Annotated in this window: 49 protein-coding genes (2 of these 49 cut by a window edge); 15 read left to right on the forward strand and 34 right to left on the reverse strand. The window is 67.9% G+C overall.

The window, feature by feature from the left end; genetic code table 11:
• Together alaS and ACIA8C_RS17760 are read right to left on the reverse strand one after the other, a co-directional pair.
• A protein-coding gene (gene alaS / locus ACIA8C_RS17755) for an alanine--tRNA ligase (RefSeq protein ID WP_397135823.1) crosses the window boundary here: on the reverse strand, positions 1-360 show its start. It extends 2,304 nt beyond the left edge of the window; 360 of the gene's 2,664 nt are visible here — the first part of the coding sequence; its start codon is at positions 358-360; its stop codon lies off the left edge, out of view.
• Positions 361-609: 249 nt separating this feature from the next.
• Positions 610-1,956 (reverse strand): replication-associated recombination protein A, encoded by a 1,347-nt coding sequence (locus tag ACIA8C_RS17760; RefSeq protein ID WP_397135825.1) that lies wholly within the window; start codon positions 1,954-1,956, stop codon positions 610-612.
• A 918-nt stretch (positions 1,957-2,874) separates the two neighbouring features.
• Between ACIA8C_RS17760 and ACIA8C_RS17765 the strand changes: the two genes are divergently transcribed.
• On the forward strand, positions 2,875-4,539 hold the full coding sequence (locus ACIA8C_RS17765) for an alkaline phosphatase D family protein (RefSeq protein ID WP_397136547.1): 1,665 nt from the start codon (positions 2,875-2,877) through the stop codon (positions 4,537-4,539).
• Positions 4,540-4,812: 273 nt separating this feature from the next.
• Here ACIA8C_RS17765 and ACIA8C_RS17770 read toward each other — a convergent pair whose 3' ends face one another.
• Entirely contained in the window at positions 4,813-5,166 is a 354-nt protein-coding gene (locus ACIA8C_RS17770; RefSeq protein ID WP_397135827.1) for a hypothetical protein, read from the reverse strand.
• A gap of 347 nt (positions 5,167-5,513) precedes the next feature.
• The gene (locus ACIA8C_RS17775) at positions 5,514-6,683 is read right to left on the reverse strand and encodes a phosphotransferase family protein (RefSeq protein WP_397135829.1); all 1,170 of its coding nucleotides are present in this window, start codon (positions 6,681-6,683) and stop codon (positions 5,514-5,516) included.
• A gap of 341 nt (positions 6,684-7,024) precedes the next feature.
• On the opposite strand from ACIA8C_RS17775, the gene ACIA8C_RS17780 reads away from it, so the two are divergent.
• Positions 7,025-8,116, forward strand: coding sequence for a hypothetical protein (locus tag ACIA8C_RS17780; protein ID WP_397135831.1), 1,092 nt, complete (start codon positions 7,025-7,027; stop codon positions 8,114-8,116).
• Here ACIA8C_RS17780 and ACIA8C_RS17785 read toward each other — a convergent pair.
• Entirely contained in the window at positions 8,105-9,091 is a 987-nt protein-coding gene (locus ACIA8C_RS17785) for a DUF389 domain-containing protein (RefSeq protein ID WP_397135833.1), read from the reverse strand. The genes ACIA8C_RS17780 and ACIA8C_RS17785 overlap by 12 nt on opposite strands.
• Positions 9,092-9,166: 75 nt before the next feature.
• The gene (gene aspS, locus ACIA8C_RS17790; RefSeq protein WP_397135835.1) at positions 9,167-10,972 is read right to left on the reverse strand and encodes an aspartate--tRNA ligase; all 1,806 of its coding nucleotides are present in this window, start codon (positions 10,970-10,972) and stop codon (positions 9,167-9,169) included.
• Positions 10,973-11,133: 161 nt separating this feature from the next.
• Here aspS and ACIA8C_RS17795 point away from each other — a divergent pair, with 161 nt between their 5' ends.
• Positions 11,134-12,054 carry a neutral zinc metallopeptidase gene (locus ACIA8C_RS17795; protein WP_397136549.1) on the forward strand — a complete coding sequence of 307 codons (921 nt, stop codon included), beginning with the start codon at positions 11,134-11,136 and terminating at the stop codon, positions 12,052-12,054.
• Between the two features lie 145 nt (positions 12,055-12,199).
• Complete coding sequence (locus ACIA8C_RS17800) at positions 12,200-12,733, forward strand: hypothetical protein (protein WP_397135837.1); 534 nt, start codon at positions 12,200-12,202, stop codon at positions 12,731-12,733.
• Positions 12,734-12,874: 141 nt separating this feature from the next.
• On the opposite strand, the gene ACIA8C_RS17805 is transcribed toward ACIA8C_RS17800, so the two are convergent.
• Both ACIA8C_RS17805 and ACIA8C_RS17810 read right to left on the reverse strand, forming a co-directional pair.
• Positions 12,875-14,530, reverse strand: coding sequence for a hypothetical protein (locus tag ACIA8C_RS17805; RefSeq protein WP_397135839.1), 1,656 nt, complete (start codon positions 14,528-14,530; stop codon positions 12,875-12,877).
• On the reverse strand, positions 14,527-14,856 hold the full coding sequence (locus ACIA8C_RS17810; RefSeq protein ID WP_397135841.1) for a type VII secretion target: 330 nt from the start codon (positions 14,854-14,856) through the stop codon (positions 14,527-14,529). The genes ACIA8C_RS17805 and ACIA8C_RS17810 overlap by 4 nt, the downstream gene beginning before the upstream one ends.
• A gap of 231 nt (positions 14,857-15,087) precedes the next feature.
• Between ACIA8C_RS17810 and ACIA8C_RS17815 the strand changes: the two genes are divergently transcribed.
• Positions 15,088-16,089 (forward strand): NAD-dependent epimerase/dehydratase family protein, encoded by a 1,002-nt coding sequence (locus tag ACIA8C_RS17815; RefSeq protein WP_397135843.1) that lies wholly within the window; start codon positions 15,088-15,090, stop codon positions 16,087-16,089.
• Between the two features lie 63 nt (positions 16,090-16,152).
• On the opposite strand, the gene ACIA8C_RS17820 is transcribed toward ACIA8C_RS17815, so the two are convergent.
• From ACIA8C_RS17820 to ACIA8C_RS17835, 4 genes are all read right to left on the reverse strand, one after another.
• Positions 16,153-16,809, reverse strand: a complete 657-nt coding sequence (locus ACIA8C_RS17820; protein WP_397135845.1) for an alpha/beta hydrolase — start codon at positions 16,807-16,809, stop codon at positions 16,153-16,155.
• A 138-nt stretch (positions 16,810-16,947) separates the two neighbouring features.
• Positions 16,948-17,601, reverse strand: a complete 654-nt coding sequence (locus tag ACIA8C_RS17825; RefSeq protein ID WP_397135847.1) for a response regulator — start codon at positions 17,599-17,601, stop codon at positions 16,948-16,950.
• Positions 17,602-17,603: 2 nt separating this feature from the next.
• Positions 17,604-18,746 (reverse strand): sensor histidine kinase, encoded by a 1,143-nt coding sequence (locus ACIA8C_RS17830; protein ID WP_397135849.1) that lies wholly within the window; start codon positions 18,744-18,746, stop codon positions 17,604-17,606.
• Positions 18,747-18,751: 5 nt separating this feature from the next.
• Positions 18,752-20,707, reverse strand: coding sequence for an MMPL family transporter (locus ACIA8C_RS17835; protein WP_397135851.1), 1,956 nt, complete (start codon positions 20,705-20,707; stop codon positions 18,752-18,754).
• Between the two features lie 487 nt (positions 20,708-21,194).
• On the opposite strand from ACIA8C_RS17835, the gene ACIA8C_RS17840 reads away from it, so the two are divergent.
• On the forward strand, positions 21,195-21,809 hold the full coding sequence (locus ACIA8C_RS17840; protein WP_397135853.1) for a hypothetical protein: 615 nt from the start codon (positions 21,195-21,197) through the stop codon (positions 21,807-21,809).
• A 278-nt stretch (positions 21,810-22,087) separates the two neighbouring features.
• Here ACIA8C_RS17840 and ACIA8C_RS17845 read toward each other — a convergent pair whose 3' ends face one another.
• Positions 22,088-22,690, reverse strand: a complete 603-nt coding sequence (locus ACIA8C_RS17845; RefSeq protein WP_397135855.1) for a transposase — start codon at positions 22,688-22,690, stop codon at positions 22,088-22,090.
• 51 nt (positions 22,691-22,741) lie between these two features.
• Here ACIA8C_RS17845 and ACIA8C_RS17850 point away from each other — a divergent pair, with 51 nt between their 5' ends.
• The 3 genes from ACIA8C_RS17850 (at position 22,742) to ACIA8C_RS17860 (ending at position 26,919) form a co-directional block, all read left to right on the forward strand.
• Complete coding sequence (locus tag ACIA8C_RS17850) at positions 22,742-23,758, forward strand: Rv2578c family radical SAM protein (RefSeq protein ID WP_397135857.1); 1,017 nt, start codon at positions 22,742-22,744, stop codon at positions 23,756-23,758.
• Positions 23,759-23,890: 132 nt separating this feature from the next.
• The gene (locus ACIA8C_RS17855) at positions 23,891-25,843 is read left to right on the forward strand and encodes a 2-oxoacid:acceptor oxidoreductase subunit alpha (protein WP_397135859.1); all 1,953 of its coding nucleotides are present in this window, start codon (positions 23,891-23,893) and stop codon (positions 25,841-25,843) included.
• On the forward strand, positions 25,840-26,919 hold the full coding sequence (locus tag ACIA8C_RS17860; protein WP_397135861.1) for a 2-oxoacid:ferredoxin oxidoreductase subunit beta: 1,080 nt from the start codon (positions 25,840-25,842) through the stop codon (positions 26,917-26,919). Before ACIA8C_RS17855 ends, ACIA8C_RS17860 begins: the two co-directional genes overlap by 4 nt.
• A gap of 271 nt (positions 26,920-27,190) precedes the next feature.
• Here the strand turns inward: ACIA8C_RS17860 and ACIA8C_RS17865 are convergent, their stop codons facing one another.
• Positions 27,191-28,201 carry a malate dehydrogenase gene (locus ACIA8C_RS17865; protein ID WP_397135863.1) on the reverse strand — a complete coding sequence of 337 codons (1,011 nt, stop codon included), beginning with the start codon at positions 28,199-28,201 and terminating at the stop codon, positions 27,191-27,193.
• 462 nt (positions 28,202-28,663) lie between these two features.
• A complete protein-coding gene (locus ACIA8C_RS17870; protein WP_397135865.1) occupies positions 28,664-29,311 on the reverse strand; it encodes a hypothetical protein in 648 nt (215 codons plus the stop codon).
• 369 nt (positions 29,312-29,680) lie between these two features.
• Here ACIA8C_RS17870 and ACIA8C_RS17875 point away from each other — a divergent pair, with 369 nt between their 5' ends.
• Positions 29,681-30,787, forward strand: coding sequence for a hypothetical protein (locus tag ACIA8C_RS17875; RefSeq protein ID WP_397135867.1), 1,107 nt, complete (start codon positions 29,681-29,683; stop codon positions 30,785-30,787).
• Positions 30,788-30,801: 14 nt separating this feature from the next.
• Here ACIA8C_RS17875 and hisS read toward each other — a convergent pair whose 3' ends face one another.
• On the reverse strand, positions 30,802-32,079 hold the full coding sequence (gene hisS / locus ACIA8C_RS17880; protein WP_397135869.1) for a histidine--tRNA ligase: 1,278 nt from the start codon (positions 32,077-32,079) through the stop codon (positions 30,802-30,804).
• Positions 32,080-32,264: 185 nt separating this feature from the next.
• Between hisS and ACIA8C_RS17885 the strand changes: the two genes are divergently transcribed.
• Positions 32,265-33,143, forward strand: a complete 879-nt coding sequence (locus ACIA8C_RS17885) for a peptidylprolyl isomerase (protein ID WP_397135871.1) — start codon at positions 32,265-32,267, stop codon at positions 33,141-33,143.
• Positions 33,144-33,545: 402 nt separating this feature from the next.
• Positions 33,546-34,106 (forward strand): hypothetical protein, encoded by a 561-nt coding sequence (locus ACIA8C_RS17890; protein ID WP_397135873.1) that lies wholly within the window; start codon positions 33,546-33,548, stop codon positions 34,104-34,106.
• Positions 34,107-34,175: 69 nt separating this feature from the next.
• Here the strand turns inward: ACIA8C_RS17890 and ACIA8C_RS17895 are convergent, their stop codons facing one another.
• The 18 genes from ACIA8C_RS17895 to ACIA8C_RS17980 all read right to left on the reverse strand — a co-directional run bounded on the left by ACIA8C_RS17895 (position 34,176) and on the right by ACIA8C_RS17980 (position 55,136).
• Positions 34,176-34,562: a DUF4913 domain-containing protein gene (locus ACIA8C_RS17895; RefSeq protein ID WP_397135875.1), complete on the reverse strand. Its 387-nt coding sequence runs from the start codon at positions 34,560-34,562 to the stop codon at positions 34,176-34,178.
• A 73-nt stretch (positions 34,563-34,635) separates the two neighbouring features.
• A complete protein-coding gene (locus ACIA8C_RS17900) occupies positions 34,636-36,471 on the reverse strand; it encodes a type IV secretory system conjugative DNA transfer family protein (RefSeq protein WP_397135877.1) in 1,836 nt (611 codons plus the stop codon).
• Positions 36,472-36,510: 39 nt separating this feature from the next.
• Complete coding sequence (locus ACIA8C_RS17905; protein WP_397135879.1) at positions 36,511-37,038, reverse strand: hypothetical protein; 528 nt, start codon at positions 37,036-37,038, stop codon at positions 36,511-36,513.
• A gap of 170 nt (positions 37,039-37,208) precedes the next feature.
• On the reverse strand, positions 37,209-38,921 hold the full coding sequence (locus tag ACIA8C_RS17910; protein ID WP_397135881.1) for a peptidoglycan DD-metalloendopeptidase family protein: 1,713 nt from the start codon (positions 38,919-38,921) through the stop codon (positions 37,209-37,211).
• 157 nt (positions 38,922-39,078) lie between these two features.
• Entirely contained in the window at positions 39,079-39,387 is a 309-nt protein-coding gene (locus ACIA8C_RS17915; protein ID WP_150406119.1) for a transposase, read from the reverse strand.
• A gap of 52 nt (positions 39,388-39,439) precedes the next feature.
• On the reverse strand, positions 39,440-41,812 hold the full coding sequence (locus ACIA8C_RS17920; protein ID WP_397135883.1) for a hypothetical protein: 2,373 nt from the start codon (positions 41,810-41,812) through the stop codon (positions 39,440-39,442).
• Positions 41,813-41,819: 7 nt separating this feature from the next.
• Positions 41,820-43,310: an SCO6880 family protein gene (locus tag ACIA8C_RS17925; protein WP_357379408.1), complete on the reverse strand. Its 1,491-nt coding sequence runs from the start codon at positions 43,308-43,310 to the stop codon at positions 41,820-41,822.
• Positions 43,311-43,312: 2 nt separating this feature from the next.
• Positions 43,313-44,785, reverse strand: coding sequence for a hypothetical protein (locus tag ACIA8C_RS17930; protein ID WP_397135885.1), 1,473 nt, complete (start codon positions 44,783-44,785; stop codon positions 43,313-43,315).
• Between the two features lie 65 nt (positions 44,786-44,850).
• The gene (locus ACIA8C_RS17935) at positions 44,851-45,666 is read right to left on the reverse strand and encodes a hypothetical protein (protein WP_397135886.1); all 816 of its coding nucleotides are present in this window, start codon (positions 45,664-45,666) and stop codon (positions 44,851-44,853) included.
• On the reverse strand, positions 45,663-46,274 hold the full coding sequence (locus tag ACIA8C_RS17940) for a hypothetical protein (RefSeq protein ID WP_397135888.1): 612 nt from the start codon (positions 46,272-46,274) through the stop codon (positions 45,663-45,665). The genes ACIA8C_RS17935 and ACIA8C_RS17940 overlap by 4 nt, the downstream gene beginning before the upstream one ends.
• On the reverse strand, positions 46,271-46,555 hold the full coding sequence (locus tag ACIA8C_RS17945) for a hypothetical protein (RefSeq protein WP_396991085.1): 285 nt from the start codon (positions 46,553-46,555) through the stop codon (positions 46,271-46,273). Before ACIA8C_RS17945 ends, ACIA8C_RS17940 begins: the two co-directional genes overlap by 4 nt.
• Positions 46,555-46,851 (reverse strand): hypothetical protein, encoded by a 297-nt coding sequence (locus ACIA8C_RS17950; protein ID WP_014351788.1) that lies wholly within the window; start codon positions 46,849-46,851, stop codon positions 46,555-46,557. The genes ACIA8C_RS17945 and ACIA8C_RS17950 overlap by 1 nt, the downstream gene beginning before the upstream one ends.
• A 51-nt stretch (positions 46,852-46,902) precedes the next feature.
• Positions 46,903-47,571 carry a hypothetical protein gene (locus tag ACIA8C_RS17955; RefSeq protein ID WP_397135890.1) on the reverse strand — a complete coding sequence of 223 codons (669 nt, stop codon included), beginning with the start codon at positions 47,569-47,571 and terminating at the stop codon, positions 46,903-46,905.
• On the reverse strand, positions 47,568-48,446 hold the full coding sequence (locus ACIA8C_RS17960) for a MinD/ParA family protein (RefSeq protein ID WP_397135892.1): 879 nt from the start codon (positions 48,444-48,446) through the stop codon (positions 47,568-47,570). The genes ACIA8C_RS17955 and ACIA8C_RS17960 overlap by 4 nt, the downstream gene beginning before the upstream one ends.
• Positions 48,447-48,461: 15 nt before the next feature.
• Positions 48,462-49,424 (reverse strand): hypothetical protein, encoded by a 963-nt coding sequence (locus tag ACIA8C_RS17965; protein ID WP_397135894.1) that lies wholly within the window; start codon positions 49,422-49,424, stop codon positions 48,462-48,464.
• Between the two features lie 54 nt (positions 49,425-49,478).
• Positions 49,479-51,107, reverse strand: a complete 1,629-nt coding sequence (locus ACIA8C_RS17970; RefSeq protein WP_397135896.1) for a cutinase family protein — start codon at positions 51,105-51,107, stop codon at positions 49,479-49,481.
• A 424-nt stretch (positions 51,108-51,531) separates the two neighbouring features.
• On the reverse strand, positions 51,532-53,934 hold the full coding sequence (locus ACIA8C_RS17975; protein ID WP_397135898.1) for a RelA/SpoT family protein: 2,403 nt from the start codon (positions 53,932-53,934) through the stop codon (positions 51,532-51,534).
• A gap of 308 nt (positions 53,935-54,242) precedes the next feature.
• On the reverse strand, positions 54,243-55,136 hold the full coding sequence (locus ACIA8C_RS17980; protein ID WP_397135900.1) for an alkaline phosphatase family protein: 894 nt from the start codon (positions 55,134-55,136) through the stop codon (positions 54,243-54,245).
• A gap of 367 nt (positions 55,137-55,503) precedes the next feature.
• Here ACIA8C_RS17980 and ACIA8C_RS17985 point away from each other — a divergent pair, with 367 nt between their 5' ends.
• From ACIA8C_RS17985 to ACIA8C_RS17995, 3 genes are all read left to right on the forward strand, one after another.
• Positions 55,504-56,262 carry a metallophosphoesterase gene (locus tag ACIA8C_RS17985; RefSeq protein ID WP_397135902.1) on the forward strand — a complete coding sequence of 253 codons (759 nt, stop codon included), beginning with the start codon at positions 55,504-55,506 and terminating at the stop codon, positions 56,260-56,262.
• A gap of 88 nt (positions 56,263-56,350) precedes the next feature.
• On the forward strand, positions 56,351-56,683 hold the full coding sequence (locus ACIA8C_RS17990; RefSeq protein WP_397135904.1) for a YnfA family protein: 333 nt from the start codon (positions 56,351-56,353) through the stop codon (positions 56,681-56,683).
• Between the two features lie 349 nt (positions 56,684-57,032).
• A protein-coding gene (locus ACIA8C_RS17995; RefSeq protein ID WP_397135906.1) for an isocitrate lyase/phosphoenolpyruvate mutase family protein crosses the window boundary here: on the forward strand, positions 57,033-57,671 show its 5' portion. The gene runs 213 nt beyond the window's last position; 639 of the gene's 852 nt are visible here — the first part of the coding sequence; it begins with the start codon at positions 57,033-57,035; its stop codon lies off the right edge, out of view.

The following is a 57,671-nucleotide window of genomic DNA, read 5'->3' on the forward strand; positions in this document are numbered from 1 at the left end:
ATCGAAGCCGTAGCCGCCGTCCTCGACGCTGTTGGTCAGCAGCGACCAGGCGAAGGTGATCGCCTCGCGCTTGAAGTAGTCGCCGAAGCTGAAGTTGCCTGCCATCTGGAAGAACGTGTTGTGCCGGGTGGTGATGCCGACGTTCTCGATGTCACCGGTGCGCACGCACTTCTGCACGCTCGTCGCGGTCGCATACGGGGGTGTCTGCTGACCGAGGAAGAACGGCACGAACTGGACCATGCCTGCGTTGACGAACAGCAGGTTCGGGTCGGCCAGGATCAACGAGGCACTCGGTACCTCGGTATGCCCGGCACGGACGAAATGGTCCAGGAAGCGCCGTCGAATCTCGTGGGTCTGCACGAATATCCAGCCTACCGGTGCGGTGCACGTGGTTTTTCATCGAGTGGGGTGGTGTGGGCCACCGGGCTATCTTGCGGCGACCTGCCCGCTCGGTCGGTCGGATATCCAGCGGGCGCGGAGTCAGCGTAGTCCGTTCAGTGGGCGCACGCGCGGGAGCGGATGCCGAGGTAAGCCCACCTTCACAGTCGATTCGAGGTTGGCTGTTTCTTCGCGAGCCGTCCTTGCGTTCGCGGCGTCTGAGGTACGCCCCTACTTTCCGCGGATGATCCGGCGCAACTTGTCCACCCGTGGGCCGACCTCGCGTTCGTTGCCGTGGTCGGTGGGTTGGTAGTAGTTCACGCCGACCAGCTGGTCCGGCGGGTACTGCTGGGCGAGGACGCCGTCCTTGTTGTCGTGCGGGTACTTGTAGCCCTGAGCGTTGCCGAGCTTGGCCGCGCCCGCATAGTGACCGTCGCGCAGATGTGGTGGCACCGCACCTGCCTTGCCCGCGGCGACGTCGGCCATGGCGGCACCTAGCGCGGCGATGACGGCACCTGATTTCGGGGCGCTCGCGAGATGAATGGTGGCCTGCGCCAACGCAAGACGAGCTTCCGGAAGACCGACCAGCTGGACCACCTGTGCGGCGGCGGTGGCAGTTTGCAGCGCCATGGGATCGGCCATCCCGATGTCCTCGCTCGCATGGATCATCAGCCTGCGTGCGATGAAGCGCGGGTCCTCCCCCGCGGTCAGCATCCTGGCCAGGTAGTGCAGCGAGGCGTCGACGTCGGAGCCGCGGATGGATTTGATGAACGCGCTGATCACGTCGTAGTGCTGGTCGCCTGCCCGGTCGTAGCGGACGGCGGCCTTGTCCACGCTGGCCTCGACGAGCTCGACGCCGACCGTGCCGTCCAGCGACGATTCCGCCGAGGCCTCCAACGCGGTGAGCGCGCGGCGCGCGTCACCGCCCGCGATCCGCACGATGTGGTCCAGTGCCTCGTCGGACACAGTGTATTGGTCGTCCAGCCCGCGCTGATCGTGGATCGCGCGCAGCAGCACCTGACGGATGTCGTCCTCGGTGAGCGATTGCAGTTGCAGCACCAGCGAGCGGGACAGCAGCGGTGACACCACGGAGAACGACGGATTCTCGGTGGTCGCGCCGACCAGCAGCACGATCCGGTTTTCCACCGCGGCGAGCAACGCGTCCTGCTGCGTCTTGGAGAACCGATGCACCTCGTCGATGAACAGCACGGTCTGCTCGCCGGATGACAGCCTGCGCCGCGCCACATCGATGACCGCGCGCACCTCCTTCACCCCCGCCGACAGCGCCGACAGCGCCTCGAACCGCCGCCCCGTCGAGTGCGAGATCAACGAAGCAAGCGTCGTCTTGCCGGTACCGGGCGGTCCGTACAACAACACCGACGCGGCTCCCGAGCCCTCGACCAACCGCCGCAACGGCGACCCCGGCCCCAGCAAATGCTGCTGCCCGACCACCTCATCCAACGACGCAGGCCGCATCCGCACCGCCAGCGGCGCGCCAGAATCCCGCCGCACCACACTGTCGATGCTGTGCTCTGCGGGCACGCCGTCGCCGGGTACGTCGAACAGGCCATCGGTCACACCAAGCAACGTTACCGACGCCCACCGACAACCCCGAACGCGCTGTACCCGGGGACCGTCGACCTCCCCACACCAACCCCCGCCCGCCCGGTCGACGAGCGCGTTGCCCACCCCCGCCCCGAGCAAGCTGCAACGCAGTCAGCGATAGGGACATAGCGGCGGTGACACACCGCAAGAGCCGCCACCATGTCCCGTTCGACGATCCGAGATCGCGCTGTCGACCAGCGGTCGCGGCGCCAGCGTCGCTGCGAGGCGAACTTCACAGGCCGATCAGACAGCCGCTACCTCGCGGCTGACCCTCGCGGCCCAGCGGGACATTGTGGGGGTGTTCGGCTTCATGCAGGCGGTACTCGGCCTGCGCATCGGCGTCGGCTTGCAGCGGGGCCTACCGACCAGGCTCGGGGCACCTCAACGCGCTGCCGCTCGGCGGGTAACACACGGGCCGCCAGCAGGTCCCGTTCATGACCGACATCGGGAGCTGCGTGCAGTGCACGCGGGTAGCGCGTTCTGTACACTACTGATGTCACGCAAGTGATGCTGGGCGGTGGACGCCGATGCCAGTCGACGCCCACCTGATGGGTTCATCTAGCCCCTCAACCAGCGGACCAGCATGAGCGCCCCGGCGACCACGGCAGCTGTTGCAAATATGATGCCGTAGTCGACCGGGGCTTTGCTCTTTGCCCGGCGATGTTTCGCCATCCCCCATCACTTCCATCCTGGGCGCGGTGTGTGGACCATGTCCACCGCCCCTCGGAATGAGGTGGCATCACTCTACGTCAGCCCTCCGACGGGAATCGTTGGACCACAGACACTTCCAGGATCGGTCGCGTGCGATACCGGTCCGGCGATCCACGGCTCGATCGCGGGTGGGGATCGGTGGTCTCCGGCGAGCCGATTTGCGTGGCGGCCGGACATCGGATGGGATCAATAGTCGTGGCTGAAAACGTGGTCGTTTCAGATTCTCCGTTCGGACCGTTCGCACGGCGCACGCTGCTGAAAGGTAGCGCGGTCGCCACCGCGACGACGCTGCTGACCGCCGCACCCGCGCGGGCCGCGGGCGTGGTGTTCCGGCATGGGGTCGCGTCCGGCGACCCGCTGCCGAACGGTGTCATCCTCTGGACCAGGGTGACCGTGTCCGACGATGCGATGCCCGGTTCTGGCGTGGGCGAATCGGCAAGTGTGCGTTGGGAAGTTGCCGAGGACGAGCGGTTCGGCACGCTCGTCGCGTCTGGGAACGTCACGGCCGCAGCGTCTTCCGACCATACGGTGAAGGTCGACGTGGCCGGCCTCGCGCCGGGCACTGGCTACTTCTATCGTTTTACCGCGCTCGGTGAAACGTCCGCGATCGGCCGTACCCGGACCGCGCCCGCGATCTCCGACGCACCGGAGCGCCTCCGCTTCGGGATCGTGTCCTGCGCGAACTGGGAGGCCGGGTACTTCGGCGCCTACCGGCACCTGGCCGCGCGCACCGACCTCGACGCCATCGTGCACCTGGGCGACTACATCTACGAGTACGGCCGCGGCAAGTACGGTGGCCGCAACGGCACTGTGCGCCCGCATGATCCGGCGAACGAGACCGTCAGCCTGGCCGACTATCGAATTCGCCACGCGCAGTACAAGACCGACCCCGATCTGCTGGATTTGCATGCCCGCCAGCCGTTCATCTGCACCTGGGACGATCACGAGTTCGCCGACAACACTTGGTCCGGCGGGGCGAACAACCACGACCCCGCCACCCAGGGCGACTGGCAGGATCGCCGCGCCGCCTCCGCGCAGGCGTACCTGGAGTGGATGCCGGTGCGCGCCAACGGTTCCGGTGCGGATGTGCAGATCTACCGCAGGCTGCGCTTCGGCACGCTGGCCGAACTGTCCATGCTGGACCTGCGCAGCTACCGCGATCAGGAGGCGAAGCCGGGCGCGGGCTGGCGCGCGGCGGACAACCCGGCCCGCACCATCACCGGGAAAGCCCAAATGGATTGGCTCACCGCCGGATTGGCCTCCGCGCCGGTGCGGTGGAAGCTGGTCGGCAACTCGGTGATGATCGCGCCGCTGGTCTTCCCGCCGCTCGAACCGGCCACCACCGCGGCGATCACCAGCGCCCTCGGCGTGCCGCAGTCGGGCCTCACCGTGAACGGCGACCAGTGGGACGGATACACCGCCGACCGGCAGCGGTTGTTCCGCGCGATCACCGAGCAGCAGGTCTCCGACGTGGTCTTCCTGACCGGCGACATCCATTCCTCGTGGGCCGCCGACCTGCCCGTCGACGCCGCGAACTATCCCGCCGGTGCCACCGCGGGCGCCGAATTCGTCGTCCCGTCGATCACCTCGACCAGCGTCGGCGATCTACTGAAGCTGAACTCGGCACCGATCGCGGAGTCGATCAGGGGCATCAACCACCACCTGCGCTACGTCGAACTCGATTCACACGGCTACGGCATACTCGAGGTCACCCCGGACCAAACCCAAATGGACTGGTTCTACCTCGTCGACGTGACAGACCCGAATTCCGGTGTGCGTCACGCCAATTCACTCGCCGTCCGAACCGGCGGCCGACTCGAGCCACGCCCGGCGCCGGTCAGCTGAGAGCGCGTTGAGGCGGCCGAGCCAGCCGACCCGAGTCGCGTCCGCGGTGTTGGCCTTCGTCGCGGCATCTTCGGCAGCGCGCTTGGCGTCGGGTGACCCGCTCCATCGATCACCTGGACAGGTGCGACCAGGTGCCGCTGGACGGCGGGTGGTACGACCGCCTACTGCGGCAATCCGGCTGGTGTCGGCGGCCACTCCACTGATACTCGGCGCCAACGAGATCCCTAAGCATCCGAGTCGAACTCAGCGGCCCCTGAGCTGATGGAAGGGTGGCTACGATCCGCCCCCGCAACCGCCACCACCGCCGCCGCAACCACCGCCACCTCCGCAGCTGCCACCGTGGCCACCACTACAGCCGCCGTGACCGTGGTGACCCCCGTCCCCGCCGCTGCCGAACAGCCCGATACTGCCCACGGACCATCCGCCGCCGCCCACAGACCCCTTCTTGCGCCGCCGCTGACTTCGCGGGCTGCTGATCTGCGCGCTGAGCACGCTGCCGGACTGCCGGGCGCGCGTCAGCGGGTCGATGTCCTCGGCTTGACGAAGCTTCCGCCGCCGCATGACCAGCAGTGCCAGCACGGCGGCGAAGACGACGCTCGCGATGACTATCAGCAGCACAGTGTTCACCGTGACCACCCCTCTCCAACCCCGTGGTCTAGAACACCCCAGGGTACTGCGGTCGGCACCCGCGTACCGGCCCCCGATTACAGGGGCGCTGGTGATTTTCCGGCGCAAAGGCACACCTTCTGACATTTGGATGCGTGTCAGTGCGTGCGGGAAATCAGAAGGTGTGCGGCGGCGGGCGAGTTGAACGCAGAACTACCAGCGGCAACCGATGAGCCGGGTAGCGCATCTTGAATACCTACAGTTCACCTGAAATCAGATTCTGTGCATTATCTATTCACCGCAAACACAGCGGCAGACAAAAACTTTCAGACGACGTCAACGGAACCAATTCCAGCAACCCGCGAATTCTATTCGGACCAGCGCTCTTCCAGCATCGCCGAAACATCCTCGGCAAAGTCGCCGACGATGTCGTCACCGGTGCACCGAGCATCCTCGGCCAGCGCGGCCCAACGATTGATCAACGCCTCCGACCGCGGCACGGACAGCCCGTGCTCGCGGGCGGCCGCGATGCGCGCGTGGTCCGCGGGCAGGAACCAGTAGGTGGACAACCACACCCAGATCAGCCGAGCCTCGAGGATCCGCTCGGACATCACCTCGTCATCGGCCAGCGCGGGCCACACGCCGACCACCTCGGAACGCCACGCCTCGACCATCTGACTGGCGCGTTCCCTGGACAGTTCGAAGTCGCACAGGCAGCCGGGGAACGACACCAGCGCATAGGCGATGTCGAGCGTGGCATCGCGGAATCCGCCCCACTCGTAGTCGAGGAACCGCGCGCCCTCCTCGTTCAGAATGACGTTGTCGGGGCACAGATCCGACGGACTGAACGCGCGGAATCGCCCGGCGGAGAACAACCGGTTACCGCGCACGATCCGCTCGGCGATCTCGCCGGGCACCTCGATACCAAGCTCCCGCTGCAACAGACCCGGCACCTCGGCGATCGCGGATTCGGCCTGCTGGGCAATGCCATCCACCCGATGCACCACGTCGACGCGCCGCAGCAGCGCCACGAAATCGGCCTCGCGGCCGACGGTCGCCGCGTGCATCCGGCCGAGCGCCTGCGCGAACGCCATCAACCCGTTCCTGGTCGCAGGCTCGGCACCGGACTGCAGCATCTGGGTGAGCAGCGAGTTCTCGCCGAGGTCGCTGAGGATCAGCAAACGCTCGGGCAGGCTGTGCGCGATCAGGTACGCACCGGGCCGCTGTTCGCGGCTCAACGCGGTGGTGAATTGATACGACACCGCTTCACGCAGGAACGCGGAGTCGATGCTGGCGACTCCGGGCGCGAGACCGCCCGTGGTGCGGTCATGCGAGTGTCCGCGAACTTGTTTCACGATCAAGGTCCGCGGCAATGAGAAGGCGTTTTCCGCAACACGCACACGGAGAACCGTCGTTCTACCACTACCACTGAGTTCGATCGGATCGCTCAGCTTTACCGGAGCACCCATTCGCTTTGTGAGCAACTGTTGCGCTGCGGACACGACTTCGGCGGCGCGTTCGGCCAATAGTGCGGTCATCGCCCTTCAAGTTACTCGCATCAGGTCACTTCTAGCGAGCGGATACACAACCTTTCCGCGTCGTTCGGCGTGTCTCCCTCGAGGTTACGGGACGAGCGCGCGTTGCTTGACACGATTGCACCCGTCAGGTTTTCTCATCGTCAACTGCTCTGCGCCACACCGCAAACCAGTTGAGTGGAAAGGTCTATGGCATGACCGGCACACCGCCTCCCCCGCCCCACGACTCAGCTGGCGACGCTTCCGACCGCGGAGACGACGAACGCCATGCGGCACAGCCAGGGCAACACGAGAGTCACACTCCAGAAGCACCGGGCCCTAGCGCCGGGCATGGTCGCCACGAGATGGCTGGGCCTGCCGGATACCCGCAGTTCGAAGGTCCTGGTGCGGCGCAGTACGGCAACGAACCCGTCGAGCCACCGCCGCCGGTGGCGCCGCCGCAGCATCCGGCGCAGCCGGGTTATGCTGCCCAGCCTGGTCATCCGGACCAGCCCGGCGCTGCGGCCCAGCCCGGTTACTCGGCTCAGCCCGGTGCGGCTCCCCCGCCCGGATACGCCACTCAACCCGGTTCGGCTGCCCAGCCGAGTTACGCGTCGCCGCCCAGTTACGGGCCGCCGGGAACGGGTCCCGGCACGCAGCCACCTGGCAATATGCCGCCGGGATCGATGCCGCCGGGATCGGTGCCGCCACAAGGGAACATGCCCTACGGTTCGATGCCACCGCAAGGCATGCAACCAGGCATGATGCCTCCGCCGGATGCGGACCCCGGGCAGCAACCGACCTACGGTTACCAGCAGGCCGCCGCCTCCGCCCCCGGCACCCTCGATGTCGGTCAGGCGCTCAGCTACGGCTGGGAGAAGTTCCGCTCGAACCCGGGGCCGTGGATGGGCGTGATCGCGGCCGGGCTGGTCATCTACCTCGGTTTCGTGCTCGTCGTGCAGCTCACCGACCCGACGACGATGCTCCCGCTGCTGCTCATCTTCCTCGCGGTGCTGGCTGCTGTGTGGTTGCTGCAGGCCGCGATGGTGCGTGGCGCGCTGTATGAAACCGACGGCAGCAAACCCCATTTCGGGTCCTACTTCCGTTTCGTGAACGCGGGCAATGTGCTGATCACCGCCCTGCTGGCGTTCATCCTGACCTTCATCGGGTCGGCGGTCTGCATCCTGCCAGGCCTGGTCGTCGGCGTGCTGTGCATGTTCTCGCTGCACTTCGTGGTCGATCAGAACGAGGGTCCGTTCGAGGCGCTCAAGTCCAGCGCGACGCTGGTGGTCACCAATGTGTGGCCGGTGCTGTTGCTCGCGCTCTCAGTGCTATTCGTGACCTTCGTCGGCGCGCTGCTGTGCGGACTCGGCCTGCTGGTCGCGGGACCGGTCGCGGTCATCGCGGTGACCTATGCCTACCGCACGCTGACCGGTGGCACCGTCTCATCTATCTGAAATGTCGGATTTGTCCGTCTGCGAACGCATTCCGATCCACCGCTGAAACCGCGCCACCGGCCCGGCCTCGCTGCCCGCGCGAGGCCGGAGCTCGAGCACGATCACCCCGGCCGCGATGATCCCGGCCAGGTTCACCGCGAGCTGACCCGCAGACATGAAGGCGATGTGCCACTGCCCCAAAGTCGCCGCGACAACGGCGAATCCGGCCGCGGGCACCGTCGTCACCGAAATGAACACGCCGATCAACGCCGCCGACTTCGCGGTCACCAGCGAGAGCATGCCCGCCGCGCCCGCCAGCAGCGCGACGACCAGCGAAAACGGTCCCACCTCATAGATGAAGTCGACATTCTTGACGCTCTCCACCCCGTTCAGCGTGATCCAGCCGAACTGCTCCCACACCAGCGTCGCCGCCAGGGTGACCAGCATGGCCACCGGGAACCCCACCGCGAGCGCGATCGCCGACCGGCGCGCGAGCCGAAAGTCGCGGCGCACCAACCCGACCGCGAACGCGGCCAGGGGTCCGAACTCCGGACCGACGACCATCGCGCCGACAATGGTCACCGGCGAATCGGTGGCAACGCCGATCGCGGCCAGCAGGCACGCGATGGCCAGGAACGCGAGGAAGGTGGAGTTGAGCGTCGACTCCTCGTGCACCTGCGCGAGCAGTTCGTCCCACACCACCGCGTCGGTCGGATCGCCGGGCGCCGCCTCGACCGCCCGGTCCCCCGCGTCGGACAGCACGGTCTCGACCGGACCGAGCGTGATGCCGCCGGTCTTGCAGATGCCGAGTTCGGTCAGCTCGGCAAGCACCTCGTTGGCCGCCTCCCGCGCGACATCGGCCTGTACCAGGTCACCGGCGGGTTCCACCGCGACGCCGCGAGCCAGGGTCACATGCGTGACACCTGGATTCGCGGCGAGCACGGCCAGCACCTTGTCGGTCGTGTCCGGCGGGCTGATCATGCGCAGATGCAGCAACGGATCCCCTCGTGGTCAGTGCCGCCCGGCGCGGGTCGACGGATCGGAACTGTCCGAAAGGTACCGTTCGTCCGGCTATTCGGCGGGCTTGTCCGCCTTCGCGTCGGCCTTGTCGCCCTTCGGCGCGGGCTTGGCGTCCAGGCCCGCTTCCTTGCGCTGCTGCGCGGTGATCGGGGCGGGCGCGTCGGTCAGCGGATCGACGCCGCCGCCGGTCTTCGGGAACGCGATCACCTCGCGGATCGAGTCGAGCCCGGCGAGCAGCGCGACGATCCGGTCCCAGCCGAACGCGATGCCGCCGTGCGGCGGTGCGCCGAAAGCGAAGGCGTCCAACAGGAATCCGAACTTCTCCTGCGCCTCCTCCAGGCTGATACCCATCACCTTGAAGACGCGCTCCTGCACATCGCGGCGATGGATACGGATGCTGCCGCCACCGATCTCGTTGCCGTTGCAGACGATGTCGTAGGCGTAGGCGAGCGCGGCACCCGGGTCGGTGTCGAAGGTGTCGACCGACTCCGGCTTCGGCGAGGTGAACGCGTGGTGCACCGCCGTCCACGCCGAATGACCAAGCGCCACATCGCCACTCGCGGTGGCCTCGGCGGCGGGCTCGAACATCGGCGCGTCCACGATCCAGACGAACGCCCACGCGTTCTCGTCGATCAGGCCGACCTTGCGGGCGATCTCGGCGCGCGCGGCACCGAGCAGCCCGCGCTGCGCCTTGGCCGGGCCGGCCGCGAAGAACACGCAGTCGCCCGGCACCGCGCCGACATGCTTGGCCAGTCCGTCGCGCTCGGCGTCGCTCAGGTTCTTGGCGACCGGGCCGCCGAGCGTGCCGTCCTCGTTGATGAGCACGTAGGCCAGACCCTTGGCGCCACGCTGCTTGGCCCACTCCTGCCAGGCGTCGAGCTGACGCCGCGGCTGGCTCGCGCCGCCCGGCATCACGACCGCGCCGACATACTCGGCCTGGAACACCCGGAACGGGGTGTCCTTGAAGTACTCGGCACACTCGGTGATCTCGATGCCGAAGCGCAGGTCCGGCTTGTCGGAACCGAAGCGGCGCATAGCTTCCGCATAGGTCATGTGCGGAATCGGGGTCGGGATCTCGTAGCCGATCAGCTTCCACAGCCCGGCCAGGATCTGCTCGGCGAGCAGGATCACATCGTCTTGGCGGACGAAGCTCATCTCGATGTCGAGCTGGGTGAACTCGGGCTGGCGGTCGGCGCGGAAGTCCTCGTCGCGGTAGCAGCGCGCGATCTGGTAGTAGCGCTCGATGCCACCGACCATCAGCAGCTGCTTGAACAGCTGCGGGCTCTGCGGCAGCGCGTAGAAGCTGCCGGGCTGCAGGCGCGCGGGCACCAGGAAGTCGCGCGCGCCCTCCGGGGTGGAACGGGTCAGCGTCGGCGTCTCCACCTCGACGAACTCGTGGTGCGCGAGCACCGCGCGGGCGGCGGCGTTCGCCTTGGACCGCAGCCGGATCGCGTGCGCCGGGCCTTCGCGGCGCAGATCCAGGTAGCGATACTTCAGCCGCGCCTCTTCGCCGGGCTGCTCGTCCAGCTGGAACGGCAGCGGCGCGCTCTCGTTGAGCACCTCGAGCTCGGTGACGTTCACCTCGATGGTGCCGGTCGGCAGATCCGGGTTCTCGTTGCCGTCCGGCCGCAGCTCCACCACGCCGGTGACCCGCACGCAGTACTCCGCGCGCAGCCGATGCGCCTGCTCGGCAGGCTCGCCCTCCCGGAACACCGCCTGCGACACTCCCGACGCGTCGCGCAGATCGATGAAGATCACGCCACCGTGGTCACGCCGCCTGGCCACCCATCCGGTGAGGGTCACGGTCTGACCGGCATGCTCGCTTCGCAGCGAACCAGCCAAGTGGGTGCGCAGCACAAGGTTCCTTTCGACGACTCCGGCACCGGCGCGATATGACCAGGTGCGGTCCCATCGTAGTGAGACACATCGGTCGAGTGGAAACCGATGTCGCCACACCCGTGCGAAGCTGTATCGGCGGGGTATGTCCGATGCGTGGCGACAACGAGAAAGCGACGACGATGACGTTCAACGAGGGCATGCAGATCGATCCGAATCGGGCGTCATCCGGCGGACCCGGCATGGGGGGCAAGATCGCACTCGGCGGCGGCGCGGGCGGCCTGATCGTGCTGGTACTCACCCTGCTACTCGGCGGTGATCCCGGCTCGGTCCTCGGCCAGTTCACCGGCAACGAAGACCAGCAGCAAACCCAACCCGGCGCAGGCACCCCGGCGCACTGTAAGACCGGCGAGGACGCGAACAAGTACGTCGACTGCCGGGTGGTGGCTACCGCGCAGAGTCTGGACGTCGTGTGGGGCGATCAACTGGCCAAGCAGACCGGCAAGAAGTACGTGCAACCGAACCTGCACCTGTTCTCCGGCGCGACCGCGACCGGCTGCGGCAATGCGACCAGCGACGTCGGTCCGTTCTACTGTCCGCCCGACCGGACCGCCTACTTCGACGTCAGCTTCTTCCAGGAACTGGTGGATCGCTTCGGTTCCAGCGGCGGCCCGCTCGCTCAGGAGTATGTGGTCGCGCACGAGTTCGGCCATCACATCCAAAACCAGCTCGGCGACATCAACCGCGCCCAACGGGATCCGCAGGGCGCGAATTCGGGCGCGGTACGCACCGAACTGCAGGCCGACTGCTACGCGGGCTTGTGGGCCTACTACGCGGACAAGACGCCCGGACCCGGCGGCGGCCAGCCGTTCTTGAAGCCACTGTCCGACAACGACATCAACGACGCATTGTCGGCGGCGGCCTCAGTCGGCGACGACCGGATCCAGCGCGCCGCGCAAGGACGCGTGAACCCGGAGAAGTTCACCCATGGGAATTCCGAACAGCGAAAGAATTGGTTCCTCACCGGATACCGGACCGGACAGGTGAAAGCCTGTGACACGTACACGGCTCGGGACCTGACGCACCCGCCCGCGCTGCACTGACAAGAAGTGCGTCGATCTGGTTGGCCGACAACGCGAATGCGCTGACCTCGACACGCTTGCGTGCGCCACGCGCTGATTTGACGCTCCGCTGACATCCCTGTGCGATGTCAGCGGAGCGTTTCATTTGACAGGGAGGTTGCGATCCATGCGAGGAACGAAAGCGGCACTGCTGGTTGCCATGTCGGCGCTCATGATCGGCGCGGGCACCGCGACCGCCGATCCGGCCGACCGGCCGAGCGTGCACGGGCCGGTGTCCGCGCCATTGGCGCTGCTCACGCTGACCAAGATCCCGAACGGCTGGCAGACCAGGGTCGACCTGCGCCCGCAACTGGAGGTCTCCGGCGACGGCCGGGCCGTGAAGGTCCCCGATGCCGTTGCCGCGGAACGCGATCCAGATAGCCTGCCGCAGAAACTCAACGGCCGCATCCCGCCCGAGGTGCTCGCTGCCGCGCTCACCGAGACCAGGGCCCTCGCCACCGTCGACTTCGGCATGCCCACCATCACCGACCAGGGCAGCCAGATCATCGATCTCATGCCGCAAGCCCCCGAGGAAGACGCCCACCTGATCGTCTACGCCCCCGAATCCACCGAGGGCCTCGCCCCCGAACAACAAGCCGCCCGCAAACGCTTCACCGACCTCTACCGCAAACTCCTCGACGCCTTCGTCCAAGACGCCTGACCCCACCCACCGCACTTCGTTGGCGACCTCGTTCGAGTACGACCCCGGCAACAGCCGCACTCTCTCTCGTGCCCGCGACGCCAAAGAGCCCGGCGCGAGCGCACTTTCGCTGCTCGGGCCGGGCTCTGCGGAACAACCGCGCTAGAACTGGTCCTGTTCGTAGTCGGAGGTGACGATCTCGTCGGAGTGGGTGGCGCCGATGACGTCGGGGGTGGATTCGCCGAGGGGGCCGGTGAGGTCGTCGTTGCCGATGGCGCTTTGGTAGGGCTGCACGGTGCGGGAGTGTTCGTCCTCGCCGCTGCGCTGGGCGCCCGCGGCACCGGCGCCGCCGCCCATAAAGCTGTTGCCCGCGCCGGCCGTGCTGGTGTTCGGGGAACCGGTGGTGCCGGGGCCGAAGCCGGTGCTGCCGGGGACGCCGCTGATCGGGCGGACCGGCATGCTGGTGCCGGGCAGGGCGCTGACCTTGGGCATCGACGGGACGCCGGGGATGCTGGGGCGACTGCTCGGGCTGCCCGTGCCGGTGCGGCTCGGGACGCCGGGCACCCCGGTGGGGCTGCCGTGGCTGGTGACGCTCGGGTTGCTCGGGCTGTTCACCGACGCGGCCGTGGTCGAGTTCTGGGTGCCGGTGGGCGAATTGAGGCCCGCGGCCTGGGTCGCGGTATCCGACGCGGTCGACTGTGCCTGCTCCAGGATCGGCTGGCCGACGTTCTGCGCCAGCGCCTGCGCGACCTCCTGCGGCGCGGGACCCCCGCCGGGGGCAACCAACTGCTGCACCATGCCGCTCAACTCGCCCGTCTTGCCCGCGAGATCGCCACGGGTGGCATTGACGATGCCGACGGCCTGACCGAGATGCTCGGTGGCCGAGGCCATCAGCGTGGCCTGGGCGGGCGGGGTCAGGATCACCGGTGCCATCGCGGTCGCCTGGGTGGCGAACGACGAAGCGACGGTGAGCAATTGCGCGTTGCCCTGCTGCACCACCGCGGCGGCCTTCTGGGTGAGGTCGGAGATGTCGATGCCGCGCTTGCTGGTCTCCTGGCCCTGGACGTTGTTCTGCTGGCTGGTGGCCTGCGCGTTGCGCGCGGCCTGGCTCTGCCAGAGCTGCTCGACGGTGGTCATGCTGCCCTTGCCGACCTGCATGGCCATGTCGATGACCTTGGAGGACTGGCTCAGGATCGCGGTCGGGTCGAGCGCGCCGATGACGCCGGTGCCGAAGCTGCTGAGCAGATCGAGGATCGGCTTGATCAGCATGTCGACGCCGGGCAGCGCGGGCACGGAGATGCCCTGCATGAGCGCGGCGACCGGGTCGGCGGGCAGCGGGGGCAGCGAGGTCGGGATGGCGGCCTGCGCCTGGCTCACCGCGGCGGCAACCGTGCTCGGCGCCGAGCCGACGGCGCCGTTCAACACACCGGTGGCCTGGTCGAGCGCCTGGTTCACCGGAGCGGCGACGTGCTGCAGCGCGGTGTGCGTATCACCGAGCAGCGCCGAAACATCGGACGGGACACCGGAGATGCCCTGCGCGTCCGGCGATTGATTGCCGTTGAGCCCTGGCATGCCGCCCGGCATACCGAGCGCGTTGTGCTGGTCCTCGCTGAGTCGCTTGGACAGCACGAAATCCGGCGGCTCGTACGGCGGCATATCGTCGGGCACCTGCCCGAGCGGCACATCGAGCACCGCCTGGGCGGCCGAGTTCTGCGTCGCGTCGAGCACGGCCTGCTGACTGATGGCCACGTGCTGATCGGCGGAGTGCGCCATCGCGAGTTCTTCGGGAGCGATCACCCCGGTGTCGAGCGGCTTCATACGGCGCCGCCGATCTGGTTGCCGATGGCATCGAGCGCGCCCTTGCTCGACCAGTCGGTCGCGTCGTAGGCCGCGGCGGCACTGAACGCGGACTCGGAAAGCTTGTTGTACTTGGCCGAAAGATCGTTGATGTCCTTGGCCTGCAGCACCTGTGCCGCGGCGAACATCGCCAGGTAGTCGACCCCGATCAGACCGAACACCGGCACGAGTGCCGAGACGTTCTTGACCGCGTCGAAATTACCTGCCCCCGCAAGATCACCGGCGATGCCCGCGTTCGTGGCGGCGAACGCCCGGACCGCGTCGGTCTCTACCGAGAGATCACTCATCGAGTTGCCCCCCAAATCGTCGTGCACATCAGTGTCGTGAACTTCTTCGTCGTCACCGTCTGCCCATTGCCGAACGGCATGACCGCTACGGATGGGCCCAATATAGCGGACGGTGCTGGCAACTTTCGAGCCCATCGGGACGTTCACAGAGGGAATGCAAAGGTTGGCAGGGGGAATCGGAAGGAACTGGAACGTGTTGCAAATTAGAACAAGTTCTATATTCTCGATGCCATGAAGGTCGCAGTGACCGGCGCAGCCGGCTACCTTGGCACGAATCTGCTCCGCCTGCTCGTCGCGCGTGGCCACGAAGTCACCGCCATAGATCGGGTGGTGCCACCGACGGCCACGGAGCCGAACATCACCTGGGTGAGCGCGAGCGTGCTCGATCCGGCGTCGATGCGGGCGGCGCTCGACGGCGCCGAGATCGTGTATCACCTGGTCGCGGTGATCACCCTCGCCGAGAAGAACGACCTGGCCTGGAAGGTGAACACCGAAGGCGTCCGGGTGGTTGCCGAGGCGGCGCTCGAGGTCGGCGTGCGGCGCATGGTGCACGCCAGCTCGATCCACGCGTTCAACCAGTACAGCTGCGGCGGCAGTATCAATGAGAGCGCCCCGCGCTCGACCGAATCCGCCCTCCCCGTCTATGACCGGTCCAAGTGGGCGGGCGAGGTCGCGCTCCGCAAGGTGATCGACCAGGGCCTGGACGCGGTGCTGTGCAACCCCACCGGCGTGTTCGGCCCCCTCGACTACAGCAAGCCGCTGTCTCGCATCAACCGCACCCTGCGCGACGCCGCGCAGGGCCGCATTCCGGCGATGATCGGCGGCGGCTTCGACCTGGTCGACGTGCGCGATGTCGCACAGGGCCTGATCCTGGCGTCCGAGCGCGGCCGCACCGGCGAGAACTACCTGCTCGGCGGCGAGATGATCTCAATGCTCGACCTCTGCCGACTTGCTGCCAACCATGGTGGCAAACGCGGCCCGCGCTTCTCCATCTCCCCCAAGCTCGTCGCGGGCGCGATCCCCGTGCTCGCGCCGATCGGCAAGCTCTTCAAATCCGATATCGTCTCGAAAGCCGCACTGGGCGCACTGATTTCGGCCCCGATGGTGGACCACGGAAAGGCCGAACGCGAGCTCGACTACCGCCCTCGGCCCACCGACGAGACGGTCCGCGACCTGGTCGCCTTCTTCGCCGACCCGACCCCGGCGGCCCCGGACACCCGACAGATCGCCTGACCCTCCCTGAACTGCGTCCGGAGCGGCTAGTCGAATTCGGCATAGCCGGCCCCCGGACGTTGGTCAGAGGTGGTCGCGGATCATGGTCACGACGTCGTCGGGTCGGCTCGAGAACGGGCAGTGACCGCCCTGCCAGGTCACGGCGGTGCCGCAGCGTTGCGTGAAGTAGGCGACCATTTCGGGCAGGATCGCACGGTCCTCAGTCGCCGCGATGTAGGTCGACGGGGTGTCCTTCCATGCCGCGTGCGCGGGTGACTCGGTGAAGATCGACGCGGGTTCGGGGCGCAGGAGCTCGATCGCCCGGTCCGCGACTTCGGTTGTGCAGTCGGCGAAGAGGCCTTCGCGGGCACCAGCCGGATCAAGCCGGGTCATGCCCGCGTCGTCGACGGTGAGTGGCAGCGGCGCACCTTGACGGCCAGTCTCCTGTTCGATCCGCGCGATCCACTGTTGCGCGTTCTCGCCGACATCGAAGACGAAACTCGACAGATACAGCAGATGCGAGATCCCCTTCACACCTGTCGCGGTGACACCGCCGAAGGAGTGGGCCAGCACCACCGGCGGCTCGGCCGCTCGATCGACGTGCTCCTGGACAAGCCGGGTGCTCTCGGCCAGGGAATGCCCGGCCAAGTCGGGCACCGTGACATCGATGCCGTCGCGGCGCAGTCGCTGGGCGATGTCATCGTAGTGAGCCGGTTGCAGCCAGGCACCGTGCAAAATCATCAAGGGGCGCATAACTCGTCGTTATACCGGTAGCGACGTAATTTCTGCGTCAGCCTGATTCCGGCGTCGAGACGGCAGCCTCCGGCGGAGCCGCTTCTTCGGCTTGGCACCAGGCTCGACATAGCTGCTGGCCCGGGGTCACTCTGGGTTCCAGCCATGCGACCGGAGTAGCCCCTGCTCCAGTGCCACTACCACCGCGCGGGTGCGGTCGCTGACGTCGAGCTTCGCGAAGACGCGCAGCAGATGGGTTTTCACGGTGGCCTCCGCGATGTGCAGCCGGGCGCCGATCTCGGCGTTGGACAGTCCGTCCGCCACCGCCGTCAGCACATCCGCCTCGCGCGGCGTGAGCGCCGCCGGTGCCGGCCGCCGCATACGCGCGACCAGTCGCTGCGCCACCCGCGGCGCCAGCACCGTCTCGCCGCGCGCGGCCGCGTGGATGGCCGCGACCAGTTGTTCACGACTGGCGTCCTTGAGGAGATAGCCGGTGGCGCCCGCTTCCACCGCGCGCTCGATCTCGGCGTCCGTGTCGTAGGTGGTCAGGATCAATACCCGGGTGCCGGGGTGGGCCGCGCTGATCTCCGCCGTGGCGCCGACACCGCCCAGGACCGGCATGCGCAGGTCGAGCACCGCCAGATCCGGCCGCAGTTGAGCTACCAGGCCGACCGCCGCGCGGCCGTCGCCACAGTCGCCGACGACGTCGATGCTCGGTTCGTCGGCCAGCAATGCGACCAGTCCGGCACGCATGACCGTGTGGTCGTCGGCGACGATAATCCGGTGCCGCACTTCGGCCATGGTCACACCTGAACTTTCGTCGGAAGCGCGGCGTGGATTCTGGTGCCGTCGCCGATCGAGCTGGTGATGGTGAGCTCGCCGCCCAGTTCCCGTAGCCGGGCGCGCATACCGTCGAGGCCGAAGCCGCGCGGGCCGTCCATCGCGAAACCACTTCCGTCGTCGGTGATTTCGAGTTCGACGGTGCCCGGCTGCCGGGTCAGCAGCACGCCGACAGTCGAGGCGGCGGCGTGCTTGCGGACGTTCGCGAGGGATTCCTGGGTGCAGCGCAGCAGGGCGATGCGGGTCAGCAGGTCGCAGTCGATGTCGGCGAGTTCGGCCTCGACCACGATGCCGGTATCCTGCGCGAAACGATCCAGCGTGCGGCGCAACGTATCCGCGACCGTCCCGGTGCTGACGCCGTTCGATGAGGCGGGGCCGACCAGGGCACGGGCCTCGGTGAGGTTGTCCCGCGCGGTCTGTTCGATGGAATCCAGCCGTTGCGCGCTGCGCGCCGGGTCGGCGCGGGCCGCTTCGGCCAGCACGATGATCGAGGCGAAGCCCTGCGCCAGCGTGTCGTGGATATCGCGGGCCAGCCGCTCCCGCTCTGCGGCGGCACCCTCCCTGCGGTGCGCCTCGACCAGTCGCCGCTCGGACTGCGCCAGCTCGGCGGCGAGCCGAGCCGCGCGCTCGTTGCTCTGCCCGAGCAGGCGATCCATCCACAGACCGACCAGCACGCTCGCGGCGTATCCGATCAGCGCGGCAGTCACATTGCCGGTCCGGAGGTCCGGGCTCCAACCCTGGCCGGCCACGCCGCCGAACACGGTAATCAGGGTGGCCAGGCCGCTGACGACGATCGCCGGTCGTGGGCCGCTGGTGTAGATCCAGAACAGCGGCAGCGAGACGATCAACAGCGATGCGGCACCGCCGAGCAGCGCGGACATCGAGCCGAGCACGACGATGAGGCCGAACAGGAAGACGCGCGAGGACAGCCTGCCCTGCCGCAGCGCCGCGTAGCCGAGGCCGAGCGCAGCGAGCAACGCGCAGGACAGGTAGACCGACGGTCCCTCGCCCACCAGGGCGAGGGCCGACGGGCCCAGTCCGAACAACACCCAGCAGGCGTCGTACAACCGCCGCAAAGATCGCGGGGTGGACCGGTTTTCGAGCATGCTGATCAACCTACGGTTGCGAGGGCGGCGGCCGGTCGGCGTCGCCGTGGCATCCACCATGCCCGATCCCCGAGCAGCAGCAGCGCGGCGGGCAGCACCAGCATCCGGATCACCACCGCGTCCAGCAGCACCGCCACCGCCAGGCAGAACCCCATTTGCTTCATCTCCGTCAGCTGCAGCGCGACGAAGCCGCCGAAGACCGTCACCATCACCACCGCCGCGCTGGTGATCACCTTCGCCGAACGGCCGATGCCCTCCAGCACGGCCGCGCGCGAGGACAGCCCCCGCTCCCGCGCCTCCCGGATCCGGCTCAGCACGAATACCTGGTAGTCCGTTGACAACCCGAACAGGATCACGAACAGGAACAACGGTACGCGCGAGACGATCGCCCCCCGCGAATCGAAGTCCAGCAGCGCCTCGGCCCAGGTGCCCTGGAACACCAACGTCATCAGGCCAAGCGCCGCTGCCGCGGACAGCAGGTTGCACACCACGCCGAGCAGACCGATCACCACCGCCCGGAACACCAACACCGTCATCACGAAGGTCACCAAGAGCAGCAGCCCGACGACCAGCGGCAGTATCTCGCGCTCGTGCCGCACATAGTCCCGCCCGCGGGCCACATCGCCGCTCACCGCGGTCTCCACGCCGCTCAGTCGGCCGATGGTCGCGGGAATGTAGTCCGCACGGAGCTTGCGCAGGGATTCAATAGCCTCACGTGACTGAGCGGGGTGCGGCACCGGGAGTTCCAGCACGCTGGTGCGGCCGTCCGCTGCGGTGCGCACCGCCGCCGCGCCCACCGCGAACAACGAATCCGCCTGTGCGCGTTCGTTCAATCGACTCAGTGCCGCGCGAACCTCGCCCTGCTGCTCGGCGGAATTCCGGACCACCACTTCGTGTTTCACGAGCAGTTCCGGGAACGCTCCGGTCAGCCGGTCGTAGACCTGCATCGCTGGAATCTCCCTGGAGAAGGTATCCCGGCCCGCGTCCATCAGCTTCAATCCCAGCATCGGCGCCGCCAGTACCAGCATGAGCAGCAGCGATACACCCAGCGTCCGGCCGGGGCGCCGCTGCACGACACGCAACAGTGGCGCGGTACGGAATCCGAGCTCCGGCCGTTCGCGCCGCGCGACCTTGCCGCGCGCGGCCCGCCGTTCGGCGCGGCGGCCGATCCACACCAGCAGCGCGGGCAGCGCCGTCATGGAACTGGCGACAGCCACCGCCACCACCAGGATGGTACCGGTGGCCAGCGAGGAAAAGATCACGTCGCTGGCGAAGTAAAGCATTGCGGTAGAGGCGATTACCGCGATTCCGGACACGGCAATGGTGCGCCCAGCAGTGCGCGACGCCAACTCGACCAGCGCCTCAGCGCTGAGCCGCCCACCGGACCGAGCCCGCTCCTCCCGCTCCCGTTCCACATAGAACAGCGTGTAGTCGACACCGACCGCAAGCCCGATCAGCAGAATCATGTTCGTACCCACCCCGGCATCCGGAACCAGATGCGAGACAAGCATATTCAGCCCGACCGCAGCGCTGATCGCACTCAACGCCAGCAGCACCGGCACCCCGGCGATCACCACCGAGCCGAAGACCACCAACAGCGTCAGCAGCGTGATCGGTATCGAAATCCGCTCGGACAGCGCCAGATCCGCGCCGCGCTGAGCATTGACGCCCTTGCTGATCGACGCGGAACCGGTCTGCTCAACCACCAAATACGGATGCGCCGCTTGAATTGTCGCGGTCTGCGCGAGCAGCGGCACAACATTCGTCTTGCCCTTCAACTCGGGCCCACGGAGCGTCACGGCCACCCGCACCGCGCTGCCATCGGCCGAACGCACCGGCTCTGCCACTCCCTCGACCTCGGGCAGCTCCATCATCCGGGCGGTCACCGCACCGGCGACCGCCCGCGCCCGATCCTCGTCGACCCGTCCACCGTCGGACGCCCGAATCAGGATGTACTCCAACGGTTTACGCTGCAAACCAGCCTCGGTGGCCAGTGCCTCAGCACGGCCGGCCTCCCCGACCCAGAAGTCCTGTGTGGTCGCTTCATGCGTGCCAGCGATGAGCCCAGCCCCCAGGCAGAGACCAACGAAGACGAACCATCCGATAACTGCCCGCCATGGGTGCGTCGCACTCCAACGTGCCACGCGCACAGGAATTTTTGTCATACCGCCAATCGTGTGCGCCGGACCACCCCTGCCGACAGCATCACCTGGTTGAACCCTTGTCCACCGACCGGTGGACAAGGTCTACCCACTGCGGCGTGACTCCTTGATGCCGGTCAGTACGGCACCGGCACCGACCACGAACCACCCGGCGGGGCTTCGACCTCCACCTATCACTGCCTACGGATCCAGCGGATTGCCGTATTGATGCGCCCTCCAACCCATCCGTGCCGTGCTCAGCAACGAACCAGGTCTGTTCAGGAATTTCCGACAGGAAGGTATCTGCATGAAAAGCGCAGCCATCGGCAGCCCCGCGCGGACGGCATCGTGGTCGGCATCTCGAAAATTTCACCAACTCGCCGTCGGCAGCATTGCGGGCGTAGTCGCACTCGTCGGCAGCGTGGTCACGGCGCCGATCGTTATGGCGCAACCCAAAGTCAAGGAATGCGGTGAAGGGAGGCCGTCCTACTTCGGGAGTTACCAGGGGACCATGACCTCACCAAAGGTCAAGCGTGACGTATTCCTCCATTTCTGGGAAGGGAAAAGGCCGGGGGCAGTAGATAATGGCTATTGGGTTGAGACGCAAATCCAATCGGGCCCCGATAAGATAATTGTCGATTACGCCGGGTATGCGCTCGCTCAAAGTCCGTGGAGCGTAGAATTCGGTTTGACTGTCAAACTCGGGACAGATGCCACCGACGTCCACCCATTCTATGTAGACCCGACAAAGAAGGACTCCGTATTTGAATATCAATTCGGCAAGGGCGGGTCGGGCAGGGTGGCTTTACCGATAAAGGCCATTGCTTGGGACTGCGAGTCGGGGAGTTCTGTTCCGAAACTGTTGCGAGAAGTAGCTTCCAAAAAGGGATATGTATACGATCTGGAGTTGAAACGAATTTAGTGTTCCGATCTTCCCCGGTGCGCCAAAACTTCAAGCACCCCTGGACGAGAAGTATCGACTTCGTCGATCGGACATCCATTGCGGGGCCGATGACCTCGGACTCGCCGCGATCGACGGGTAGGTCGTCGAGCCCGAGAACGCGTTCGGCCTCGGCAACCGCCAGCCGCAGGCAATTCATCGCGTCTTTCCCCGGGCAGTCGCTGTGACGGTGAGAGCAAAGCAGTATTTGGTGGCGTAGTCGATGATCGCGCAGATCTGCCAGATCCCGCCACCGGTGATTACGAATTCGCTGAAATCCATCTGCCAGACCGCATTCCGTCGCGTGGGCGGAACACGGAATAACTGGCGGCGCACATCGCCCACGATTTCCGGTTGGCGTGGTACCCGACCGGCGGCAGCTGCCGCGGCGACGCAACGCCCATTCCACGGTGGATGTCGATGCCTCGTAGCCGTCGGCGCGGATCAGCGCCGATCTTGTGGTATCCCCAGGCCGGCCAGGCTTCGACGTATTTCGCGGCGATCGAAGGGACATGCCCGGAGCCACCGAGTCGCTGAATCCACAACTGCACCGTGACCTCGGCCAAGGCGAGCTTCAGCTGCTCGTTCTCGATCCGAAACCGCCGTTGATCCGGACCGCCCTGCGCTCCAGCCGGTCCGCTGGGCTTCGGCTCGAGAGCCTTCGCGCCCGCGTCGAGGAATGCCTGCTTCCACTTCGACATCGCCACCGCCGACACCCCGTGCCGCCGCGCGGCTTCGGACACGCTCATCTCACTCGCCAACACCGGCAACACGGTCCGGATCTTGTCCTCGGCCGTCTTCGCTGTCCGCGCCGCCGTGTCCCCTGCTGGTTCATGGCCCGAGACCTCGGCACTTTGCCACATATGGTGACGCCGGAGATTGCCAACTAGACGAACATATGTTCGACTGATTGGGTGCGATGGCAAAGCCAGACCGTGGACGCCGACGACGGCGCGCTGCCCGGGCTCACCCGGGCGGGTTTGACGCGCACCGTGCAAACCCCCGAGTTCGAGGGCATCACCTTTCACGAGGTGCTGTGCAAGAGCGCACTGAACAAGATGCCGGAGAGCTCGACGCTGCCGTTCCACTGGACGATCAATCCGATGCGCGGCTGCTCACACGCCTGCCGCTACTGCTTCGCCCGCCCGACGCACGAATACCTGGATCTGGATGCCGGCAAGGATTTCGATTCGCAGATCGTGGTGAAGACGAATATCGCCGCCGTGCTGCGCAAGGAACTGGGCCGACGCTCCTGGCAACAGGAACCGGTCGCGCTCGGCACCAACACCGACCCGTATCAGCGGGCCGAGGGCCGATACCGGTTGATGCCGGGCATCATTCGCGCCCTCACTGATGCGGGCACGCCGTTCTCCATCCTCACCAAGGGCACGCTGCTGCGCCGGGACCTGCCGCTGCTCACGCTGGCCGCGCGCGAGGTACGCGTGAGCGTGGCCGTATCGATCGCGATTTTCGACCTGGACCTGCATCGCAGCCTGGAAACCGGCACCCCGTCACCGAAGGCCAGGCTGGAGATGGTGCGCGCGCTCACCGATGCCGGTTTCGACGTGAATGTCATGGTGGCGCCGGTGATCCCGTACCTCACCGACAGCAAGGCACACCTCGACGAGCTGTTCGGCGCGATCGCAGGCGCCGGTGCGCGATCGGCCGTCGCCTTCCCGATGCACCTGCGCGGCAGCACCCGAAACTGGTTCCTCGGCTGGCTCGCCGAGCAACATCCCGCGCTGGTCCGGCGCTACCGTCAGCTCTACGGCCGTGGCGCTTATGTGACGCCCGAATACTCGGCCTGGCTACGCGGCCGCGTCGATCCGCTACTCCAGCGACACGCCCTGCAACGGGAAATACCGGTCGAACCGGAGACACCACCGGAAAGTCCGCACGCGACCGACCCGCAACTGGCATTGTTCGGCTGACGCCAAGCCCTCCGGTAACCGGTGATCTTCACGACTTACCAATGAACCTCTCATATCGGGCGGACGCGCCGCGCGGTGCGGAGTACGTTGGCGATGGCACCCCTCTCATGGACGAGGAAGTGAAGCAGGCAGATGGTTTCGCAGAACAACGAGGTCGGCACAGCCCAAAACGCTGCCGGCGCAGCGAAATTGGAAAAGGTAGTCATTCGGTTCGCCGGAGACTCCGGTGACGGTATGCAGCTGACCGGTGATCGTTTCACGCACGAAGCGGCCGCGTTCGGCAACGACCTCGCCACCCAGCCCAATTTTCCCGCCGAGATCAGGGCGCCACAGGGCACGTTACCTGGCGTTTCGTCGTTCCAGATCCAGATCGCCGACTACGACATCCTCACCGCGGGTGACCAGCCGGACGTGCTCGTCGCGATGAATCCGGCCGCGTTGAAGGCGAACCTGGAGGATCTGCCGCGCGGCGCGACGGTGATCGTGAACACCGACGAGTTCACCAAGCGCACGCTCACCAAGGTGGGCTACGCCGCCGACCCGCTCGACGACGGCACGCTCGCTGATTTCGTGCTGCATCGCGTCCCGATGACCTCGCTCACCCTTGGTGCCACCGAGTCCACCGGCGTCGGCAAGAAGGACGGGCAGCGCGCGAAGAACATGTTCGCGCTCGGCCTGCTGTCCTGGATGTACGGGCGGCCGATCGGCGGCACCGAAAAATTCATGCGGGAGAAGTTCGCCGCCAAACCGGACATCGCCGAGGCCAATGTGCTGGCGTTCCGTGCGGGCTGGAATTACGGCGAGACCACCGAAAGTTTCGCCACCACCTACGAAATCGCGCCAGCGAAGCTTCCGCCGGGCACCTACCGGCAGATCACCGGCAACACCGCGCTCGCGTACGGGCTGGTCGCGGCGGGTCAGCTGGCCGGGCTGCCGATCTTCCTCGGCACCTACCCGATCACCCCGGCCTCGGACATCCTGCACGAGCTGAGCAAGCACAAGAATTTCGGCGTCACCACCTTCCAAGCCGAGGACGAGATCGCGGGAATCGGTGCGGCGCTTGGCGCTTCGCTCGGCGGCGCACTCGGCGTCACCAGTACCTCGGGGCCGGGGCTCGCGCTCAAGAGTGAAACCATCGGTCTCGCGGTGATGACCGAACTGCCGCTGCTGGTGATCGATGTGCAGCGCGGCGGGCCGTCCACCGGCCTGCCGACCAAGACCGAGCAGGCCGACCTGCTGCAGGCGCTGTACGGGCGCAACGGTGAATCGCCGGTCGCCGTGCTCGCGCCGCGCTCCCCCGCCGACTGTTTCGCCACCGCGGTCGAGGCGGCCAGGATCGCGCTCACCTATCGAACGCCGGTGCTGCTGCTTTCGGACGGATCGATTGCGAATGGTTCTGAGCCGTGGTCGATTCCGCGGGTCGCCGACCTCGCGCCGATCGACCCGGCGTTCGAGCCGGACGGCGACGACGCGGACCCGTTCCAGCCCTACGCCCGCGACCCGGAAACCCTGGCCAGGCCACTCGCGGTGCCGGGGACCAAGGGGCGCGCGCACCGGATCGGCGGGCTGGAGAAGGCCGACGGCAGCGGCAATATTTCCTACGAACCGGCCAACCATGAACTGATGGTTCGGTTGCGGCAGGCCAAGATCGACGGCATCAGCGTGCCCGATATCGAGGTCGACGATCCGGACGGGAAGGCCGAGCTGCTGATCATCGGCTGGGGCAGCTCGTACGGGCCGATCGGCGAGGCCTGCCGTCGCGTCCGCCGCCGCGGGGTTCCGGTCGCGCAGGCACACCTGCGTCACCTGAATCCGTTGCCCGCCAACCTCGGTGCGGTGCTGCGGCGCTATCGCACGGTGGTCGCGCCGGAAATGAACGGCGGCCAGCTCGCGCTGCTGCTGCGCGGCAAATACCTGGTCGATGTGCGGCCGTGGACGAAGATCGCGGGCACCGCGTTCTCCGCGCAGGAACTCGTCGGGGTGATCGACGCCGCCTTGGACGGCTCGCTCGAGGAGATGGAACAGGACAAGGCCTTCGCCGCTCGCGCGCGGGCCACCTACGTCACGACCGGGGGTACCGAATGACCATCGTGGAAACCTCGCTTGTCGGCACCGATCTGGGCCTGACCGGACTGTCCGGCGTGCCCGCCGCGCCGGGGCCGCAGAAGGTGAAGGACTTCACCACCGATCAGGAGGTGCGCTGGTGCCCCGGTTGCGGTGACTACGTGATCCTGGCGACCGTGCGCGGTTTCCTCGCCGAGCTCGGATTGCGCAGGGAGAACCTGATGTTCGTCTCCGGGATCGGCTGCTCCAGCCGCTTCCCGTATTACCTCGAGGCGTACGGCATCCACTCCATCCACGGTCGCGCGCCCGCCATCGCCACCGGCCTCGCGGTGACCAGGCCCGACCTGTCGGTCTGGGTGGTGACCGGCGACGGCGACGCGCTGTCCATCGGCGGCAACCATCTCGTGCACGCGCTGCGCCGCAACGTGAACATGACGATCCTGTTGTTCAACAACCGGATCTACGGCCTCACCAAGGGCCAGTACTCGCCGACCTCGGAGGAGGGCAAGATCACCAAGTCGACCCCGCTCGGCTCGGTGGACCATCCGTTCAACACGCTGTCGATCGCACTCGGCGCCGAAGCCACCTTCGCCGCACGGGCTTTGGACTCCGACCGAGCGGGCCTGACCGAGGTACTGCGCGCCGCCGCCGAACATCGCGGCACCTCGTTCGTCGAAATCCTGCAGGACTGCCCGATTTTCAACGACGGTTCGTTCGACGCCCTGCGCCGCGACAACGCCGCCGACCACCTGATCCCGCTGCACCACGGCGAACCCATCCGCTTCGGCGCCGAAGGCGAATTCGCCGTCGTGCAAAGCGGTTTCGGCCTCGAGGTAGTCGGCACCGACGCCGTCGCCGAGTCCGACATAATCGTGCACGACGCCTACACCGACAACCCCGAATACGCCTACGCCCTCTCCCGCCTCTCCGACCAGGGCTTGAACCACGTCGTCACCGGCATCTTCCGCAGCGCCACCCGCCCCACCTACGACGACGGCGTCCGCGCACAGACGACGATGGCACGCGAACGCAAACCGATCGACCAGGACTCCCTGCAGTCCTTACTCTCCGGCCAAGAAACCTGGACAGTCGCCTAGCCCCGAACCCACCAGCGCGCCCCCAACTCTCCCCCCCGTCCCCCGAACAGCCCAAAGTCGCCACCCCGCCCCGCCCGGCGACCAGACAACGCCGAACGGGACCTGACGGCGGCAAAGTGCGAGTAACACCGCCCTCATGTCCCATTCGACGAAGACCAGGCGGCCCCTGCCGTGGCCATCCACCGGCCCCAGCGCAACGTTCACCCGCGAACGGGACATAGTGGCGGCAAAGTGCGAGTAGCGCCGCCCTCATGGCCCGTTCGGTGCAGGGTCAGGCGCGCTTGGCGAAGCCTAGGTCGATTACGGCGTCGCGTTCCTGGGTGAGTTCGGCGATGCTGGCGTCGATGCGGGTGCGGGCGAAGGCGTCGATGGGGAGGTTGGGGACGATGGTGTAGGTGCCGTTGGCGCAGGTTACGGGGAACGAGCTGATCAGGCCCTCGGGGACGCCGTAGGAGCCGTCGGACGGGACGGCCATCGAGACCCAGTCGCCGTCGGCGGTGCCGCGGACCCAGTCGTGGACGTGGTCGAGGGCGGCGCTGGCCGCGCTGGCCGCCGAGGAGGCGCCGCGGGCCTGGATGATCGCGGTGCCGCGCTGCTGCACGGTGGGGATGAAGTCGTCGGTGAGCCAGGCCGGGTCGCCGATGCGGTCGAGGGCCGGGCGGCCGTCGATGGTGGCGTGCGCGATGTCCGGGAATTGGGTCGCGGAGTGGTTGCCCCAGATGGCAATTCGCGCGATGTCGGCGGCGGGCGCGCCGGTTTTCTTGGCCAGCTGCGCGATCGCGCGGTTGTGGTCGAGGCGGGTCATCGCGGTGAACCGTTCGGCGGGCACGTCGGGCGCGTTGTTCATCGCGATAAACGCGTTCGTGTTGGCCGGGTTGCCGACCACAAGCACCTTCACGTCGTCGGCGGCGCTCGCGTTGATCGCGGCACCCTGCTCGGTGAAGATGGTGCCGTTGGCGGCCAGCAGATCCGACCGCTCCATCCCCGCGGTGCGCGGCCGCGCGCCCACCAGCACCGCCACATTCGCCCCCGCGAATCCCACCCACGGGTCATCACTGATGTCGATGGACTCCAACAGCGGAAACGCCCCGTCCTCCAGCTCCATCGCCACCCCCTCCAGCGACGCCACCGCGGCCGGAATCTCCAGCAACCGCAACCGCACCGGCGTATCCGCACCGAGCATCGCCCCGGACGCGATCCGGAACAGCAGCCCGTAGGCGATCTGCCCCGCGCCTCCGGTCACGGCGACGGTCACGGGCGCGGTCCGAGCTGCGGTGCTCACAGCAAACTCCTCTTGGGGTAGGCAGACTCTCGTTCTTCACCCTAACGACTCTCACCGCCCCAAAAACCACACGGTGAGCAACACGACAGTCACCCCCAAACACCCAGCACGCGGCTGCCCGCCAATGTCACCGCCGCACACGAACTAGTCTCACGTGCACTGAATTGCCAGCGATAGTGTGCGCGGCAGCCGACTGAGGGCGCGGCAGGCGATTACGCGCGCAACACTCCACCTCGTACATCGCACAGCGGCCGCCCGCCAATGACACAGCCGCACACGAACTAGCCCCACGGGCACTGAATCGCCAGATAAAGTGCGGGGCAGGCGGCTGAGGGCGCGACGCCCACCTCGGACACCGCACAGCGGCCGCCCGCCGATGTCATCGCCGCGCGCGAACTGGCTTGGCGCGCACCGAATTGCCAGCGACTACCCGCGCAGCGGGCGGTTACGCACGCGGCGAGGTCAGGTGAGGGCGGCCACTTCGCGATCGGTGAGCACCACCGGGGAGACGGCGTCCTTGGTGCGAGCCATTTGGACGGCGCGGTAGAGCGGACGCTCGGGGAGACCGGCGTCGCGGGCTTCGGCGCGTAGCTGGTGGACCAGGAGCGCCGAGACCGCTACGGCGGCGGCCAGTTGGCTGGTGGCCAGCGCGTCGGCTAGGCGACGGAGGCCGAGCAGGTGCATTTCCCGCCCGCTACCCGCGTCGGTGTACATGGCCAGGGGGACGATTTGGGATATCTCGCCCGCGGTGACGCGCAGCACGATTCGGCTGAGGCGGGCAGGGAAGATCAAGACTTCCACGCCGGTGGCCGCGGAGACCTCGACCTGACGCTCACCGAACAGCCGGCGGGCATGGATCATGGTGCCCGCCATCCACATTCGGCGCCGACGCACGGCGACCGCGTAACCGACGGTCGGTGCGCCGACGACCAGGCCGATGGCTACCGCGACGGGCCAGCTGACGACGGTCGCGGCCAGCAGCGCGGATCCGATCCCGATACCGGCGGCGGCCAGCGCCAGCCGCCGCAGCATGGGCGCGTACATTTCGGGCGCGACGAGGTCGAGTCCGATGGGTGGGTCCGGGTGCTGCTCACCAGAATTCGACGACACAGGCCCACCTCTCCGCGACTCCGGCGCCACGTCGTGCGCGCAGTTACGTTACCCCCGCACCCCCGGTCGAGTGCGCCCTTCGAGGACGTTGTCGCCGGTTCTGTTTGTCGACTCCCCCAACTGTGCGAGCGCCGCGCCTCGATCACGCCGAGCCCTGACCTCATGATCGACGGGACACAATGGCGGCATTTCACGAGTAACGCCCCCGTTGATCGTGGTGCTCGGTCGCTGATGACAACCCGGCGAAGAAACGGGCAGAACGGCTCGGGAACGCTTCGGCTCTGCGAGAATTGGCGTCCTCGAATCGAGGTGTGCGATGAGAAGTAGCAGGTCAGCCGCAGGGTTCGCGGTCAGCGTCGCCCTCGGTGCGTGTCTGTTCACGGCGGGCTGCCCGAGCGGCGACCCGGCAACGCCCTCGCATACCGTCGGGCCCGCCCCCGCCGGGACGACCGGCGCGCCAACGGTCCCGAGGATCATTCCGCCGACCGCCGCTCCGGTGACCCGCGCGACTACGAAAGACAAACCGGGCCCTCCTGTTTGGACAACGGCGAAGGCACCGAAGTCCACGACATCACCTCCCGTGCCGACGACCTCCCGGTGACGCGGTCCAACGCCCTCATCCCGTCGCCGCTGTCGTTTCTCGCCCCGATCGCCTCGCAAGCGGCCGCGGTGACTGCCGTCCTCTATTACTTCGGATGGGCTTACAGCCGAGCGTTTTTCGGCTATTTCGGCCTCGACGTCAACATGCTCAGCTACTCGACCCAGGACTACCTACTGCGCAGTCTCAACGGGGCCTTTTACCCGGCGACGGTCACCCTGTTCGTGATCGTCGTGCTGATTTCCGTGCAGCAGCTCCCTGAATGGCACGCCATCCGCAGCCGCCGCCCACGGCGCACGCTGCGGCGGTGGGTGGTGCTCATCGGCACCGTCGGCGCGGCGCTGCTCGCGGTGGCGCTGCTGTCGATGCTGCTGTCGTTCGACTTCGGCGGCGCGCGAATCACGCTGCCACTGCTGCTGATCGCGGGCGCGATACTGGTCGCCTACGCGGGACTGCTGCGCCGCAAGTATCCGGTGTTGCTGCGGGCCCGCCGCCGAGTCACCGGCAACGCGTTTCAGATCCAACTGACAGGGCTGATCGCCCTCATCGCCCTCGGCTACCTCTGGGCCGTCGGCGCCGCCGCGGACCACCAGGGTCACGGCGACGCGCAACGCGCCGAGGCCGCCCATTTCGTCGACCGCTCCTCGGTCCTGATCTTCAGCACCGAACGTCTGGCGATCGAAGGTGCCGGCGCCACCGTCGGCGAGATCACCGCACCGGGCGAGAAGTACCGCTACGTCTACAGCGGCCTGTGGCTACTCGCCGCCACGCCGGACCGTTATTTCCTTATCCCGCAACGGTGGTCGGTGGCACAGGACCGGGTCTTCATCGTTCGCGACAGCGACACCATGCGCATCGATATCGCCCGGAATCCGTAGACCCGGTCCCGCGACTACGAGGAAACGTCGAGCGCCTCGCGAATCGCGATGACCGCCTCGTCGATCGGGATCTGGCGCTGTTCCCCGGTTGCCATATCCTTCAAGCCGATCGTCTCCTCGGTAAGATCGCGATCCCCGAGCACCAGGGTGAACTTCGCACCGGACCGGTCGGCCGCTTTCATCGCACCCTTGACGCCACGCCCGCCGTAAGCCAGATCGACGCTGATCCCCGCAGCACGAAGCGACGCGGCGAGCACCACCAGTCGCTGCTTGGCCGCATCGCCAAGCGGCACCCCGAACACCTCGCAGCGCGCGGCCTCGCCCGCCGTCTTGCCTTCGGCCTGCAACGCAAGCACGGTGCGATCGACACCGAGCCCGAATCCGATGCCGGACAATGGTTGTCCGCCCAGCTGCGCCATCAGTCCGTCATAGCGCCCGCCGCCACCGATGCCCGACTGCGCGCCGAGCCCGTCATGCACGAACTCGAAGGTGGTCTTGGTGTAGTAGTCGAGCCCGCGCACCATCCGCGGATTCACCACGTACGGCACGCCGAGCGCGTCCAGGTACCCGAGCACCTGATCCAAGTGCGTCTTCGCGGATTCGGAGAGGTGATCGATCATCAGCGGCGCGTCGGCGGTCATTTCGCGCACCTCGGGCCGCTTGTCGTCGAGCACCCGCAGCGGGTTGAGCTCGGCGCGCCGCTTGGTCTCCTCGTCGAGCGGCAGCCCGAACAGGAACTCCTGCAACAGTTCCCGATACTGCGGACGGCAGGTCTCGTCGCCGAGCGAGGTGAGCTCCAGCCGGAAATCCGCCAGCCCGAGCCCGCGGAAGCCCGCGTCGGCGATCGCGATCACCTCGGCGTCCAGCGCGGGATCGTCCACCCCGATCGCCTCGATGCCGACCTGCTGCAGCTGGCGGTATCGACCGGCCTGAGGGCGCTCGTAACGGAAGAACGGCCCGTCGTAGACCAACTTCACCGGGAGCTGCCCGCGATCGAGTCCGTGCTCGATTACGGCCCGCATCACCCCGGCGGTCCCCTCGGGGCGCAGCGTCACGCTGCGGTCGCCGCGATCGGGGAAGGTGTACATCTCCTTGCTGACCACGTCGGTCGACTCGCCGACGCCGCGGGCGAACAGCCCCGTGTCCTCGAAGACCGGCAGCTCGATATGTCCGTACCCGGCCAGTCGGGCGGCGCGAATGAGTCCGTCGCGCACCGCGACGAATTCGGCCGAGCCGGGCGGGACGTAATCCGGTATCCCCTTCGGGCCGGAAAAGCTGCTGGTCTTGGTCACGATGGTCCAGTTTTCACCACCACGCCCCGTCAAGTCCAACCGGTTACGCCGTTGGCCCGTCGTTGTCCGTTATGCGCGCTTCGAATCGAGTGTGAGGCGCACCGCTCTCAGGAAGTGTCGAGCAGTCTCAGGAATAAATGGCAGACTCTCATGCCGTAACAACCGGACACGGGAGGAACGTGGTAGTGCCGAGCAACGAACAGCGGCGAGCAGCGGCGAAACGTAAGTTGGAGCGCCAGCTCGCCAACCGGGCCGAGCGCGCACGCAGGCGCAAGCAACTCACGATCGCCGGGTCGGTGCTCGGTGTTGTCGTTTTGGTCGCGGCGATCTCCGGCGTGTATTTGCTGACCAAGGGCGACGACAGCGGCTCCGACGCCAAGGACACGCCCTCGTCGAGCAGCGCACCGTCCGCGGCGGCACCGCCCGCGGCGGCGGCCAAGCCCGCGATGGTCAACTGCGTCTACAAGGACAGCCAGAAGCCCGCCGACAAGCCGGTGACCAAGCCGGCCAAGGCCGACGGCATCCCAACCACCGGCAACGACGCGAAGGTCAGCGTCAGCATGGAGACCAATCAGGGTCCGATCGGCCTGACCTTGGCCAACGCCGAATCACCATGCACGGTGAACAGTTTCGTCAGCCTGGCGTCGCAGAAGTTCTTCGATGGCACCAGCTGCCACCGGATGACCGCGAGCGAGGGCCTGAAGGTGCTGCAGTGCGGTGACCCGACCGCGAGCGGCATGGGCGGGCCCGGCTACGAGTTCGACAACGAGTACCCGACCGATCAGCTCGACGCCAACGATCCGATGGCCGCCCAGCAGCCGATCGCGTACAAGCGCGGCACGCTCGCCATGGCGAACGCGGGTCCGGGCACCAATGGCAGCCAGTTCTTCATCGTCTACGGCGATTCGCAGCTGCCGCCGAACTACACCATCTTCGGCACCGTCGACGAGAACAGCATGGGCACCCTGGACAAGATCGCGAAGGCGGGCCAGGACAACTCCAACGGCCCCGGCGACGGCAAGCCGAGCCAGCCGGTGGACATCCAGTCGGTGCGCATCGACTAGCGATCCGCGAAACCCGTACGGGCCCCGCGCCGATTCGTCGGCGCGGGGCCCGACACGTGTCGCGATGATGAAGGGCACCCTAATAGTTCGGTAAGGGTTGGCTTAGACCGGAGATCCTCCGGCGAGTTACCAAGCCTGTCGGAATTGTGCGATATATGCTGATAAGCAGCACGGCCGTACGGTTGCGGCAGTGCTTTCTCGGGTAACCTCGAAACACGGAGTTCGCGTAGCGTGGCAACCCCTCTAACGGGCAACCCCCGAGCAAGGGAAATGCGGCGACACAGTTCTCCCGGTGTCCACGTTTGCAGCCGGGGCATCGTCGGACGGACTACAGTCCCCTGGCGGTGTCCAGACGAAGCACCACAACATCCATAGTGATCACTGCAGCATCGGGGAGCAGCCATGTCCGAGGAACTGGACGACATCGGCCGCGAGACAGCGGCCATGATGAGGACTATGTTGCAGCTTGCGACCCTGGTCGCACTGCGGACCCGCGAGCGTGGTCAAAAGGAAGCCGAAGCGCGCGTCAAGGTCACCGAAGCTCGCATGAAAGAGGCCCGCGAGATGCAAATCCGCGAGGCCCGCGACGCGAAGGCCAAGGACCCGCGCAACACCGAACTCGCCAGGATGATCGAGAAGCCGATCCCGGAACGTGGTGTGTCGCTGGAGAAGGACCGCTTCACGGCGCAGGCCGAAGCGACCCGCATGGCGGGCATCGCCGCCGCGGCGCACGCCAAACCCAAGGTGCTGGAGTACGACTCCCCCGAACGCCGGATGGCGATCGCCGCGCATTTGGCGAAGATGGGAGTCGCACCGGAACTCGCCGCGGTACGCATGTTGATCGAAGTAGGCCAGGGCCAGCCGCCGATCGAGGCGGTACGCACCCGCTCCGAGGAGGCGCCCGCGGTCACCAGGGCCAAGGAACAGGACGCGCGCTCTCGCGGTCTGGAGCGCACACGCTAGTCCGCACCACAACGTAACGAGCCGAGGTGCTTACGGAATCAGCTGTCCCGTAAGCACCTTCGCTTTATCTCAGCGGCGGAAATCGCCCATCGTCGGATCACCGAACATCCCGTGCTGCGGCGACTTCAACGGCAACGGGCTCAACATGTCCTTGTGCCCGTTGCGCACACTGCAGTATTTGAACGGCCCCTTGGGATCGAACAGCTTGGCCATGTGCGGATCGGCGTGGTCGAGGAACCACACGCTCAATCCCGTTGCACCGTTGAGCCGGAAGTGTTCCCACGCTCGCCACATCGCGTCCAAGCGTGCGACCGCCTCGGCGTGCTGAAACCATTCCGGGCACCATACGGTGTCGCTGAGGTCGGTGACCTGACGCCGATAAACCAGGCTGAGATAGTTCTCGACGAACTCCACCACGCTCGCGTAGATCATGGGTTGCTGCTGCTGTTCGGTCACGACTTCGCCTCGCTACCGCTCGTCATGGTCGCGACAGCAGGCCCGGCACCCGCGGCCCGCTCGCTAGCCTTGGTCACAGTGGCCTGACCTCCTCGATCTGCCCGTACTCCGCCGGCTGCGTACCCTTGCTCAGCGAGGGCGTGCCAGGGATCAGGTCACCGATTTCCGTCTTGCGCTGCGGATCATGGTGCGAGATGGACTTCGTCACCTCGGCAGCGTACTCGCCCTCCCACCAGGGGACGGTGCGAACCAACACCGGCGGCGCGCCGGACGGGAAAACGATCACCCGCCCGCGCGGCAACTGCGCGAGACCCTGCACGCTGAAGGTCTTCGACGAGCCGAGCGAACGCGAATAGCTCTTGCTGCCTTTGGATTCCGACACCGACGCCGAGACGACCTCGTAGTCGCCGATCGCCTCGGAACGCTCGCGCAGGAAGTTCGTGTCGTCAACCCCACTGCCGAGCACCTTGATGTTCGCGGCGGCCCACAGCGCGTTCATGCCCGGCTCGCCCCAGCAGCGCACGCCCTGCGCCCACGACTGCAGCACGGTCATCACGACGATGCCCCGCGAGCCGAAGTGGCTGTACTGCTTGGGCAGATCCTTCCAGCGCACCACGTTCGCCGCCTCGTCGAGCACCGCGAGCAGCGGGATGGGCAGCCGCCCGCCGAGCGACTGCGACGCCTTGCGCATCGCCACATCGATCACGGCCTCGGTCAGCGCGCTCACCAGCGGCGCCGCCGAGCCGCGCCCTTCCAGCGACAGGCTGTAGAGGGTGCCGTTGCGCTCGATGAATTCCAACTCGTCGAACTCCCGGCGATCACCGCCGCGGGTGATCCACGGGTGCACATTCGACAGCTTCAGGCAGCGGATCATCTTCTTGGCCGTCCCGAAAATGCCGCTGCGCGTGCGCTCGTCCGCGTTGTACTGGGACGCGAGGCCCGACGCTGTGTAGTGGTGCCTGGCCGCGCGCAACAACAGGAGCGGCTCGGTGTCACCGGGATTGGTCACCCATTCCCACACCTGCACGATCGGCCTGCTGCCGTTCTGATCGCCGACGGCCGCCGCCAAGAACAGCCCGGCCAGCAGATCCTCGGCCTCCGGGTCGAAGAAGGCGTCCGTCTTCGCGTCGGAACCATCGTCGCCGTCGGCGAAATGCCCGGCCAGTCGCGCCGCCCGCATTTCGCAGCCCTCGCGGCGGGCATCGACCCAGGCCAGCGGATCCCAGAACCAGCTCGGCTCCTCACCGGCGACCCCCTGCGGGTCGAAGACGAACGTCGGACTTCCCTTGGCTTCCCGCACATCTCGGGTCGCGTCCACCACGTCGCGCTTGTTCGAGGTGGCCAGCACCGGACCGATCGCGGTGAGAATGGCCGGGACCACCCGGGAGGTCGACTTACCCTGACGCGGCCCCCAGATGTCGAGATGCAGGTCTTCGTAAGAGCCGTACAGCATCTCGCCGTCGGCGATGCCGATGCCGATGGGCACGCCGGGCACATCATCCCTACCGAGCCGCACCCCGAGCTGAATGGCCTTCTCCCGCACACCCTTCGCGGTGAGATGGGCGATGGCGCTGCCCTGGCCCATCACATCGGCCTTGTCGTCGACCGGCAGCCTGCCCACCGACCTGCGCTTCTTCAGCCGCTTGCGGATGACAACCCAGGCCACCAGCGCCAGGACCACGAGCAGCACGATCACCGTCGACGCGCGCGGCCAATGCAGTTTGCCCTTGACCAGATCCGCGACGATGGCGATCGGGTTGATCGGGATGGACTGCGGGGTCACCGCGAGCATGTTGCCCAGATGCAGCGCGACCCAGAGCGTGGCCACCACCGCGATGCCGGCGTACAGCAGGATCATGGCCGCGTCCGGTCCGATCGCGGCCGGATCCTTAACCACCTTCTTCGCCATGTCTGCCTCCTACTTTCGGTACGGGAAATGTCTTGGTGTTCAGCGGAACGCGTCGAGCCGCCAGCCGTCGGGCGTGCGCACCACGGTGGCGATGACCGTCGCGGGCGGCAGCGGTTCCTTGCGGCCGTTCGGGTAGATGACGGTCTGCTCGATCCCGATCTTGAACTGCTGCATGTTCGGATCGCCGCCGCCGGGCGCCTTCTCGCCGGAGGCGAAGGTGAACGCCTCGACGTTCGCCTTCGCGGTGGCCCAATCCGCCCACTGCAGCGTCGTCTTCGGCGCCTCCAGCCCGGTCGGCGAGCCGTCCAGCATGCGAACCAGGCTGGGGCCCAACCACTTCCGAGCCCGCGCCAGGGACGCGCCCTGAGTCTCGGTGGCGGGCTGCCAGGTGTAGATCTCCTTCAGCGCGGCCACCGCGACACCGTCGGGCGTGACCGGATCGGGTGCGGGCACGCCCTCGAGCATCCGGGTCGTTGACGTGGCCGGGTGCGCCCCACCGGATCCCGCGTCCGCGCGGTCTCCGCGACCGCAGGCCGCGCCCAGCATCGCGACGCTCACCACCAGCATCACCACCAGTTTCGCGCGTACCTGTGCATTCGAGGGGCGGCGCGCTCGGGGCCCTGCGTGGTCACGCAGGCTGCCGCCTCCGGGCCCGTCGTTCGCGCCGCCGTCTTTCCAGGCTAACCGCAAGGACCGACAGTTCGGCGGTCTCGACGAAGCGTGTTCGGATCGGGGCCTCACATCACCCTCCTCGCCCGGCTGTCTCCCGGCACCTGCACCTCACCGACCCCACCGCCACCACGGGTGCCCGGCACGGCCTGAATCATCCGCCCGTTGCCGGAGTAGATGCCGACCTGCGCGGGCCCGCGCGGGCCGAACGCGCTGAACACCAGATCCCCCTCCTGAATCTTGCCCATCGGCACCTCGACACCGGCCTCCCACTGCTGTTCGGCGGTGCGCGGCAACGTCACCGAGCCGGACGAGGCGGCGAACACCGCGGCAGAGGTCAGGCCCGGCCCGTCCATGCCGCCGCCACTGGGCCCCTGCGGGCCGCCGCCACCCCAGACGTACGGCTGTCCGAGCCAATCGTGCGCGGCCTCGACGATCTGTTTGCCGCCGCCGCCCTCCTTGGGATCGAACCGGCCGAGTGCCCCCGGCGCGCGGAACTGCGCCTCCATCGCGAGAATGTTCGCCACGTAGGGCTGGGTCTCGGACAGGTGCGCCGCCACCTGATTCGGCATGCCGCCGGACGCGAGCACCGCGCCCTCACCGGCGTTGTAGGCGGCCAGGGTCAACGCGGTCACGTCGCCGCGCACCTTGCCATCGGCCTCCCACTGCACGATCTTGTGCGCGATGGCGCACATGTAGCGGCCCTGCCCCACGATCGCGTCGCCGTCGTCCCACAGGCTGGCGGTGCCGTTGCCGTCGGCGTCGATCACGTAGGGCTGGCCGTCATCCGGGTCCACGCTGACCGCGGTGCTCGGCAGGAACTGCGCCAGGCCCTGCGCGCCCGCCGGCGAGGTGGCGCCGCGGCGGAAGCCGGATTCCTGCTTGCCCTGCGCGGCGAGCAGCGAGGGGGTGATCTGCGGGCAGAGCGAACCCGCACGGCGATACCAGATTTCGAGCTCCGGCGGCACCTTGCCCGCGGCCAGCGCGCCACCCGCGCTGCCGAAGCCACGGCTGCACCTCGGGTCGTTGGAAAAGGCTTGCGCGCCACCGACATCCGGGGTCGGCGCACCGTCGAGCCAAGGCAGCGGATCGATCTGGCGCCCGCCGGTGAACCGGCCGCCGGGGACGATCTCGAAATGCAGGTGCGGGCCGCTGGATTCGCCCGCCGAGCCGACCTGCGCGATGGGCTGGCCCGCGGTCACCGTATCGCCGACGTGCACGTGCACACCGGTGTCCCACATGTGGCCGTAGACGGCGGAGTACGCGCGGCCGTTGGTGTCCACCGAGTCGACGACGACCCAGTTGCCGAAACCCGATGCGGGACCGGCGGCGACGACCCGGCCGTCGGAGACCGAGTAGATGGTGGTGCCGTCGGCGGCGGCGAGGTCGACGCCGAGGTGCGTGCCACCGCGCGCACCGAAGACATCCGACACCGTGAAGGTGCCCGCGGCCAGCGGCATGGTGCGACGGATCGGCCCGGCACCCCCGGCCAGCGACGGCGCACCCGCACTGGTCGGATTCGCCTGCGGCCCCGACGGTGCCGCCCCCGCGGCCGGACTCGCCTGAGTACCGAACGGATACTCGGTGCCCGGCGGAGTCGACGGCGTCGCACGCGGATCACCCGGCGGATAACCACCCAGCGGCGGCAGATTCGACTGGGTACCGAGCAGCAACGCCCCCTCACACGGATCGTCAACCGACGGCAGCACAATCACCACCACCAGCGTCATCAACGCAAGCACCGCCCCCAACGCCCCCCACAGGAGCGCCTTCCCGGTCACCGCTCCCCCGCCGCCCCCGGCCCCCACACCCGACCGAAAGCGCCGTTCAGTCGACCAGACCGACCGAAGGCGCCCGCCAGCCGGACAGGTCGCTGCGACCGAAGGGCACCCTCGGTCCGGTAGACGGGGTGCAGGGCGCCTTGGGTCGGGGTGGGGGTCACTGGCCGCGCCGGGATTCGTTGAGGGTGTCGGCGAGGGTGCGGTTCATTTCGGCGGCGGCGGCCAATTGTTGTTGCAGGAGGGCTACTTTGCGGCGTAGGGCGGAGGCGTCCATTCGCTCCAGGCTGGGGCCCTCGGCCGCGCGCACCCAGTTGCGCACCGAGTTGGTGTGCACGCCGATCTGTTCGGCGACCACCCGGCAGGCCTCCGACTCACTGCTCATCTGCGCGGTGAGCGCGACGACCTGCTGGACGGCGGCCTGGCGCACCTCCGGCGACACCCGGCGGTAGGAGCGGTGCGGCATCATCCGGCACACCTCCCGATGCGGTACATCGATAACCCGCGTCTCGGCTGATCTCTCATGCGGCGCTCCCGCTCGGCGAATCCGTCCCGCGGGCAGTCGATTCGGTGAATTCGCTGAACCGCTGGTTGGTGTCGTGAATGCCGCTCTCCTTCTCGGAGAGCGTGAACTCCATGTGGAATGGAATGCCCGGCCTGCGATCCTCACCGATCTTCAGCAGGAACTTGCCGGTGCCCGGCGGCGAGGGACGCAGCTGGCCCGGCTTGAGCGCCTCACCGGTCAGCGCCTGCGGCGCGGACCAGCCGGTCACCATCTGCTCCTCGGCGGAGGTGAACGGCACGATGCTGTCGAGCCGCTTGACCTCCTCGCCGGGCAATGCGCCGAAGATCTTGGCGCGCGCGCGTTCCAGGAAGCCGAGCGCCTTGGCGATGGCGGCCTCCGAACCGAGCGCCTGCAGGTCCTTGATGGTGTGGCTGATCATGATCAACGAGGTGGCGATGCCGCGCTGCAGGCGCGTGAGCTCGTCGACGCGGTCGACCATGAAGTCGCCGAGGCCGAGCACCTGCCACAGCTCGTCCATCACCACCTGGAAGTAGCGTTGCGGGCCGAGGTCCGCGTCGGACAGCACGTGCGCGGCCTCGACGGAGGCGAACCCGTCCGCCCAACAGGCAAGCATCACAGCGGCTTTGAGCTTCTTGTCGCCGGTCGGGATGTGCGAGACATCGATGCAGACCGCGACCGCACCGGTGTCGATCGGCACCGAGGTCTGCCCGTTGAAGATCGCGCCGAACGGGCCCTGGGTGAGCGCGCGCAGCGAGCGACGCAGGTTCTTGATCGCGGTGTTGTACTCGTCGGCGTCGTCGGCGCCTGCGTCGAGCATCAATTCCTCACCGCCCGCGACGATTACCTCGAGCAGGTTCTCCATGATCGGCGGCTGGTCCGGGGTGTAGCCGCAGTGCTTACCCATCCCGCCGACTCCGTCGGCTGCCGTCCCCTCGGCCGGCTGGTACAGGATGCGCAGCGCGGTGGCGATGAGCGTCTCTTCGTAGTCGCGCACCCTGGCGCCACGGACCAGCTCGACCAGACCCGCGATCAGCGTCACCTGACGCGCCCGCAGGTCTTGCAGCACCTGAATCTGCAGCGCGGGATGGTCATCCAGGCGCGGCACCACCGCGCCGAGCACACCAGCGGCGAGCGGGTTGAGCTTGCCGTGGCCGTAGCCGAGATCGATCACCTGGCCGCCGACCAGCTCCACCATCTTGCGATAGTCCGGCTTGACGTCGGCCAGGATGAGCGGCGTGATGCCCTGGGCGATGCCGCCGAGCACGATCCGGCGCACCAGCGACGACTTACCGAAACCGTTGAGGCCGAGCACGAAAAGGCTCGGCGCGGTGATGAAGCTGCCCCGCATGAACCAGTTCATCGGATCGAAGCAGACCGGCGCTCCGGTGTGCAGATGCGAGCCGAGCGGGGTGCCGATGAGCGGCGCGCCGGCACCGACCGACCACGGCCACAGGCCGGCGACCTGCGCTGTGGTGGCACGGTATTCGACGGGACGGCCGACCACGTTCATCCGGCCGCCGCCCTCCCCCGCGTAGCCGCGATCGGTGAGTTGTGCGGTGCTGCGGTCGAATCCGTCCTCGAAGACCTGTTCGGCGCGCGCGGCGTAGTTGCGGCGGCGGATGTCGTCGGTGCGAATCCGGAACTGCGCGAACGCCGCCCGCAGGCCGGTCTGCTCGCGGACGATCATCTCCAGCTTGGCCCTGGTCGGCTCGTCGAGCAGCGCCGGGCCGGAGTTCTTGCGCCGGTCGGCCTTGGCCTTCGCGCGCAGGGCCGCCTTGTCCATCACCGGCGTGCCCATGGCACGGTCGGCGGTGTAGTCGGTCCTGGTGGGGCGCTGCGGATTACGACCCGATCGCGAACCGTTGCGGTCCTGCACGCCGCGCTCCGGCTTGCCGTTGCGGGCCGTGCGCCCGGCCCGCGAATCCGGCTGCTGCGATCGCGACGGACGCTCGCCGCGCGCAGGCCGCTCACCGTCGCGGGCCCGTGCCGTCCTGGCCGCGTCCCCGCGGGCGCGGTCCGAACTGCGCTCGCCCCGGCCGTTTTCGGCGCGTGACCGCTCGGCACGTGACCCGTCGGCGCGGGCGCTCTCGGACCGCGCCCGTCGCTCGGCCGCCTCCCGCGCGCGGTCCCGCTCCGTCGCCTCGTCCAGTCCCGTACGGTCATCGCCGCTCATTCGCGCCGCGCCCCTGCCGAATCGCCGTGCGCGGTCGGGCATCTCCTCGATACCGGAGCGTTCGCGCACGCGGCGACCGCGCTCGGCCGCCGGGCGCTCGCCCCACTCGTCGCGCTCGGCCTCGTCGCGCCGCCTGCCGCGCCGAGCCGGGGGCTCGTCGCGGTCCCGTACGGGTGGCTCGTTGTCACGTGCCATAAATCATTCACCCCGCCAGTGCCTTCGGAATAGTCGCGTGCTCCGGCAGGATCACCCCGCAACCGAGCGAGGCCGCGAAGGCCGCCGCCTGGTAGCGGTAACACCGCCGAATCTTCAACCGCGCCTGCGTGGACAGGTCGCGGGTGATGGCTTCGATACGCGGCAGGTCGCCGCGCAGGGGCTCGGTGATGGTCACCAACGCCCCGAAGCGGGTCACACCGTGACCCCTGGCCTGCTCCTCACGGGCCTGCTGGGTGGCGCCCACCCGCAGGGTCGCCGCCGCGGAGACCACGCCGCGCTCGCTTTGCTGGGCCACCAGCGCGTTCTTGAAGTCGTCGTCGACGATCTCGGCGGCGTCGGCGGCCGAATGCGGCCGGTACACGATGGCGATGCGCTTGCGTGGCACTTCGGGATTGGGCGCGAGCAGTCGTTGCAGCACCCGCTCGTCCACCGCGCCCTCGGGCGCGGCGTCCATCTCCCAGGTGACCGAGCGGCCACCGTCGTGCACGAAGTGATCCCACTTCTCGTCGTGCGACACCGGGCCCGCGTCAGCCCAATCCAGCCCGTGGCCATCGGGTTCGCTCGACGCGACCTCCAGGTCGGCCTGCGAGGCCGGATCGTAGCTGCGCCGGATGAACGAGATGACCTCGTCCGCCGACATCGGCTGGGCGCGCACGCCCGCCTCGGCCAGCGCCGCGCAGATGCCGGGCAGGCGGCGGCCGATCTCGACCGCCTCCTCGGCGGGGTTCTTGCGCCGCTCGGCGGTGGTGGCCTTGAAGGTGATCGCCACCCGGGGCAGCAACTGCACCCGCTCCTGCGGCAGCTCGGTGGCGAGCTCGTACATCACCTGCTGCGCCAGCTCCGGCGCCTCCGGCCGGGTGATCGTGGAAACCTCGGTGAGCAAACGGTTTCCGGTCTCCGGCACGGTGTCGATGACCGGGACGACCGCGACGATGTCACTGGTCTGGCCCACCGAGGCGAGGAAGGTGCCCCACGCCGATACCCAGCGATCGATCACCGGCTGATCCACCGCCTCGTGGCCCTGCGGCCAAGCCCGCAGCACCACCGTGTACTGGGCGAACTGCGGCAGGTGGATCATGCCGAAGCTGTACCCGCCCGCGTCGATGCCCTCGTAGAGCTTCGACGGCGCGAGCAGCCCCGGCAGGCGGGTGACCCCGCCCGGTATCCGGGAGAACCGGCCACCCCGGTACACGTGCTCGCCGTTCTTGCGCGAGCGCATCCAGTTGAACATCATCAATCCCGTCTCGTAGCCCGATCGGCCGCCCGTCCGCCACACCAGTGGAACCATGATCACGACGCCGGTGACTCCGACGATCAGACCCCATTTGAAGCCGCCGACCATCGCGGTGATCAACGCGGTGATCACCACCACGAAGCCGATCACGGTCTCTTCCCAGCGCAACCCGAAAAGGCCTGCGCTGCGGGGCTTTTGCCACAGCCCGTACGAGCGACGCTCGTAGGTATCGTTCGTCGTCATCGTCATCGCGGAATGGTGCTCCTCCCGAGGTCGGGCGAGCGATTCGCCCAACGGTCACCGGCCACATCACCCATTGCCTGGTCCGCACGGTTCAGGCTGCTCGTCGCGGCGCGGGCCGCGCCGATCCGGCCCGCCGCCCGTGCCGCACCGGACGGTACTCCCGCCGCGCCGCCGGGCCCGGAGGCGCGCGGTGCCGCACCGCCGGCCGGTCCGCCGCCACCGCGCGGCGGGGTCGGTCGTGGTGCGCCGCCGCCGCGTCCGCCCGCGCCACCCGGCGGACGCGGTCCCGCGCCGCTGCCGCCGACGTAGCCCGGCGCGCCCGACGCCGCGGTGCCTTTGACGCCAACTGCCTTGGTGCCCATGGCGCCGAGGCCGGCGACGGCGAGCAGGGTGCCGCCGGTCGCGGTGAGACCGGAACCGCCGCTGCCGACGATCGCGACCGCGGGCGTGACCAACCGCATCAGCGCGGGCAGCACGAACGCCACGCTGCACAGCAGCACGATCGCGACCAACATGCGTTGCGCCTGTTCACCATCCGGCAGGCCGTTGGTACTGGTCAGCGAATCCACATGTCCCGCAGTGGTGAACGCGATCATGTAGACGATCGCGGCCACCGGTTTCCACAGCATGAACGCGATGATCCAGCCGATCAGCTTCTGATAGGACTGTTTTCCGACGTTCATCCCGGACGCGGCCGCCGCCAGCGGCAGCACACCGGCCGCGATGATCAGCAGCCCCTGCCGGACGATGGCGAGCACGATCTGCGCGAGCGCGCCGAGCAGCCCGACAATCGCGATGATCAACACCAGGCCCGGCGAAAACGCCTGCAGCTTACTGGTTTTCACCATCAGCTCGGCCAGGTCCTTGGCGTTGCCGTTGGTCGAGTCGTTGATGATCCACTCGGAGAAGCGATCCGAGGCCTGGGTGCCAGCGACGATCACCGCGCCGAGCATCCAGGAACTGAATACCACTCTGGCGAACATGCGGAACGATTCGGCGGCCTCGTTCATCGTGGCCCCGCGTCTGGCTTCGGCCAAGCGGGCGCCGGACAGGATCACCGAGGCTATCAAGAGCAATATCTGCGCCTGATAGGTGTAATCGTTGATCTTCGTGAACAGCGAACCCGAGTCGCTGGCCGCCTCGTTGGGCACCTTCATCCAGAAGGTCAGCGCCAGGATGATGGCCTCGCCGAGGCCGTTCATCAGCGAGTCGACCACCTTGCCGAAGGTCGAGTCCCAGGCCTTGTCCTTCACCGCGGTGGCCGCCTGACCCGGATGCGAGGCGGCATTGCCCGCCTTGCACGCGGCGGAGGCGGCGTCGCCGAGGGAGATGCCTGGCAGGCCGACATTGTCGAGCGTGTCGTGGATCTCGTTGCACGTCTCGTCGAAGCCGTACTGCTGTCCATAGGCGATGGTCGGCGTCGCCATCATCACCGTGAAGATGACCGCGAAGATCGTGAGTAGTCGCCTCACCATTGTCTGCACCCCTCGCTGCTCCGCAGGTCGGCCATCAAGTTCTCGTCGTGCCTTTCCCATCGTGCTCACCATTTCGTCCACCCGCTCAGCGATTCGACGTACTCGGTTTGTGCGGTATTGGACGTCGATGGCTTGAGTCGCCAGTCCCCGGCATCCCAGACCATGACCAGGCGGATCGCCGCCCATAACTGTTTGCCGTCGACCACCGGCCCGCGCGAGGCGAGCCGGACGATGGTCAGGTCGTCGGCGTAGTCGTCGACCTTGAACGCGTCCGACGCGACGAAGTATTTGGTGACCTTCTCCGGCTGCTGTTCGGGCAGCTTGTTGCCGCCGAGGGCCTTGTCGTAGGCGGCGATCTGCTGGGCCGAGACGCGCACCTGGGTCACGTACAGATCGCGGTCGGCCGGACGGGCGTTGAGCCGGTAGGTGATCTGTGCCGCGGCCAGCACCGCGCCCTGCGGCGTGTGCGAATAGCCAACGGCCAGGCCGTCTTCGATGCGGGCCGGGCCGTCCGAGGTGGAGAACGGCACGGAGGCGCCGTAGACCCGCTGCCAGCCGTGCGGCGCGGTGGTGCCCTCCGGCGCCTGAGTCAGCCAATCCGGGTCGGACGGCTTGCGCTGCCGGGTCGGGTCCTGCGAAAGAGGCTGCCCGGCAGGGTTGTTCGGCACATCGACGCGCCGGCCGAGGATATCGACCTCGGGAGCGGCGAAGCCGGTGCCACCGGGTGATGCGGCGGGCGCGGGCGCGGCGCCCGTCGGGCCGCCGTCGTCGCGGGTGACGTAGATGACGATTCCGATGATCACGATGAGCGCCAGCACAGCTGCGGACGCGACAGCACCGAAGGAGACGCGATCACGCGCGTAAGACCCCTTCTCGGTCACTTCGGTGCCTCCAATTTCACTGAGTCATCAGGTATTACGTCGATCGCGTCGATCGGTCTAGCGGTGGCGCCCGGCTCGGGCAGGCGTAACCGCCAGTCCTGGCCGAACCATTCGACGATGGTGTGGTTCACCGCCTTGGAGTTGTCCGAGTACTCGGTGTGCACGTCGACGGTGCTGCGCTGGTCGGTGTACCCGGTGACCCGGTAGCCGAGCACGCGCGGCGCGTAGTCGGGAGTGGCAGGCCCGGTGATCGACAGCTGGATCCGATTCACCGCCCACTCGTCCTTCGCGGTACCCGGAACCACCTCCCGCGCCGCGACTTTGGCCCACTGACTGTCCGAAGCCACCGCCAACCGCACCGCGTGGGTGATCGCGGCGATCCCGGCACCGCGCGGCGAATGCTCGAAACCCGTTGCGGCACCGTCGGCTTCCGACTTCGGCCCCTGGTCGGTGTGCGGCAGCGGCACGCCTTGGAACGGCTGCCACCGCACGCCGGTCGGCACCGCCGACAGCTCCGGCCCGGATCGGTCGTCGCCACCGCCACAGCCGACCGCCGCGATCAGCAGCACCGCGCCGACCGCGCCCGCAGTCCCCCATCGAGCGCTCATGTCGGCAAGAAAGCCAGCGCGATTCCCGACGCTGTGCTCGCCACTATCGCCCCGAGCAGGCTCATCAGCACCCCGTGCGAGGCGTCGTTCATCGCCAGGTCGCTGCGGAACGAGATCCACAGCTTGCCAGCGGAGACGATCATCCAGGCCAGACACACCAGCAGGACGAACCACAGCAGCCAGTTGAGCAGCTGCATGAGAGGTTCCAGTACCTCGGCGGGCATCTGTTTGTAGGCCAGCAGCTCGGCTGCCGACGCGCGCACGGTAGATATGTCGGACATCAGGTTCCAATAACGGCGTTCATGATGGTGCCGGCGCTGGTCGCGACGACGCCGCCGATCATGGCGCCGGCCACCATCTTCGGCGACTCGAGTCCGCCACCCGTCCACTTCTCCCACGCGAACTTGCCGCCCGCGTAGGTGATTCCGCAGATGCCGGACAGCAGCACGAACCAGGTCAGGTAGCGCACCAGCTGCAGGATCTTCTCCGAGCCTGGCGGCGCCTCGGGCGTCGGGTTACCGACCTGCGCGAGTACGGTGCCGTACGTGTCCTGCACGGCGAGGAGAATCGTGCTCATCGGGTGCCTTTCTCGAAAGTAGTTGAGTCGTCGCCGATTCGATGCATGAGTTCACTGATCGGGTGGCTTTCTGCTGGCCCGGTCCTGCGCCGGATCGTCGAGTTTGGCCTCCTCCAGTGCCGTTCGAGCCGCCGCGACGATGTCGGCGCCGAGCTCCCTGACATCGAGCGGTACCTCTTCCAAGGGGTCGATCTTGCGTTTCTTCGGTGGCAGCGCGTCACCGGGCGCCCACACGGGCAGCTTCTCCGGTTCTACCAGCGTCCATTCCTCATACCACGGGACCTGCCACAGCTGGCCGGCCAGCGAACCGACCACGTCGCGGTAGCGGCGGATCTCGGCGGGCAGCCGACCCGGTCGCGCGGCGACGGTGATCAGCCCGAGCACCTCGCAGGATCCGGCGAAACCCGAATGATGTTGGCGCAGTAAGTCATGCGCGCGGGTGAGGCCCGCGATGGTCTCTCTGGCCACCAGCACGACGAAGGGGGACTCGCGGTCGAAGACGCCGGGCCAGCGGCGGCCCGAATCCGCCGCGGGCGCAAGCACGTGCGCGAGGCTACTGGCTCCGGCACCGCCGTGCACGCCCATGATCCACACCAACGGCGCCCGGCCGACCCCGGGCACCGGACGGTCCCAGATCGCCGCGCGGCGCGACTCCGGCGGGGCGACCACGCCCGCGGGCGCGGATTCGGTGTGACGTCGAAACTTCATAGCGGCCGTCATGATGCCACCCCGGCGAGCAGGCGCCCATAAGCCCGGCGCGTATCGAGGGCCAACGACGCGTGCCGGACCAGTTCGCCCCTGGCCAGGTGCGGGTCGTAGGGAATCTCTCGAATATCGCGGACCCAGCCGGACAGGTGCTCACGCAAATGCTCGGCTACGCCCGACTCGGTGCCCGGATGCTGGTGTGAGACAACGATTGTGGTGTCGCCGACGATGCCGCCGCCCTGCCCCTCGGTCGAGTCGCCGAACTGGTCGTCGAGCCATTCCAGGGTGACCCGCAGCCGGTTCGCGGCATCGGCGCGGGCCGGAATGGCAAGTACCAGAGCAACATCGGCGTCGTCGAGCAGCGGGCGCAGCTGCCGCCCGGCTATCGGGCTGCCGCCGTCGTAGACCGCGGTGAAGCCCGCGTCGTAGACCGCGCGGGCCACCGTGAGATAGGTCGCACGCCTGCGCAGCGGCGCGGAATCGCGCCACAGTAAACCGATTCCGGAGGTCGCGCGCGACAGGCATTCCTTCAGCGGTGCCGGTTCGTCGTCGCCGCGCCCGTACAGCCACGATTGCAGGCTGATCGGGTGCAGGTGCTCGTCCGCGCCGCGCAGCGCGAGGTCGCTGCCCGCCGCGGTCGCGTCGACCGCGACCGTCGGGGTGCCTGCCATGCCGAGCTCGCCCGCGATACCAAGTGCCGTGGTGGTGGTGCCCGCGCCACCACAACCGCCGACCACCAGGATGGGGCGCTGCAACGGTTGTTCCGCACCGGAACCGCCGCCCTTGCCGCGCCGCAATCGCACCACCGGAGCCTTGGAGCGCACGGGCCGGCCCGACGGTTCACCCTGTTCGGGTGCCTCGTCGAGCCAGCGGCTCCAGTCCTCGCCCATCGCTTCCTGCTCTCTCTATCCGGCCGCGATACCCGTGATCAGGGTGCGCCCGTCGATCACCGCGGTGGTGACCGTCTGCTTGTTGTACGTGGCGGGCACGCCGCCGGGGCGGTACTCGGTGACCTCCACCGAGTACCTGTTGTCCGAGAGGGTCACGATCCGCACGCAGTGCGTGGTGCCCGCGGGGATGGTATCGATGCCGCGCTGGATGGTCGGCGCGGGCGAGACCGTGGCCTCCGGCGCGACGACCTGCCGGACCTGTTCGCCGGAGCGCTCGACGTAGTACGCGTACTGGAACGCCAGGATAGCGTCGGGACCCGTTGCGGTGCTGCCCATTTCGGCGCCGCGCACGGTCGTCGCGGTGCGCTCGGTCGGGCAGGCGCCTGCTGGTCGCGGCGTGCTGACCCCGGCCTGCGACTTGCCGCGCAGGCTGTCGGTGCTCACGCCCGCCTGCGCGCTGCCCGCGGTGAACTGCACCGAGGCCGAGGAGGCGGGCAGTCGCGGTGCCGCGGCCCGGCTGTTGGCGGAGTGCAGCAGGAACAGCACGCCCGCGGCCGCCGCGCCGAGCAGCAGCACCGCGATGACCAGTACGACGAACACCCGGACGCGGCGCGAACCACGGGTTCGGGCCTGCACTCGCAAGGCGCTGGACGAGCGCGGTCGCGGCTCGTCCAGCTGGTCGTCGTAGTCATCGTCGTCGGGCCAGGGGAAACGCACCAGGTCGGCGTCGCGCGGGGTGTAGTCGTCGTCGGGGCCCGGTGCCCGGCCTACCCAGTCCGACCAGCCGCCGGTGAATTCGCTGCGCTGCGCCGACAGGTCCGCGGGGACCTCGGGCTGCGGCTCGTCGCGAATGTAGTGCGGGTACCGGGCCGGGCCGTCGTCGTCCAGATGTACAGAATTCGCCGCGGGCGGCACCGGTGCCGTTTCCGGCTCCAGGGCGGCATACCAACGAGACAGTTCTTTGTACGACTTCAACATTCCCCCATTCCCGCTGCGCGAGGCACATGGCTCATCGTCGGACCCTCTCGGCGATCAGTTCGTGGAGAACGGGTAGGTGTTGGGTGTGCCGGGTCGATCGGTGGGCGGAATCGACGTCGCGCCGCCGGATGAGGCGCCTTCGGCTCCTGTCCCGAACGGAAATTGTCCCGTACCGGACACATTCGGCGTAGTCGACGCGCCGGATTGCTCGCCGAAGAATCCCGTCGGCGGCTTGTCCGCGCCGCCGAGCGGCCTGCCGTTCGCGCCGAATTTACCGGCGATGTCGTTGGCTATCGCGGCGAACCAGTCGGCGACGAATGTTGTCGGCGCGTCGCCGTTCGCGGCGACCGTCGCGGTGCTGTACGCGCCGTGTCGCTGGACGGTGTCCCAGTACCGCACCCAGGTGGCGGTGTTCAGCAGTTCGCTGTTGTCGGTGATGTTTTGTACGACCGCGTCGAACGCCTGGGTGACCAAGCGGGCGCCGGTGGTCGGCGGGACGAACTGGGCGACCGCGCCGGCCAATTTCGTGCCGAGCGACAGCAGCGCGGCGGGCGGATTCGCCAACCCCGCGGTGGCCAGTTCGGCGATGGTCGACGGGTTGATGACCGTCTTGACGACGCTGACGACCGCGTTCAGGCCGATCATGCCGACCTTCAGGAGCGCCTGCAGCGCACCGGGGAGGTCGAGTGGGGTGCGCGGGTCGGCGGCGTCGGCGAGCCGCTGGGAGATCGACTTCTTGGGCGAGATGGCCAGCGTCGCGAGCGAGTTGCCCTGCACGTCTTCGTTGGCGACCTTGGTCGCGGTCTTGATCGACGTGTAGGCCAGCGCCTGGGCGATGGAGGTGAGCGAGGCGATCGGGTCGCCGCCGCTCAAAGTGGATTGGCCGACGACATTGGTGACGGCCTTCAGGATCGGTGCGCCCTGCGGTGCGTCGCAGGCGAGGTCGCCCGCCGCGCAGAAACTGGCCACGCGGCCGGTGAGGGCGCCGAAGTTGGCGGCGATGTCGCGGTCCGGGCCGATGCCGCCGCCGGTGGCGGGCGCTTGCGGCAGCGCGGCGATGGCAGCGAGATCATCGCCCGTGGTGCCGGGGGCCGGATCCGGCGAGGCCTTGCCCGGCGAGCCAGGGAACAGCGGCGCGCCCGGGTTGCGGGTCGGGTCGGCGAACAGCGCGACCGCCGCGACCTTGTCGGCCGGGAGCACGCCTTTGCCCTGCCCGATCTCCTGCGCGAACATCGAGGCGACGTGTGCGCCTTGCGAATAGCCGACCACCGCGAACCTGGTGTCGGCGCAGCGATCGGCGACCGCCTTGGCCATCGTGCGCAGCCTGGCCAGCCCGCCCGTCACCGATTGGGAGTAGGGCGCCGCGCCTCCCGGCGTCGCGCCGCCGAAGCCGGATTCGTAAGGCACATAGGCTCGATCGACCAGTCCGGGAGCGGTGGCCTTGGCCAGCATCGGGCGAAAGACCGTGGACAGCATGCCGGTGTCGGTAGACGGTGCGGCATCCGGTGACGATTCGCCGGTGCCCTGAATTCCCAAGGCGTACAATGCCGGACACGCACTGAGCGCGATATTGGTCGAGGGGCCTGCGGGATTCGGCGGACCGGCCACGGCGGTACCCGCCGTAGCCACGGTCACGGTGAGTGCTGTCAGCACCCCCGCAACGCTTGCCGCATACTTTGTCATAGCGATCCGCAATCAATCCGTGTTGCCGCAGTTACCCTAAACGCCATGAAACGCAATAGACCGTAACAGATTCCGACTATTGCTGGGGCATCGCCGAAAACTTTCCATGAACTGCCGAAACGGGTTTCACACATTCCCGCGTGCCGGGCAACATCGCCCGGCAACTTTCCGATGGTCCGAAAACGAGAGCAACCGCCTGGCGACCCGCCGGTCACCCGAATTCCCTACCGGGACTCCATCTTCCGTTCGCCCGAAGGCTTCGGCATTCGTGCAGATATCGCGGGCTTCGCGGATGGTTCGCCGAGAGGTTGCCGAGCACAGAACAATTGACACGTCAAGGGGAGATGACCACCCCGGACTATTTCAAGCGGCCTCGCACATTCGTGACTCGCAAGCGCTCCAAGCGGCCTCGCGCATTCGCGCGCTACGCGGCGGAGGTGACGCGGTAGACGTCGTAGACGCCTTCCACATTCCGCACCACATTCAGCAGATGCCCCAGATGCTTCGGGTCGCCCATTTCGAAGGTGAACTTGCTGATAGCGACCCGGTCGCCGTGCGTGGTGACCGAGGCGGACAGGATGTTCACCTTCTCGTCGGCCAGCACCTTCGTCACATCGGAGAGCAGGCGGGTGCGATCGAGCGCCTCGATCTGGATGGCGACCAGGAACACCGAGGACGGTGACGGCGCCCAGGACACCTCGATGATGCGTTCGGCTTGATCGCGCAGCGATCCCGCGTTGGTGCAGTCGGTGCGGTGCACGCTCACCGCGCCGCCGCGGGTCACGAAGCCCATGATCTCGTCACCGGGCACCGGGGTGCAGCACTTGGCCAGCTTGGCGACGGTGCCGGACGCGCCGGGGATAAGCACGCCCGCGTCGCCGGTGGTCCGCTGCCGGTTCGGCGTGGTGGACGGGGTGGACCGCTCGGCGAGCTCGTTCTCCACGTCGCCGATGCCGCCGAGCTGCGCCATCAGGCGCTGCACCACGTGATGCGCGGAGACCTGATGCTCGCCGACCGCGGTGTAGAGGGTGGAGATGTCGGTGTAGTGCAGTTCGTGCGCGACGGCGGTCATCGCGTCGACGCTCATCAACCGCTGCAGTGGCAGGCCGACGCGGCGGACCTCCTTGGAGATCTGCTCCTTGCCGTTCTCGAGGGCCTCCTCGCGGCGCTCCTTGGCGAACCACTGCCGGATCTTGGCCTTGGCGCGCGGCGAGACGACGAAGTTCTGCCAGTCGCGGCTCGGCCCGGCGTTCTGCGCCTTCGAGGTGAACACCTCGACGACCTCACCGTTTTCCAGCTGCCGTTCCAGCGCGACCAGACGACCGTTCACCCTGGCGCCGATGCACTTGTGCCCGACCTCGGTGTGCACGGCGTACGCGAAGTCGACCGGGGTCGACTTCTGCGGCAACGTGATCACGTCGCCCTTCGGGGTGAACACGAAGATCTCCGGCGACTTCAGGTCGAAGCGCAGCGACTCCAGGAACTCGGCCGGGTCGGCCGCCTCCCGCTGCCAGTCGAGCAGCTGGCGCATCCACGCCATGTCGTCGACCTCGGTGGAGTCGTTCGAGTGCTTGCCGCGGGTTTCCTTGTAGCGCCAGTGCGCGGCGATGCCGAACTCGGCGGTGCGGTGCATGTCCTGGGTGCGGATCTGCACCTCGAGTGGCTTGCCGTCCGGGCCGACGACGGTGGTGTGCAGCGACTGGTAGACGCCGTAGCGCGGCTGGGCGATGTAGTCCTTGAATCGGCCCGCCATCGGCTGCCACAGCGAGTGCACCACGCCGACGGCCGCGTAGCAGTCGCGCACCTCGTCGCACAGGATGCGGATACCGACCAGGTCGTGGATGTCGTCGAAGTCCTTACCCTTGACGATCATCTTCTGGTAAATCGACCAGTAGTGCTTCGGCCGACCCTCGACGATCGCGTTGATCCGCGATGCCGCAAGGGTATTCACGATTTCGGCGCGCACCTTCGCCAGGTACGTGTCGCGCGATGGCGCCCGGTCGGCGACCAGGCGCACGATCTCGTCGTACTTCTTCGGGTGCAGTATCGCGAACGCGAGGTCCTCTAGCTCCCACTTGACCGTCGCCATACCGAGCCGATGGGCAAGGGGCGCAATGACTTCGAGGGTTTCCTTGGCTTTCTTCGCCTGCTTCTCCGGCGGCAGGAAGCGCATGGTGCGCATGTTGTGCAGCCGGTCGGCGACCTTGATCACCAGCACGCGCGGGTCGCGGGCCATCGCGATGATCATCTTGCGGATGGTCTCGGCCTCGGCGGCCGCGCCGAGGTTCACCTTGTCCAGCTTGGTGACGCCGTCGACCAGGTGCGCGACCTCGGGGCCGAAGTCGAGGGTGAGCTGCTCGAGCGAGTAGCCGGTGTCCTCGACGGTGTCGTGCAGCAACGCGGCGACCAGGGTGGTGGTGTCCATGCCGAGCTCGGCCAGGATATTGGCGACCGCGAGGGGGTGGGTGATGTACGGGTCGCCGGACTTGCGGAACTGGTGCTTGTGCCGTTCGTCGGCCACATCGAACGCGCGCTGCAGCAGCGTCAGGTTCGCCTTCGGGTACAGCTCACGGTGCACGCTGGCCAGCGGCTCGAGTACCGGCTTGACCGCGGCGATGCCGCGCTGACCGGTCATCCGGCGGGCGAGGCGGGCGCGCACTCGGCGCGACGCGGAGGTAGGTACGGCCGCGGAGGTGCCCGGCTGACGCGGCGGCGTGGCAGCACTGGCCTGCGTGCTCGGCGGCTGCTCTGCCCCGTTGGCGGCGCCATTCGGCTGCGGGGCGTCCGCCGATTGCCCGACGTTCGCCTCGCCCACGTGCTGAGTCATGCCACCACCTCTCAGTGCCCGCTTGCGGCGCTCACGGTCCCTCCGTGGGTACGCCGACTGCCGCCTCCGGGCCTGACGTTCGCGCCGCGTGCCTCGATCGAACCACCCTATCCGACCGCCGCAACCGCCCAGACCACCAACTTTAGTCCCGGCCGCGCGCTAACGTCCGGCGCGTGGTTGCCGCGGGCGCGATGCGGGTTCTGCTTCCGGGATGGCGCTGGGTTCGCTGGCCTTGGCGAGGCGTACCGGAAAGGGTGACATATCAGGCGTCGCGGCGGTGTCGTTGCGACCGAACCGCCGCGGTACCGCTAGCGGATGGTGGACGGGCCGGCCGGCTCCCGGTTGAGCATGGACTGGCCGTCGAAGTCCGGGCTGGCCGGGACGTGCAGGAGGTCGACGACGGTGGGGGTGATGTCGACCAGGGTGTAGCGGGAGGTGGTATCGCCCGCGGTGAAGTCGGGTCCGCGGGCGATGACGAAATTGGTTGTCTCGTCCGGGGATTGGCCGCCGTGGCCGCCCTTGGGCCGGTGGCCGTGATCGGCGGTGACCAGGATGGTCCAGCGTTCGGCGGGGTTGGCCTTGGCGCGGGTGTCGACGGCGGCGGCGATGCGGCCGACCTGTTCGTCGATGCGCCGGACGGCGTCGAGGTACTCCTTCGACGCGGCGCCGTCGCTGTGACCCGCGTGATCGACCTGGTCGAGGTGGGTGAAGAGGAAGTCGGGGGCGAACCTGGTGATCGCGGTGACCACGTCGGTGGCGGTGGCGGCGTCGGTCTTGGATTCGTCGGGGTCGTCGGGCACCGGCGCGGTGGAGACGACCACGTCGGCGCGCGGATTGCCGCTGCCCGTCATGGTGGCGATCTGATCCCAGGTGGCGATCGAGTGGGTTTTGAGGGCCGGGTCGGCGCGTTCGAGCTGGGTGAAGACGGTCGGGTACTTCGCGAACGGTGCCGCGGTGAAATTGTTGTCCTTGATGCCGTGCTTGCGATCCCACACGCCGGTCAGCACGGTGGCCCAGGACGGGCCGGAGATGGTGATGTGCGGCGCGATCGAGGAGCGGCTGAGCATGCCTTCGGCGCTGAGCCGCAACAGGTTCGGTGCCCGCACCTGCACGACCTTGTCGAACATCAGTCCGTCCAGGCCGATCAGGACCACCTTGTCCACCCGTGTGTCCGCGTGCGCCCCACCCGCGGCAACCGTCATGGGAAGAGCGGAAACAGCCAGCACGACAAGCGCTTTCGACCAAAACCGGCTCATGCTCGCACCCCCAAGCTCACGCCCGGCCGCCTGGCAACGCCCTCATCGCGCTGCCCGCCGCCGGGACGATGATCCGCTCGCTTGTCGCGCTCGTTCATAGTCCGAACCATGCGGGGCGAGCCGACCCGATGGATAGCCTCCCGCAGCACTGTTCATTGACGTTTCATCGGTCTCGCCATCGCGCGTTGCCTCGCTGAACACCGACTGAACCCTCAATAGCCAAGAGCTATGTCAGCAGCTCACGGGCGGGTGGCTGGCGGATGAACGTCAGATTGCGGTTGACAGCGCGCCGACGATGTGGCTGGCTGACGCCATGCCTGCCGATTCCGCGCAGCGGGGTATCCGGATCGCGGCCGTCGCCGATACCCACCTGCGGCCCGCCGTGGCCGGCCGCTTTCGCCCCGACTTCCTACGGCTGGCCGAGCACGCCGACGTGCTACTGCTGGCGGGCGATCTGACCGAAGGCGGCAGGCTCGCCGAAGCCGACCTGCTCTGCGCCGAAATCGCCGACCTCCCAGTGCCGGTCGTCGCCGTACTCGGCAACCACGACCACGACCACCGGCTCGGCTTCCGAATCTCCGCCCAGCTCACCGACATCGGCGTGCGCATGCTCGAAGGAACCGCGATCACGCTGGAACTGAACGGCATTCGAGTCGGCATCGCAGGCGTGATGGGCGGCAGCGGCGGCTTCCCCGACCATCCGGGCACCCCCGACGAGGGCACCGAAGAACACCGGGCCCGCATGCGCCGCGGCCCACTCGACGGCCTGCTGCTGCGTCAGGCCCTCGACACCCTGGACACCGAGATCCGCATCGCCCTGATGCACTTTTCCCCCGTCATCGACACCCTCGTCGGCGAGCCACCCAAGATCTACCCCGGCCTGGGCTGCCACGCCCTTGGCGAAGCCGTCGACGCGGGCCGGGCCACCCTCGCCCTGCACGGCCACGCGCACAGTGGCACCGAAATCGGTTGCACCACAGGTGGAGTTCCGGTGCGCAACGTCTCGTTTCCGGTGATCGGCCGCGCGTACGCGGTGTACGAGGTCGCGCAGGCGCTCACGCCCGAGCGCTGATCGATCGTGACGCGGATGCGCAGCTGACACTGGTACCCCGAACACTGGCGCTGATCACGCCCGCCGCAGCGGTCGGTAGGTTCCTCCCATGACCGTCGCCCGCTCACTACTGCTGTTCGCCATGGCCGCCCTCGCCGAGATCGGCGGTGCGTGGCTGGTGTGGCAGGGGTGGCGGGAGCATCGGGGGATTCTGTGGATCGCGGCGGGCATCGTCGCACTCGGTGCCTACGGATTCGTTGCGACGTTCCAGCCGGACCCGAATTTCGGGCGCATCCTCGCCGCCTACGGTGGCGTTTTCGTCGCGGGCTCGCTCGCCTGGGGGATGCTCGTCGACAAGTTCCACCCCGACCGGTGGGACTACCTCGGTGCGGGTCTCTGCCTTGTCGGCGTCGCCATCATCATGTACGCGCCGCGACGCTGAATCGGCGACTGGCCGCTTAGCGCGATCCCGATACCAGGGCCGACCCGATCGCGGGCCGGGGCCGGGGCCGGGGCCGGGGCCGGGGCCGGGGCCGGGGCCGGGGCCGGGGCGGATCTTTGTCGGGTGCGGGTGCGGGTGATTGCGACACGCACGCTGAATGTTTCGGTCGAGTAGACCGGTGTGGGACGGGCGGCGTGCTCGATGCCGCTGTCCTGCTCCGAGTTTCGAGGCCGAGCCCGGGACATTCGATGCTTATTTATTCGTAGTCCGGAAATTGGGATGGCCGAGGAGGTTTCCGGCGTTACCTTCATCGCGACCAGTCATCGAAACAATCTCACGAGGAGCCTCCGTGGCACAGGACAGCCAGCCCATCACCGACACCCAGCACAACGCGGCGGCAGCCTTTCGGGCGCTGCACGAGCAAGGCCTCTTCGTGCTGCCGAACGCTTGGGACGCGGCCAGCGCCGCGGTGATCGCGGCGGCAGGGGCACCGGCGGTCGCGACAACCAGTGCCGCGGTCTCCTGGTCGCTCGGCACCGGTGACGGTCAGCAGCTCACCAGGGACGACACGATCGGCGTCATCCGCAGGATCGCCGCCGTCGTCGATGTGCCGGTGACGGCCGACATCGAGGGCGGCTACGGACCCGCACCGGAGGATGTCGCGGCCACCGTCCTCGCCGCCGTGGCAGCCGGTGCCGTCGGTGTGAACCTGGAGGACTCGACGGCACCCGGCGGCCCGCTCTTCGACACCACCGCCCAGTCCGACCGCCTGCGCGCGGCACGCGACGCCGCACAGCAAGCCGGCCTGCCAGAACTGGTGATCAATGCCCGAACCGACGTGTACCTGTTCGGCATCGGCGCGCCCGAAAACCGCTTCGACGAGGTCCTCACCAGGGCCGCCGCCTACGCCGCGGCGGGCGCCGACAGCCTCTTCGTCCCGGGACTCCTCGACCTGCCAACCCTGACCGACCTGGTCGCCAAGTCCCCG

Origin of the sequence: Nocardia sp. NPDC051321, from assembly GCF_044455225.1 — a bacterium.
Lineage (GTDB): Bacteria > Actinomycetota > Actinomycetes > Mycobacteriales > Mycobacteriaceae > Nocardia.

Coding starts and splice junctions, on each gene's coding strand:
- ACIA8C_RS17945 (WP_396991085.1), bottom strand. CDS start 46,555: ATGTCCGACATATCTACCGTGCGCGCGTCGGCAGCCGAGCTGCTGGCC.
- ACIA8C_RS17970 (WP_397135896.1), bottom strand. CDS start 51,107: ATGACAAAGTATGCGGCAAGCGTTGCGGGGGTGCTGACAGCACTCACC.
- ACIA8C_RS17840 (WP_397135853.1), top strand. CDS start 21,195: ATGAAAAGCGCAGCCATCGGCAGCCCCGCGCGGACGGCATCGTGGTCG.
- ACIA8C_RS17985 (WP_397135902.1), top strand. CDS start 55,504: ATGCCTGCCGATTCCGCGCAGCGGGGTATCCGGATCGCGGCCGTCGCC.
- ACIA8C_RS17820 (WP_397135845.1), bottom strand. CDS start 16,809: ATGATTTTGCACGGTGCCTGGCTGCAACCGGCTCACTACGATGACATC.
- ACIA8C_RS17955 (WP_397135890.1), bottom strand. CDS start 47,571: ATGACGGCCGCTATGAAGTTTCGACGTCACACCGAATCCGCGCCCGCG.
- ACIA8C_RS17795 (WP_397136549.1), top strand. CDS start 11,134: ATGACGTTCAACGAGGGCATGCAGATCGATCCGAATCGGGCGTCATCC.
- ACIA8C_RS17915 (WP_150406119.1), bottom strand. CDS start 39,387: ATGATGCCGCACCGCTCCTACCGCCGGGTGTCGCCGGAGGTGCGCCAG.
- ACIA8C_RS17830 (WP_397135849.1), bottom strand. CDS start 18,746: ATGCTCGAAAACCGGTCCACCCCGCGATCTTTGCGGCGGTTGTACGAC.
- ACIA8C_RS17855 (WP_397135859.1), top strand. CDS start 23,891: ATGGTTTCGCAGAACAACGAGGTCGGCACAGCCCAAAACGCTGCCGGC.
- ACIA8C_RS17975 (WP_397135898.1), bottom strand. CDS start 53,934: ATGACTCAGCACGTGGGCGAGGCGAACGTCGGGCAATCGGCGGACGCC.
- ACIA8C_RS17905 (WP_397135879.1), bottom strand. CDS start 37,038: ATGCTGGTGGTGAGCGTCGCGATGCTGGGCGCGGCCTGCGGTCGCGGA.
- ACIA8C_RS17965 (WP_397135894.1), bottom strand. CDS start 49,424: ATGTTGAAGTCGTACAAAGAACTGTCTCGTTGGTATGCCGCCCTGGAG.
- ACIA8C_RS17825 (WP_397135847.1), bottom strand. CDS start 17,601: ATGGCCGAAGTGCGGCACCGGATTATCGTCGCCGACGACCACACGGTC.
- ACIA8C_RS17805 (WP_397135839.1), bottom strand. CDS start 14,530: ATGAAGCCGCTCGACACCGGGGTGATCGCTCCCGAAGAACTCGCGATG.
- ACIA8C_RS17775 (WP_397135829.1), bottom strand. CDS start 6,683: ATGACCGCACTATTGGCCGAACGCGCCGCCGAAGTCGTGTCCGCAGCG.
- ACIA8C_RS17800 (WP_397135837.1), top strand. CDS start 12,200: ATGCGAGGAACGAAAGCGGCACTGCTGGTTGCCATGTCGGCGCTCATG.
- ACIA8C_RS17990 (WP_397135904.1), top strand. CDS start 56,351: ATGACCGTCGCCCGCTCACTACTGCTGTTCGCCATGGCCGCCCTCGCC.
- ACIA8C_RS17920 (WP_397135883.1), bottom strand. CDS start 41,812: ATGGCACGTGACAACGAGCCACCCGTACGGGACCGCGACGAGCCCCCG.
- ACIA8C_RS17940 (WP_397135888.1), bottom strand. CDS start 46,274: ATGAGCGCTCGATGGGGGACTGCGGGCGCGGTCGGCGCGGTGCTGCTG.
- ACIA8C_RS17780 (WP_397135831.1), top strand. CDS start 7,025: ATGGCTGGGCCTGCCGGATACCCGCAGTTCGAAGGTCCTGGTGCGGCG.
- ACIA8C_RS17765 (WP_397136547.1), top strand. CDS start 2,875: ATGGGATCAATAGTCGTGGCTGAAAACGTGGTCGTTTCAGATTCTCCG.
- ACIA8C_RS17925 (WP_357379408.1), bottom strand. CDS start 43,310: ATGACGACGAACGATACCTACGAGCGTCGCTCGTACGGGCTGTGGCAA.
- ACIA8C_RS17960 (WP_397135892.1), bottom strand. CDS start 48,446: ATGGGCGAGGACTGGAGCCGCTGGCTCGACGAGGCACCCGAACAGGGT.
- ACIA8C_RS17810 (WP_397135841.1), bottom strand. CDS start 14,856: ATGAGTGATCTCTCGGTAGAGACCGACGCGGTCCGGGCGTTCGCCGCC.
- ACIA8C_RS17890 (WP_397135873.1), top strand. CDS start 33,546: ATGTCCGAGGAACTGGACGACATCGGCCGCGAGACAGCGGCCATGATG.
- ACIA8C_RS17860 (WP_397135861.1), top strand. CDS start 25,840: ATGACCATCGTGGAAACCTCGCTTGTCGGCACCGATCTGGGCCTGACC.
- ACIA8C_RS17815 (WP_397135843.1), top strand. CDS start 15,088: ATGAAGGTCGCAGTGACCGGCGCAGCCGGCTACCTTGGCACGAATCTG.
- ACIA8C_RS17950 (WP_014351788.1), bottom strand. CDS start 46,851: ATGAGCACGATTCTCCTCGCCGTGCAGGACACGTACGGCACCGTACTC.
- ACIA8C_RS17980 (WP_397135900.1), bottom strand. CDS start 55,136: ATGACGGTTGCCGCGGGTGGGGCGCACGCGGACACACGGGTGGACAAG.
- ACIA8C_RS17845 (WP_397135855.1), bottom strand. CDS start 22,690: ATGTGGCAAAGTGCCGAGGTCTCGGGCCATGAACCAGCAGGGGACACG.
- ACIA8C_RS17930 (WP_397135885.1), bottom strand. CDS start 44,785: ATGGTGAGGCGACTACTCACGATCTTCGCGGTCATCTTCACGGTGATG.
- ACIA8C_RS17900 (WP_397135877.1), bottom strand. CDS start 36,471: ATGGCGAAGAAGGTGGTTAAGGATCCGGCCGCGATCGGACCGGACGCG.